Genomic DNA, 46,934 nt, shown 5'->3' with positions numbered 1-46,934 from the left:
ATGCACGCAACAAGAAAATGGCGCCCCCGCATGAATAACTTCATAAATAACTGATTATGAATGATTTTTATCAAGTGATTTCCGCTTTCATCTGCTTTGCAGCACAGAATCAGGTTCGCCGCCAGACCGACTCACGAGCCCTTACCCGCATCTGGCATACGGTCGGCGCCCCCCCCCGATGCGGCTCCACCTTGATTAATATGCGGCGCGGGCCTAGATTTGAGTTGTGGCGGGCTTCTGCTCTTCCCGCGTATGGCCAAATTTCCACTGGCCTATAAGTTTTCCGAGGGCGCTGGCTCTGTCGTGACCCAGGTCACGTTACCCGGTGCCCACCTGATATATCAGGCTTTCGGGAAATCTGTCGCCGTCGCGGTCGCTGCGGTTCCCGCCACACCCTCCCCACTCCCATCCATGCGGCACCTCTCTCAGCAGAAGACGTTCGTCCGCTACAGTCCTGTCGAAGCCATGGCTCAATACGCAAAAGGGCGGCCCGAGGGCCGCCCTTTCGTCATCCAATCATCCCGTGGGATGGATCAGAAGCCATAGACCACTGCCAGACCGACGGTGTTGTCGGTGCGGATCGCACGGTCTTCCTGGTATTCGCTGGTGTAGCTCACACGGGTCGCCAGCTGTTCGGAGACGCGGAAGTTCACGCCGAACTCGTTGGTGATCACGTCCGAGGAGTCTTCGGAACCCAGGTAGTCGGTATCGTTCGTGATGAAGATATTGTCGTTGAAGCGATGGTACAGACGCGACGACGCAATGTAGCCGACCGAAGTGTCCGAAGAATCTGCGACCGGGGTGCCATCAAAGGTCGCGCCCAGTTCCTGCGCACCCGTCTTGGTGTAGCGCACACCAACGCCAGCCTGAACTCGCCAAGTGGTCTGTTCGGAGTTCAAGATGCGGTAGCCGGGACCGAAGCCCAGGAACGCGTCGGTGCGGAAGTCGTCGAATTCAGCGGCGAAATCTTCATCGGTCTGCGACGGGCTGTTGCGGACGCCGTCGACCAGACCGTTCTGGTTGATGCGGCCCAGGGCGAAAGCGTACAGCTGGTCGTTGAAATAGTACTGCGCGTCATAGATCGCGGCGACGTCTTCTTGGTCCTTGTTGCCGAAATCGTCTTCACCGAATTCCAGCGACAGGCCCACGCTCTGCGCGAACACGCCCTGGTTGTAGTTCACGCGACCACCAATCGCCAGATCCTGGTTGTCGGTGTTGCCGGTGCGGCCGGTGTAGCTCAGCGACATGTTGCCGAACAGGCCCTGGCGACGGTCGGCGGGGCCGAAGCGGTCAGCGTCGTTGTCACGGTCGAACGCGTCGGTCACATCTTCTTCGATGTCGGTGATGCGGTCGTTGATGGCCGACACGCCGGCAGCGTCGGCGCCGGTCGCGATCTCGGATTGCGCGAATGCCGGAACCGACAGGGCGGCCAGGATTGCGGCGGTGCTGGTCAGCAGCGTAACTTTTTTCATTTTCGTCGTCCTCACGAGCTGAGTAGGATTGTCCCGGCCCCGTTCCGGGCACCAGAGCATCTCTGCTGGGACATCAATTAGCGCCCCCCCCTTTCGGTTCAAAGCCCACCGCATTTCTTCTGCAAGTCGCGCAATCGTGAGCATGCTTGGATCTTGACAGAAAACGGCGAAACCTTGCCGAAAACGAGGTGTAATGTTTGGTGATGCAACTTTTTCGCGACTTGACGAACGTACTTGGAACGTGACGTTTTTATGGGTTTCGTTCGCTTCCATCACTCAAGCTTAGAAAAACAACCTACTGAAACATCCGCGTGATTGCCTCAATATTGGGCAAGATATTGACGGCGTTCAGGCATCATAAATGTTGCACAGATGCCACGATCCCGCTGTCAGAATGACACGACGTGCAAGGCGTCTGTCAAGCGATTGAACCCGTCCGTCCAATGAAAACGGCCCGGATCAGGGATCCGGGCCGCATCGTCATGACGGGACTGTCCGTCAGCCAAGGGAATCAGGTTTGAAGTCACGCGCCATGTGGTCCAGCACGGCATTCACGAAGCGCGCCTCGCGGCCGTCCGGAAAGAAGGCCTGCGTCAGCCGGACGTATTCGGTGATGACCACCTTGGCGGGTGCACGTTCGGCCACCAGTTCGGCGCCAGCGGCGCGGAACACGGCGCGCAACACCGGATCGATCCGGTCGATGGGCCATTTCGCCACCAACCCGCGGTCGGTGGCCTGGTCGATCTTGGACTGCCACATGACGACGTCGTCGACGATGCGGGTGAACAGCGCCTCGTCGGCCTGATCGGTCGGGCCGTCGCGGTCGTCGAAATCGATGCGGAAGTTCTGGAATTCGCGCGTGACACGGTCTGCGGACTGACCCGCGGCCTCCATCTGGAACAGCGCCTGCACGGCGTACATCCGCGCCGCGCTGCTGAGGGCGCGCCGGTCGGGCCGCTTGTCCTGGTCGTGGTCGGTCATGCCTTGCCCTGCCCTTCAAGTTCGCCGGCCAAGCGGATCACGTCATGGGCCCCAGCCTTTTGCGGTGTCGCCGCCCAACGGCGCGCAAGTGCCACCAGATGCAGCGCGGCCGCCGCGGCGCCCCCGCCCTTGTTCTGACCCGCCGGGTCCGCGCGGACCTGGGCTTGGGCCATCGTCTCGACCGTCAGGATGCCGTTGCCAAGACAGACGCCCTGCAGCCCCAGCAGCGTCAGCGCGCGGGAGCTGTCGTTGCAGACGGTATCGTAATGCGTGGTCTCTCCGCGGATGACGCAGCCCAGGGCCACGAAGCCGTCATACTGACCGCTGCGGGCGGCAAGGCCCACGGCGGTGGGGATCTCCAGCGCGCCGGGCACCTCGATCACGTCAAGGCTGGCGCCCGCGGCATCCACCGTGGCGCGGACCCCCGACAGCAGGCCGTCGGTGATGTCCTTGTAATAGGGTGCCACGACCGCCAGCAGGCGCACCGGAGCATCCAGACGCGGCAGCGCCAGTTCGTGATGTTGCGTGTTCGAGGCCATGTACCTAGTCCTTGGGGATAGGCCGGGTGGAATGGATGGAAAGGCCGTAGGCGTCAAGCCCAACCACCTTCACCGGCGCCGAATTGGTCAGCAGGATCAGGTCCGACAGGCCAAGGGCAGACAGGATCTGCGCGCCCAGGCCGTATTGACGCAAGGTATGCGGCCCGACATCGCCCGGATCGGCGATCGCATGGGACAGGTCGCGGATCAGCACGACGACGCCCCGCCCCTCGTCGGCGATGGCCTGCATCGCCGCGGGCAGGCTGCCCGCGCTTTCGCGCCCGACGCCCAGCACATCGTGCAGCGGGTCCAGCGCGTGCATCCGCACCAGCACCGGCTCGGGGGTCGTCAGATCGCCCTTGGTCAGGACGATATGCTCGCTGCCCTGCGTCTCGTCCGCAAAGACCCGCATCATCCAGTCGCCGCCATGGGCGGAATGAACCGCCTTCTGCGACCGCTCGGCGATCAGGTTGTCGTGGCGGCGGCGATAGCGGATCAGGTCGCTGATCGTGCCGATCTTCAGCCCGTGGCGCTGCGCGAAATCGACCAGGTCTGGCAGGCGTGCCATGCTGCCGTCGTCATTCATGATCTCGCAGATCACGCCCGACGCGTTCAGCCCGGCCAGGCGGGAAATGTCGACCGCAGCCTCGGTGTGGCCCGCGCGGACCAGCACGCCCCCGTCGCGGGCGCGCAGCGGAAAGATGTGGCCCGGCGTCGCGATATCGGGCGCGCCCTTGGTCGGGTCGATCGCCACGCTGATCGTGCGTGCACGGTCGGCGGCGCTGATGCCGGTGGTGACGCCTTCGCGCGCCTCGATGGACATGGTGAAGGCGGTCTCGTGCCGGCTGGAGTTCTTGGGGCTCATCAGCGTCAGGCCCAGGGTCTCGATCCGGTCAGCGGTCAGCGTCAGGCAGATCAGCCCGCGCCCATGCGTCGCCATGAAGTTGATGGCATCCGGTGTGGCCATCTGGGCGGGAATGCACAGATCGCCCTCGTTCTCACGGTCCTCGTGGTCGACCAGGATGAACATCCGGCCGTTGCGGGCCTCGTTGATGATGTCCTCGATCGGAGAAATGGCGGCCGACAGGTCGCGTTCGACGGGTCCGGGTTCTTCGAATTGCATCTGTTCGTCCTTCACGCAGGCGTCACGCGCCGATCGGTTGTCCGGCTTCGGCCAGCCGCGCGACATAGCGGGCCAGCGTGTCGATTTCCAGGTTCACGACATCGCCCACCGCCGCATCGCCCCAGGTGGTCACCTGCTGGGTATGCGGGATCAGGTTAATGCCGAAGCTGTTGCCCAAGACCTCGTTCACGGTCAGCGAGGTGCCGTTCAGCGTGACCGACCCCTTCTGCGCGATGAAGCGTGCCAGGTCCGCGGGCGCCTCGAAGGTCAGGCGCAGGCTGTCGCCGTCCTTCGCGGCGGCGCTGATCTGGGCCACGCCGTCGACATGGCCGCTGACGATATGGCCGCCCAGCTCGTCGCCGACGCGCAGCGCGCGTTCCAGGTTCAGACGCTGGCCCACGGACCAACCCTCGGCGCCGATGCTGGTCTTGGACAGCGTCTCGGCCGAGATGTCGACGTCGAACCAGTCCGGGCCCTTGGCCACGACCGTCAGGCAGACCCCGTCGCAGGCGATCGAGGCGCCCAGATCCACGCCCGCCATGTCATAGGCACAGCCGATGCGCGCGCGCATGTCGCCGCGCATCTCGACCGCGCGGACGATGCCGATATCCGTGATGATCCCCGTGAACATCGCAGCCCTTCCCTGATGATCCTGGTTCGAACTAGGCCATCGGCCCTGTCCGTTCAAGCACCAAGCCCCCGCCCCCGCGCCGGGCCGCTAAAGCTTGATGCACAAAATGATGGATCGGTGGGGCATGACATGGCATGTCTGACGCATGGCCCCAGGCATTGCGGCCGCCCCTCCTTTTCAAGTCGACCATGATTCAGACCGGCGTCACCCCCCTGCCCCAGACCTCGCACGCGCCGACGGGCCGCGTGTCCGCGCAGGGTGATCCGGTCTTCCTGATGCTGCAGGGGCCCCATGGTCCGTTCTTCGACCGCCTTGGACGGCTGCTGCGCGCGGCGGGGGCGGTGGTCTGGCGCTGCGGCTTCAACGCAGGGGATGAGTTCTTCTGGTCCGACCCGAAAAGCTTCATCCGCCATCAGGGCAGCGTCGACGACTGGCCCGACCATCTGGCGGCGATCCTGGACGACAAGGGCGTGACCGACATCGTCCTCTACGGCGATGTCCGCCCGATCCACGCCACCGCCCGCCGCCTGGCCGCAGCCCGCGGCCTGCGCGTCCACGTGTTCGAGGAAGGCTATCTGCGTCCCTACTGGGTCAGCTATGAACGTCAGGGATCGAACGGCAACTCGGTTCTGATGCGCATTCCGCTGGCCCAGATGCGTGCCGCGCTGCGCGAGCAGATCAACGAGGTGCGCCGCCCACCCGCCCATTGGGGCGATATGCGCCACCACAAATTCTATGGCGCCTTCTATCATTTCCTGATCCTGGTCGCGAATGGCCGGTACCGCGCCTATTCGGGGCATCGTGCGATCGGCGTCGTGCAGGAATTCCGCCTAAACCTGCGGCGGCTGGTGCTGGCCCCGGCCTACAACCTGGGCCGCGCACTGCAATGGCGGCGCCTGCGCCTGTCGGGCTGGCCCTACAACCTGGTCCTGATGCAGCTGGAACACGATTCCAACTTCTTGGGACATTCGCCCTTCACCCGAAACGCCCAGTTCGTCCGCACCGTGATTGACGGGTTCGCCCGCGCAGCCCCCCGACACCACCACCTGATCTTCAAGGCCCACCCGCTGGAGGACGGTCGCGCAGGGAACCGCGCCGCCATCCACGCGGCGGCTGCCGAACATGGGGTGTCGGACCGCGTACATTACGTCCGCGGCGGCAAGCTGGCCGAGATTCTGTCCCATGCCCGCGCCGTGGTCACCGTCAATTCCACCGCTGGCCAGCAGGCCCTGTGGCGCGGGATTCCGGTCAAGACCCTGGGCCGCGCCGTCTATGACAAGCCGGGGCTGGTGTCCGAGCAGACGCTGGAGGAGTTTCTGGCCGATCCTGACGCCCCGGATCCGCAGGCCTACCGCGTCTTTCGCGACTATCTGCTGCAGACCAGCCAGATCCCCGGCGGCTTCTATGCCAGTCGGTCGCGCGCCCACGCGCTGCGCCTGGTGGCCGACATGCTGCTGTCGCCGGACGACCCCTACCAAGCCCTGGCGACCGGCCGAATCCTGCCGCGGCAGCAACTGGCGGACCGCCATGGCTGAAAGGCAACGCCCCGCCGACATTGCTCAAGATGATATAGCCTGTCTTTGCGGACAGGGTTACAGTGGATGCAAACCGGCATACAAGGCCGGAACCAGACAACATGGAGTATCAGAGGTGACAGTTTTATCCCGGTCGTCGACCACCCTGCGGATGCTGATGATCGCGTCAATGAGCCTTTTGGCCGCTTGCGCGCTGCCCCGTTCCGGCCCCAACAAGAACGAGATCTTCAACGGCGCGGTCGAACGCGGCGGCAACACGCAGGTGATCTACGTCAACGACCACGTCACCCGTGCCTCCGCCTTCGCACCCGCCTACGGGTTCTCGAACAGCTTCCGCAATGCCGGACAGGTCGGCGCGGACGAGATCCGGGCCGGCGACACGCTTGGCCTGTCGATCTGGGAGAACGTTGATGACGGTCTGCTGACCTCGCTCGGCGCCAGCTCGACCACCCTGACGGAAATCCAGGTGGACAGCGACGGCTTCATCTTCGTGCCCTATGCCGGCCGGGTCCGCGCCGCGGGCAACACGCCCGACCAGCTGCGCCAGGTCATCACCGACGCGCTCAGCGCGCAGACCCCCGACCCGCAGGTGACCGTCCAGCGCGTCGCAGGCAACGGTGCGACCGTGTCCGTGGTGGGCCGCGTCGGCGCTCAGGGCGTCTATCCGATCGAGCGTCCGACCCGGTCGCTGTCGGCCATGCTGGCCCGTGCTGGCGGCGTCGCCATCGAGCCCGAGGTCGCCGTCGTGACCGTCAAGCGCGGCAACGATAGCGGCCGCGTCTGGCTGACGGACCTCTACAGCAGCCCCACCAACGACATCGCCCTGCGTCCGGGCGACCTGATCGTGGTCGAGGAAGACCAGCGGACCTTCACCGCCCTCGGCGCCCTGGGCGGCCAGACCCGCGTGCCCCTGGGCAATGAGGTGATCAACGCGGCCGAGGCCATCGCCATGGTCGGCGGTCTAACCAGCGCCCTAGCTGACCCCACCGGCGTTTTCGTCCTGCGCGACGAGCCGGAATCAGTCGCCTCGCGCGTCCTGGGCAAGCCGGTCGTCGGCACGCAGCGCTTCGCCTATGTCCTGGACCTGACGCGCCCCAACGGCCTGTTCCTGGCCCGCGACTTCGTCATCCGCGACGGCGACACCGTCTATGTGACCGAGGCGCCCTACGTCCAGTGGCAGAAGACCCTGTCCGCCGTCACCGGCAGCGCCGCCACCGCAGACAGCCTGTCCAGCATCGGCAACTGATCTGCTGCCGACGCCGCAAGACGATCGTTCAGCCGCCGGGGAAACCCGGCGGCTTTGCGTTTTCAACCTTGGTTTCCTGACCCGCCCCCGGATCGCACGCATCCTGACGCTGGCTGGCCACCGTCCGGTCCTCGCCCTGCCCCGGCTTGGCGATGCGGTGGGCATCTGGGGCGACAGCCCGACGGCATGGCGCGGTCGGGCCATTGCGCGACGCCACGGCTGCCCGCTGATCACGGTCGAGGACGCATTCCTGCGATCGGTCCTGCCTGGCCGGGCACGGGGGACACTGGCGGCTCGCGGTCCGGTCGGACTGATCATCGACCCCCAGGGGCTTCATTTCGATCCTGACCGGCCCTCCCGCCTGGAACACCTCATCGGACAACCGCTGGCACCCGCCACGCGCGACCGCGCGGTTCGCCTGCTGGCCCGGCTGCGCGCGGCGGATCTGTCGAAATACAATCTTCATGATCCCGACGCGCCGCTGCCGCCGCCCGGCTATGTACTGGTCATCGACCAGACGCGGGGCGACGCATCCTTGCGCGGCGCGGACCGCGCTTTGTTCCTGACGATGCTGCAGGCCGCGCGTGACGAACATCCCGGCTGCCGCATCGTGATCCGCACCCATCCCGAAACCGCGGCGGGGCTCCGGCCCGGCCATCTGACAGCCGAGGACCTGCGTCCCGGCGACACGCTGTGCGACGGACCGGTCTCCCCGTGGCGGCTGGTCGAGGGGGCCGATGCGGTCTATTCCATCAGCTCTCAACTGGGATACGAGGCCTTGCTGGCCGGGCACCGACCGCGCCTGTTCGGTCGGCCGTTCTATGCAGGCTGGGGCCTCAGCGATGACGAAACCCCGCCCGCCCGGCGCGGCCGCGCCACGCGCGAGGCATTGTTCGCTGCCAGTCACCTGACCGGGCCCACATGGTACGACCCCTGCCGCGACCGACTGACCGATTTCGAAGGCGCGGTGGATCAGATCGAGGCCGAGACCCGCGCCTTTCGCCAGGACCGGCACGGCCACACGGCCTATGGCATGCGTCTGTGGAAGCGCCGCTTTCTGGCCCGTGAATTCGGCGATGCCCGCCCGCTGCGTTTTGCGGCTGAACCCGGACCGCAGGTGACCCTGGCTTGGGCCGGGGCTGCGCCTCAGGTGCCGCAGGCGATCCGGGTCGAGGACGGCTTTCTGCGATCGAACGGCCTCGGTGCCGCGCTGACCCCGCCCCTGTCGGTGGTGGCCGACGATCTGGGGATCTATTTCGATCCGACCGCGCCCTCCCGGCTGGAGGCGCTGATCTCTCGCGGCCCGCCGCCCTGCGGACGGAACAGGGCGGAACGGCTGATCGCCGCGCTGATCGCCGCGCGGCTGACCAAGTATAATCTGGGCGGGACTATTGACCTGCCCCCGCGCGACAGGCGCCGCCGCATCCTGGTGCCGGGACAGGTCGAGGATGACGCCTCGATCCTGAAGGGCGCGGGCGCCGAACGGACCAACCTGACGCTGCTGGTGCGGGTGCGGGCGGACAATCCGGATGCCTGCCTGATCTACAAGCCACATCCCGATGTCGAGGCAGGGTTACGCCCCGGCGCGATCGATGCCGCATCGCTGGCGGCCTTGGCCGATCATGTCGCCACCGATGCCGACCCCGTCGCGCTGATCGAGGCCGTGGACGAGGTTTGGACAATCACCTCGACCCTGGGGTTCGAGGCGCTGCTGCGCGGCAAGCCCGTGACGGTGCTGGGCGCGCCCTTCTATGCAGGCTGGGGGCTGACGCGCGATCTGGGCCCCCTGCCCGCCCGGCGTCAGGCGCGCCCCGATCTGGCGGCGCTGGTCCATGCCTGCCTGATCGCCTATCCCCGCTATCGCGATCCGGTGACGGGCCTGCCCTGCCCGGTCGAACTGGCACTGGAAAGGCTGGCGGCGGGACAGGCGCATCCGCTACCGGCCCTGCGGCTGCTGGCCAAGGCGCAGGGCGCGCTGGCCGGACATGCCTGGATCTGGCGCCGCTAGTCAGGCGCGGGTCCAGCGATGGAACAGATCGCAGCCAATGGCGCGCGTCTCGGCCAGGTGGAACCGCGGTGCCTGGACCAGATGCGTCCAGCCGGTCGCACCCAAGAACGGCCGCGCCTCGGCCCCAAGCGCCAGGCCGGCAGTATAGCCGACCAGCTGATCGACCAGCCCCGCGGCCAGCAGGCTGGCAGCCAGCCGTCCGCCCCCTTCGCAAAAGACCCGCGTGATGCCGCGCGCGCCCAGATCGGCCAGGACCTGTGCCGGGGGCCCGTCGACCCGCCACAGCGGCCCGTGATGGGCGTCCTGCGGCGGCAATGGCGGCAAGGCCTGTGCCGACACGACGATGCGGACCGGCTGCTGCGGCGTGCGGATGCCGCGCACGTTCAGATGCGGCAGGTCGGTGCGTGCCGTCGCTCCGCCGACCATGATCGCGTCATGCTGCGCCCGCAGGGCATGGACATGTGCGCGGGCGGCGGGCCCGGTGATCCACCGGCTTTCCCCGCTGGCCATGGCGATGCGCCCGTCCAGGCTGCTGGCCAGCTTCAGCGTCACGAAGGGGCGGCCCGCGGTGATGCGCAGCAGGAACCCCGCCTGCAGGTCCGCGGCCTGGTCCGCCAGCACGCCTTCGGTCAGCGGAATGCCGGCATCGCGCAGCATCTGGTGACCCCGCCCGGCCACGCGCGGGTCTGGGTCGGTCAGCGCCGTCACCACCCGCGCAACACCCGCGCCGACCAGCCCCGCCGCGCAAGGCGGTGTGCGGCCGTGATGGGCGCAGGGCTCCAGCGTGACATAGGCCGTCGCCCCCGCCGCCAGCGGTCCCGCCTGGTCCAGTGCCATGCGTTCGGCATGCGGCCTGCCGCCGGGCTGGGTCCAGCCGCGCCCGACGACGCGACCGTCGCGCAACAGCACGCAGCCCACCGCGGGGTTCGGCCAGACGTTGCCCAGGCCGCGCCGCGCCAGGCGCAGGGCATGGGTCATGTGCCGGGCGTCTTCTGTCGGATCGGGGGTCAATCGTTGGCGGCGCCGGGGCGCAGCTCGGACACGAACTTGTCGAAGTCGTCCGCATCCTGAAAGTTCTTGTAGACGCTGGCGAACCGGACGTAGCCGACATTGTCGATGCGCGACAAAGCCTCCATCACGATTTCGCCGATGGTCTTGGACGGGATGTCCGTCTCTCCGGTGCTTTCAAGCCTGCGGACGATGCCGCTGATCATCTGTTCAATGCGTTCCGGCTCGACCGGGCGCTTCTGCATGGCGATGCGGATCGACCGGGCCATCTTGTCGCGGTCGAAATCCTCGCGTCGGCCGTTCGTCTTGACCACGACAAGATCGCGCAGCTGGACGCGTTCATAGGTCGTGAAACGCCCGCTGCAGGACGGGCAGAAGCGACGGCGGCGGATCGCCACGTTATCCTCGGCCGGGCGCGAGTCCTTGACCTGGGTATCGACATTTCCGCAAAACGGGCAGCGCATTCCGTTGTCCCTGTGCCAAGGCGATCCACCGTCACTATAGGCACCTTGGCAGGGATTGGGTAGCTTTATCCACAGCCCACAAGATAGGCCCCCTGGAACCTGTGGCCCGAATGCCGCGTTGCCGCCCGTAATTTCCTGCGGGATTCAACCGATTGAGGCATTCATGACCCAGACCCTGTTCATCACCGGCGCCTCCTCGGGCATCGGTGCGGCGACTGCGCGCGCTGCCGTTGCCGCCGGCTGGAACGTCGCGCTATTCGCCCGGTCCGCGGACAAGCTGTCCGCCCTGGCGGAGGAACTGGGTGACCGGGCGATGGTCGTCAGCGGCGATGCCACCGTCATCGACGCGCTGACAGCCGCCGCGGCCCAGGTCGCCGACCATTTCGGCGGCATCGACGCGGCCTATGCCAATGCAGGGCGCGGCCTTTCCAAGCCGGGGACCGAGGCGGGCGATCTGGACGACATTCGCGGGATGATCGACCTGAACGTCATGGGCGTTGTCCTGACGGCGCGCGCCCTGCTGCCGCATCTGCGCCAGACGCGGGGAACGCTGGTGCTGACCGGGTCCGCGGCGGGACGCCAGCACATCAAGGGCTCGATCTATGGCGCGACCAAGTGGTTCGTGCACGGCTATGCTGGCAACTTGGCCGAAGAGATGCGCGAATGGGGTGGGCGCTGCTGCGTCGTGGCGCCGGGGATGGTCGACACCGCGTTCTTTGACGACGGCGCCCCGGACAAGCTGCAGCCGGCCGATGTCGCCGCCGCCGTCATGCACATGATCACCGCCCCGGACCGCGCCGCGATCCGCGAAGTGTATCTGATGCCTCAGGCCTGAGGCGCGAACATCGCCATGACCTGACGCCGATGCGGGGCGCGGCGGTGTTCCACCAGATAGATGCCCTGCCAGCGGCCCAGCATCATCCGACCCCGGTCGACCGGGATCTGCAGGGTCGTTGGCAAAACGGCCGCCTTCAGATGCGCGGGCATGTCGTCAGGCCCCTCATAGCGGTGCGTGATCCAGCCCATGGACGGATCGTCGGCGGGCGGGGCCAGACGGTCCAGCCATGCCAGTAGGTCAGCCTGCACCTCGGGGTCGGCATTCTCTTGGATCAACAGCGACGCGGACGTATGTTGCACGATGAGGGTCAGCACCCCCCGGACCGCGCCGCCGGAACGCAGCCAATCGGCCAGTTCCGCGGTGATGTCGTGACAGGCGGGCCCCTGAGTGGCGACAGTCAGGACATGCATCATTCGGCGGCCTCCGGGCCCAGCAGCGCATCGTCGCGGTCATGGTCAAGGTCGATCTGCTTGCTGGCACGTGCGCCCAGGGACCGCAGCATCTCGACCTGACGGATGACATTGCCGGACCCGCGCGTCAGCCGGTCCATCGCCTGACCGTGGGCGCGGTTGGCCTGGTCCAGCGCGCGGCCGACGCCGTCCATCGCCTCGACAAAGCCCGCGACCTTGTCATACAACTGCCCCGCCCGGCGCGCGATCTCCAGCGCGTTGCTTTCGCGCCGCTCGACCGCCCAGATGTGATCGACCGTGCGCAGCGTCAGCATCAGCGTCGTGGGCGTCGTCAGCCCCACGCGGCGTTCCATCGCGAATGCCGCCAATGCCGGATCGGCCCGCAGCGCGTCCGAGAACGCCCCCTCGATCGGGATGAACATCAGCACGTAATCGACGGAGTTGTCGTCCATCCGCTGATAGCCCTTGCCCGACAGCGTGGCGATGTGCGTGCGGATGGCGGCCACGTGGCGGCGCAGCGCCGCGGCAGAGGCCGCCGGATCGTCCAGCGTCACCGAGGCCTCGTAATCGTTCAGCGACACCTTGCTGTCGATGACCATGACCTTGCCGCGCGGCATCTTGACCACCACGTCAGGACGCCACAGCTTGCCGTCGTCGTCGCGCCAGCTGGACTGCAGGTCGTAATGCGTCCCGGCCATCAGCCCCGAATCCTCCAGGATGCGCTCCAGAACCATCTCGCCCCAGGCACCCTGCTGCTGCTTGTCACCCTTCAGGGCGCGGGTCAGGTTGACGGCCTCGCGGCTGATCTGTTCGCTGCGGTTGTGCAGGGACAGGATCTGTTCGCGCAGGCGGGCCGATTCCTCGTCCAGCACCTTGTTCCGGGCCTGCAGCTCTGTCTGGAACCGGCCGACCTGATCGCGGAACGGGGTCAGCAGGGCCGCCAGCTGGTCGTTCTGCAACCGTTGCAGGTCGTCCTGCTGCGCGCGCAGCGTCTCTGCCGACAGCAGCTTGAACTGTTGCGTCATCTCGGCGCGCAGTTCCCGCAGGGTGGCGACCTCGCGCGCGCTGGCCTCGGCGTCTTTCTCGGCGCGCAGGCGTGTTTCGGCCAGACTTGTCTCCAGCTGCGCCGCCTGCCGGCGGGCGTGATGCAGCGCGTCGGTCAGACCGTCCCGCTCTTCGGTCAGATCGGCAAGGCGGGCATCCTGCGCCTCGGCCCGGGTCTGCGCGCGGGTGCGGTCCAGGTTCGCCTCGTGCAGTCGATCCTCGGCCAGTGTCGCGCGCACACGCATCCGCGACAGTGCCACCTGCCCGCGCCACCACAGCAGCAGCGCCAGCACGACCGCCAAGGCCGGCCCGATCACCGTCATGTCGGAAAGCCACGCCCCGGCATCGTCGAACTGCATCCTGTCACCACCCCGTCGTTTCGGGGCAGTGTTCACAGTTTGTGCAGCAAGCGCAAGGCGCTGTCAGAGATCGAGGCCCATCATGAAGGCGACCACGCCGCCCGCATAATCCCCGCGATGCACGGTCGAACTGTCGGACCGCGCGAACCAGTCCATCAGCGATGCCCTGTCCCGGTCCGAGAAACGCATCCGCCAATCCTGAAAGCGCCGGTGATCCAAAGCGCCCTGGTCCAGAATCTCGAAATCGCGATGACGGTCGTCGTCCATCAGCGACGCCACCACCTTCCGCAGGCCGTCGGCCGGTCCCTCCAGCCACTGGAAGAACAGGCCGTCCTCGTGGTGCAGGCATCCGGTCAGGCCGAGCGACTGGTTGCGATGGCGCGCGGTGCGCAGGATGTCCTGCATGGCCGAGCCGTCCAGACCGGCACGCGCGGTGCTGCGGTAGAGGACAAAGCCCAGGCCCTGCAGGTCGTCCAGATCACTGGTCAAGGAAGGACCGCAGCTTTCTGCTCCGCGACGGATGCTTCAGCTTGCGCAGCGCCTTGGCCTCGATCTGGCGGATGCGTTCGCGGGTTACGCTGAACTGCTGGCCGACCTCCTCCAGGGTGTGGTCGGTGTTCATGCCGATGCCGAAGCGCATGCGCAGCACCCGTTCCTCGCGGGGCGTCAGGCTTGCCAGGACGCGGGTCGTGGTCTCCTTGAGGTTCTCCTGGATGGCGCTGTCCAGCGGCAGGACGGCGTTCTTGTCCTCGATGAAATCGCCAAGCTGGCTGTCCTCCTCGTCCCCGATCGGGGTCTCGAGGCTGATCGGCTCCTTGGCGATCTTCATCACCTTGCGGACCTTCTCCAGCGGCATCTGCAGCTTCTCGGCCAGTTCCTCGGGGGTCGGTTCGCGACCGATCTCGTGCAGCATCTGGCGGCCGGTGCGGACCAGCTTGTTGATCGTCTCGATCATGTGGACCGGGATGCGGATCGTGCGCGCCTGATCCGCGATGGACCGGGTGATCGCCTGACGGATCCACCAGGTCGCATAGGTCGAGAACTTGTAGCCGCGGCGGTATTCGAACTTGTCCACGGCCTTCATCAGGCCGATGTTGCCCTCCTGGATCAGGTCCAGGAACTGCAGGCCGCGGTTCGTGTATTTCTTGGCGATCGAGATGACCAGGCGCAGGTTGGCCTCGACCATCTCCTTCTTGGCCTGACGGGCCTCCTTCTCGCCGCGCTGGACCTGGCTGACGATCCGGCGGAATTCCTCGATGTCGACACCGACATACTGGCCGACCTCGGCCATGTCGCCGCGCAGACGCTCGACCTGGTCGCGCGACCGGTCGAACAGCGCCTGCCAGCCGCGCCCGGCCTGCGCGGACATGCGGTCCACCCAGTTCGGGTCCAGCTCGCTGCCGCGATAGGCGTCGATGAATTCGCGGCGGTTGATGCGGGCCGCGTCGGCCAGCTTGACCATGCCGCTGTCGATGGTGACGATCCGGCGGTTGATGCCGTAAAGCTGATCGACAAGCGCCTCGATCCGGCCGCTGTTCAGGTGCAGCGAGTTCACCAGGACGACGATTTCCGACCGCAGGTTCTGATAGTCGCTCTCGGCACTGGCCGAGAAGCTGTTGTCCTCGTTCAGCGTCGCGGACATGCGCTGGTCCTGCATGTCGGCCAGCCCCTCGTAGTGATGGGCGATGGCTTCCAGCGTCTCCAGGACCTTGGGCTTGAGGCTTGCCTCCATCGCGGCCAACGACAGGTTGGCGCCCTCGTCCTCGTCCTCGTCATCCTCGACGCGCAGGGGGTTGCCGTCGGCGTCGAATTCCTCGCGCTTGGTCGCGGCAGGGCTGGCCTCGCCCTCGACGGTCAGTTCGACCTCCTCGGCCTCCTCGTCGTCCATGGACTGGCCGAAGGTGGTCTCGAGATCGATGACGTCGCGCAGCAGGATCTCTTCGTCCAGAAGCTCCTCGCGCCAAAGCGTGATGGCCTTGAACGTCAGCGGGCTCTCGCACAGGCCCGCGATCATGGTGTTGCGCCCCGCCTCGATCCGCTTGGCGATGGCGATCTCGCCCTCGCGGGAGAGCAGCTCGACCGATCCCATCTCGCGCAGGTACATGCGGACGGGGTCGTCGGTGCGGTCCAGCTTTTCGGTCTCGCTGGCCGACACGGCAAGTTCGCGCGACCCGGACCCGGTGGTGACGATGGCCCCGCCCTCCGACTCCTCGGCGGCGTCGTCGTCCTCGATGACGTTGATGCCCATTTCGGACAGCATCGACATGACGTCCTCGATCTGCTCGCTGCTGACCTGCTCGGGCGGCAGGACGGCGTTCAGCTGGTCGTAGGTGATGTAGCCACGCTCGCGTGCCTCGGCGATCATCTTCTTGACCGCCGCCTGGCTCATGTCCAACGTATGGGCATTGTCGTCCTTGTCGGTCTTGTCGTGGTCATCGTCCTTGGCGGCCATCCAGGGCTCCTTCTCGGCGAGATCGTGGGCGGGTGATTCGCATGTGCGTGCGAATCGTCGCAAAGTTGCTTCGGTTCTAACGTGCTTCCCGGCCGAATCAAAGGCCGGGCGCGCTGATGATTCGCAACCCCCGGGGGTTGCGAATCGCGGTCACCGCCGGGGCGGCTTGCGCCAGATCTGGCCCGACAGCCAATCCGACAATTGCGCCGACATGGCGTCGCGATCCTCGTTCATGTCGCCCGACGTCTCCATCTCGGGGTTCTCGGCCCGGTGGCGGGCGCGGGTTATCTGGCTGATCCGCCATGTCAGTCCCTCATCGGCCTCTCCCTGGATCTCGGATTCGGCGCGGGGCAGTTCGTGCGTCGTGGCGCGCGCGACCTCGATGCGGTCCAGAAGGTCCAGCAGCATCGTCACGGCGCCGTCGTCGTCCTTCCGTTCGATGATTGCGGGCGTCAGGCCCAGATGGGCGTCGCGGCGCAGGGTTTCAAGGCCGCGCCGCCCGGCCGGGCTGTCGGTATGGGTCAGCAGATCATGAAGCAGCGCCGCGCGGTCCGGGTCGCGCGGCAGCACGCGTTCAAGACGCGCCTCGACATGCGCCACGACTGAAGGGCGCAACGCACAGATCAGCAGGGCGGCGCCTTCCAGCGTCCCCTCTCCCTGTTCCGGGACGTTGATCCCCACCGGCAGGGACGGCGCCCGCGGGGCCATCGAGGCCCCTTGGCGCCGGGCCGGGCCACGCCCGGCCGCGCCCCCCCGCGGGGTGGTCTTGCGGGCGCCACCGCCGAAGAGCTCCCACTGCTTGCGCCGGATATCCTCGGAGTACAGCGCGCGGGTGCGTTCATCGGGGATGCGGGCAACAGCCTCGGCCAGGCGGCGATCCAGGGCCGCCTTGCGTTCGGGGCTGTCGAAGACCTGCCCCTGCGTCTCGCGCCCCCAGAGCAGATCCAGCATGGGCCGTGCCTGATCCAGCAGCACCCCCATCGCGCCCGGGCCGGATGCCTTGATCAGATCGTCGGGATCCTGCCCCGCGGGCAAAATGACAAAGCGCAGTGCCTGTCCGGGTCCGGTCAGCGGCAACGCCAGGTCGATCAGCCGCTGCGCCGCGCGCTGGCCCGCCGCATCGCCGTCCAGCGCGATCACCGGTTCGGGCGAGACGCGCCACATCAGGCGCAGCTGCTCCTCGGTGATGGCGGTGCCCAGGGGAGCCACCGCCCCCTCGAACCCCGCGCGGGCCAAGGCGATCACGTCCATGTAGCCTTCGGCCACGACCAGCCGCTGACCCTTGGCGACCGCGCTGCGCGCAGGGCCAAGGTTATACAGGTTGCGCCCCTTGTCGAAAAGCGGCGTTTCCGGGCTGTTGAGGTATTTCGCCCGCGCGTTCGGGTCCATCGCCCGGCCGCCAAAGCCGATGCAGCGGCCCTGTCCGTCGCGGATCGGAAAGATGATGCGCCCCCGGAACCGGTCATAGGCCGCGCCGCCGCCTTCGGGCCGGGCGGACATGCCGGCCTCGACGATCTGATCCTCGGCAAAGCCCTTGTCGCGCAGGGCCGCGGTCAGGGCGGTGCGGTGATCGGGGGCAAAGCCGATCTCGAACCGGTCCAGTGCGGCGGCGTCCAGGCCGCGGCGGTCCAGGTAATCGCGCGCATCCGCCGCGGCGCCGGTCTGCAACTGCAGGCGGAACCAGCGGCAGGCGGCCTCGGTCACCTCCAGCAGCCGCGTCCGCCTGTCGGTCTTTTCGCGGGCACGGGGGTCGGGTTCGGGCATGATTAGCCCGGCCTCGGCGGCCAAGAGCTTGACCGCCTCGATGAACTCCATCCCGTCGTGGTCGCGCAGGAAACCGATGGCGTCGCCCTTGGCCTGACAGCCGAAGCAGTAATAATAGCCCTTCTGGTCGTCGCAGTGAAAGCTGGCGGACTTTTCCTGGTGGAAGGGGCACGGTGCCCACCAGTCGCCGCGCGCCTGGTTCGACTTGCGCAGATCCCACGTGACCTTCTTGCCGATCACCCGGCTGATCGGGACGCGGTTGCGAATCTCGTCAAGGAAACCGGGGGGCAGGGACATGGGCGCGATTATCCGGCATGGCGCGGGGGGCAGCAAGCGCCTTCAGGCACCCACCGCGCCGCGGGCCAGCCCCCAATAGATCTGGGCGATGCGGCCCCTGTCCAGGCGCCCGCCTTCGCGGTACCAGTTCGTCACCCCGGTCAGCATCGCGATCAGGGCCAGCGTGGTCAGCTTGGGATCCTCGATCCGCATGGAGCGGGAGGCGACCCCGTCGCGCAGGATCCGTTCCAACGCGGCCTCGTACCGGCCCCGCAGCGCCGCGATGCGGGCGAAATTGTCGGGCGTCAGGTTGCGCAGCTCCATGTAGGACAGGAACACCGCGTCGCTGTGATCCAGGCTGAAATCGATGTGGAACCGCACGAAGCGTTCCAGCCGCGCCAGCGGCCCGGCCGCCGGATCGTCCGACCAGGCGTCCAGCAGCTCCTGCATGTGGCTTTCCAGCAGGTCGGCCAGCAGCGCCTGCTTGTCGGGCGTATAGGCGTAGAGCGCGCCGGCCTGCACGCCCACGGCAGCCGCGATCTGGCGCATCGACACGGCGGCATAGCCCTGCCGCGCGAACAGGCGGCGGGCCTTGTCGCGGATCAGGGGGCCGGTGATTTCGGCGCGGGAACCGGTGGTGCGGGCCATGGCCCCGTGTCTAGCGCGCGGCCACGGCCGAGGGAAGGCGTTGCCGGGCGCCCCCGGCCCGCGTATCGTCGCCGCCATGAGACACGCTCTGATCCTTGCGCTGACGCTGGCCGCCTGCACCGCCGACGGGGACTATCCCCGCCTGCTGCCGACGGAACAGGCGCTGGCCGAACCCGCCCTGCCCGCCCATGCGACCGCGGCCCGCACCGACCCCGCACCGCTGGAGGATGCGACCGCCGCCCGTGCAGCCGCCCTGCAGGCGCGGGCCGATGCGCTGCGCGGCCCGGTGGTCGATCCGGGCCTGCGGGGACGCGCGGGCGGGTGATTGCCAGGGGCCCGCGCAACTGGTAATAAGTTTTGACCAGTTCGCGAAAGGCCATGCCATGCCCGTCATCACCTGCATCGACGATCTCAAGCGGATGCACCGCGCCCGCACGCCCAAGATGTTCTACGATTACGCGGAATCGGGCAGCTATACCGAACAGACCTTTCGCGACAACACGACCGATTTCGCGCGGCTGAAGCTGCGCCAGAAGGTCGCCGTGGACATGTCCGACCGCCGCCTGTCGCGGCAGATGGCGGGTCAGGCGGTGACCATGCCGGTGGCGCTGGCTCCGGTCGGCATGACAGGCATGCAGCATGCCGACGGAGAGATCCACGCCGCCCGCGCGGCCGAGAAGTTCGGCGTGCCGTTCTGTCTGTCCACCATGTCGATCTGTTCGATCGAGGACGTGGCCGCGCATACGACCGCGCCCTTCATGTTCCAGCTGTACGTGATGAAGGACCAGGATTTCGTGGCCGCCATCATCGAACGCGCCAAGGCCGCCAACTGCAGCGCGCTGGTCCTGACGCTGGACCTGCAGATCCTGGGCCAGCGGCACAAGGACCTGAAGAACGGCCTGTCCGCGCCACCCAAGATGACCCTGCCCACGGTGCTGGACCTGTCCACCCGCTGGCGGTGGGGCATGGGCATGCTGAGGACCAAGCGCCGCTTCTTCGGCAATATCGTGGGTCATGCCAAGGGCGTGGGCGACACCTCCAGCCTGATGAGCTGGACGGCGGAGCAGTTCGACGAGCGCCTGGACTGGGACAAGATCGCCAGGATCCGCGACATGTGGGGTGGCAAGCTGATCCTGAAGGGCATCCTGGACCCCGAAGACGCCCGCATGGCCGCCGATTTCGGCGCGGACGCGATCATCGTCAGCAACCATGGCGGGCGACAGCTGGACGGCGCCCTGTCGTCGATCCGGATGCTGCCCCATATCGTCAAGGCGGTGGGCGACCGGGTCGAGGTCCACATGGACAGCGGCATCCGGTCGGGTCAGGACGTGCTCAAGGCGCTGGCGCTTGGCGCGCACGGCACCTGGATCGGACGGGCCTGGCTGCACGGGCTGGGCGCGATGGGAGAGGCCGGCGTGACCCGCGCGCTGGAGATCATCCGCAAGGAGCTGGACATCAGCATGGCGCTGTGCGGCGAACGCGACCTGGACAATATCGGGCCCGAGCATCTGCTGATCCCGCGCGACTTCCTGGACGAATACCAGATCGGCCAGCCGGCCTAGAACAGGCGCGACAACCAGCGGTGGCGTCGGCCCGCAAGGCTGACGCCCCAGACCAGCAGGAACGGCAAGGCGATCCCCAGGACCGCCGTGACGCCGGGATGGTCCACCCCCAATTTCGGCAGCCCCTGCAGCACGATCACGTGCAGAACATAGATCCCCGCCGCCGCCCGCCCCAAGGGCAGCGTCGTCTCGGGCATCCGCAGCCGCATGACCAGCAGGAGCAGCGCCGGACACAGGATCAGGTGGCCGACCGGGATCTCCAGCAGCGGCTCCTCTCCGATGCGGCGCAGCCAGTACAGGCTTTCGCCGATGGTCAGGGCCAGCCCCCCCGCGACCATCGCCCACAGAAGAGCCGTCGACAGGCGCGGCGGATGCACGGCCATCAACCAGCCCATCACCAGATAGAGATAGAGGTAGAAGGGGCCGTTGCGATAATGTTCGACGGGCATCTCGGACAGGCCGGTCATACGCGCGTATTGCAGCGCAACCCCCACCAGCCCCAGCACGACCGCCGACGCGACCACGGCCCCCGATCCCAGCAGCCGCATCGCACCCAGGATCACGCCGGAGATCGCCAGCCCCTCCAGAAACCACAGGTGCATGAAGCCAAGCGTCAGTTCGGTCGCGGTCAGGCCAAGGGGCCGGTTCGTGTAATAGGGCCACAGGAACAGCAGATAGACCACCGACCAGACGGCATAGAGCACCAGCAGATGCCCCACCCAATCCGACAGCCGCGCCCGCCGCAGCACCGATGCCAGGAAATACCCCGCGATCAGCGTGAAGACTGGCACCGCGACGCGCAGCACGCTGTTGCCCGTGGCCAGCGCGACCAGGCCCGCATCGCCCCAGCTCCGGAAAGTCTCTCGGGCAAGGCCCGAATGCGCGACGACCACGAAGGCGGCCAGCACCACCCGCAGATAGTCCACCGACATCAGCCGCGCCTGCGTCTTGTCCACCGCTGCCCCCAAGCCCCGCCCACGCCTTGCGCACAGGCCCTGTCGGCCCATAGGGCCGGGGGGACCGGCAAGTCAATTCACCTGCGCGCATGCGTCGCGCGGCGTGGCATTTCTGACTTCACATCCGGGCCTATCTGCGCTAAGGGCACCGCTTGGCGCCACGCACCCTTGGAGGGTGGCGTCTTCAATCATGGTTAAGGATTAAGAAAATGGCCAAAGAGATTCCGAATCTGGTGGCCGAGGCACGCGCGGGGTCAGGCAAGGGGGCCGCCCGCCAGACCCGCCGCGAAGGCAAGGTGCCCGGTATCGTGTATGGCGACGGCAAAGAGCCCGTCTCGATCGCGTTCGACTTCAACAAGCTGCTGACCACGCTGCGCGCCGGCCGCTTCATGTCCACGCTGTGGAACCTGCAGGTCGAGGGCCAGGACGATGTCCGCGTCATCTGCCGCGGCGTCCAGCGCGACGTCGTCAAGGATCTGCCGATCCACATCGACTTCATGCGCCTGCGCCGCACGTCCAAGGTGAACCTGTTCATTCCGGTCGAGTTCATCAACGAGGACAAGTGCCCCGGCCTCAAGCGCGGCGGCACCCTGGTCACCGTGCGTCCCGAGGTCGAGCTGGTCGTGACCGCGGGTGACATCCCCGATCACCTGACCGTGGACCTGGAAGGCCGCCAGATCGGTGACACCATCCACATCAGCGACGTCACGCTGCCGAACGGCGCCAAGGCGACGATCGACCGTGACTTCGTGATCGCGAACCTGGCTGCACCGTCGGCGCTGCGCGCCGAGGATGATGCAGAGGACGGCGACGCCGCCGAGGCAGCCGCCGAGGCCTGATCCCGCGCGGATCGGTCGCATGACCCTGGGGGCGGTGCCGACGGCGCCGCCCCTTTCCATTCCGCCACGGCCTTGCTAGCCCACCTGTCAAGGAGACACGCATGGAACCCGTCCACATCATCGGTGCCGGCCTTGCCGGATCGGAAGCCGCCTGGCAGATCACCCGGATGGGCGTGCCCGTCGTGCTGCACGAAATGCGCCCGCAGGTCGAAACCTTTGCCCACAAGACCGGCGACTGCGCCGAGATGGTCTGTTCGAACAGCTTCCGGTCCGATGACGACGTGATGAACGCCGTCGGCCAGCTGCACTGGGAGATGCGAGCCGCCGGCGGTCTGATCATGGAGATGGCTGGCCGCCACCGCCTGCCCGCGGGCGGCGCGCTGGCCGTGGACCGCGAGGCCTTTTCGGCCGCCGTCACCGCCGCGCTTCAGGCAGAGCCGCTGATCACCATCGTTCCCGGAGAGATCACCGAACTGCCCGGCACCGGCAACTGGATCGTGGCGACGGGGCCGCTGACCTCGGACGCGCTGGCCGGGGCGATCCGCGGCGTGACGGGGACGGACGCGCTGGCCTTCTTCGACGCCATCGCGCCCATCGTGCATGCCGACACGATCGACATGTCGATCGCCTGGGAGCAGTCGCGCTATGACAAGGGCGAGACGGAGGCCGAGCAGAAGGCCTATATCAACTGCCCGATGAACCGCGACGAATACGAGGCCTTCATCGACGCACTTCTGGCCGCCGACAAGACCGAGTTCCACGAGGGCGAGACCGCGGGCTATTTCGATGGCTGCCTGCCCATCGAGGTCATGGCCGAACGCGGCCGCGAGACCCTGCGCCACGGTCCGATGAAGCCCGTGGGCCTGACCAATGCCCACAAGCCTCAGGAAAAGGCCTATGCCGTGGTCCAGCTGCGCCGCGACAACGCGCTGGGCACGCTGTACAATATCGTGGGCTTTCAGACCAAGATGAAATACGGCGCGCAGACCCAGGTGTTCCGGATGATCCCTGGCCTGCAGAATGCCGGCTTTGCCCGGCTTGGCGGCATCCACCGCAACAGTTTCCTGAACTCCCCGACGCTGCTGGACGACCGCATGCGCCTGCGCCTGGCGCCGAACCTGCGCTTTGCCGGGCAGGTCACCGGGGTCGAGGGATACGTCGAAAGCGCCGCGATGGGGCTGCTGGCGGGGCGGATGGCCGCAGCCCAGGCCCTGGGGCGCGATCTGGCGCCGCCGCCCTTCACCACCGCGATGGGCGCGCTGGTCAACCACATCACCGGCGGGGCCGAGGCCAAGACCTTCCAGCCGATGAACGTGAACTTTGGCCTGTTCCCGCCCCTGCCCGACAGCCGGTCGGGTCGCCGCGGCCGCAAGGACCGCTATCCCGCCTACACGCAGCGCGCCAAGGACGATTTCAACGCATGGCTGGCCGCCCAGTAACACGGTTCGCGCCGTCGCCCACGGGGCTGCTGCACCTGGGCCATGCGTTTTCGGCCCTGACCGCGGCGGCGCAGGGGGATTTCCACCTGCGGATCGAGGATATCGACCGCGACCGCTGTCGCCCGGAATACGAGGCCGCGATCTTTGAAGACCTGGCTTGGCTGGGCCTGGACTGGCCGCAGCCGGTCATGCGCCAGTCCGACCGCATGCCGGCCTATCAGGACACGCTGGCGCGGCTGGCGCCACTGACCTATCCCTGCCGCTGCCGCCGGGGCGATATTCGCGTGGCGCTGTCCGCCCCGCAGGAGGGCGCCCTGCCCGCCGGGCCGGATGGCCTGATCTATCCGGGCACCTGCCGCCACCGCGACCTGCGCGATGCCGGCCCCGACGATGTGATCCGGCTGGACGCCGGTCGCGCCTTCGACGCGCTTGGGCTGGACAGCATCGGGTTCACGGATCAGGGCCAGAGCCACGTCCTGAACCGTCAGCAGTTCCTTGCGGGCATCGGCGACGTGGTCCTGTCGCGACGGGGGATGGGCACGTCCTATCATCTGGCGGTTGTCGTGGACGACGCGGCACAGGGGATCACGCTGGTGACGCGGGGGATGGACCTGTTCGCGTCGACCCATATCCACGTGCTGCTGCAGCACCTGCTGGACCTGCCGACGCCGGCTTATCTTCACCACCGGCTGATCCGCGACACGGGGGGGCGGCGGCTGGCGAAACGCGACGATGCCCGCGCGATCCGCCAGTACCGGGCGGACGGAGCGTCCCCGGACGACATCCGCCGCATGGTCGGGCTTTAGACCATCGGTTCGGTCAGCACGACCTCGGCCCCGTCCCGGATGCCGGTGTAAAAGCAGCTGCGCCGGTTCGTGTGGCAGGCGGGCCCGGTCTGGTCGACCAGCACCAGCAGACAGTCGCGGTCGCAGTCGACGCGCATCTCGACCAGCGCCTGGACGTGGCCCGAGCTTTCGCCCTTGATCCAGAACGACGACCGCGACCGCGACCAATAGGTCACGCGCCCGGTCTCCAGCGTCCGGGCCACGGCGTCGGCGTTCATCCAGGCCATCATCAGCACCTCGCCCGAGGCGGCGTCCTGCGCGATGGCGGGGATCAGGCCGGCCGCGTCATATTTCAGGCTGAGGGGGTCGAACATCGGGTTTCCTTTCGGCATGGCCGTCCCTATCTACTCATCGACCCGCGCTGATGAAACCCCAAGGGATGACGCATGGCCGAAACCGATCTGATGCAGCTTTACTCGCGACGCATCCTCGCGCTGACGACCGCCATCCCCCATCAGGGCCGGCTGGACGACGCACAGGCGAGCGTCCAGCGCCGGTCGCCGCAATGCGGATCGTCCGTGACTGTGCACCTGTCGATGGCCGATGGCCGCATCAGCGATTTCGCGCAGGAGGTGCGGGCCTGCGCCCTGGGTCAGGCTTCGGCATCCGTGCTGGGGCAGGCGGTGATCGGCATGGACCGGGCAGGCATCGTTCAGGCGCGCGATCAGTTGCGCGCGATGCTGACCCAGGATGCACCCGCCCCCGGCGCGCCCTTTTCCGACCTCGAGGCGCTGACGCCCGCGCGCGCCTATCCCAACCGCCATCCGTCGATCCTGCTGGCCTGGGACGCCACGCTGGAGGCGCTGGACAAGGCATCCGCATGAAAAGGGCCGGCCCCCTGCGGGGCCGGCCAGGTGCGCGAGCTTTGGGGACGGATGGCGCACAGGCGGGGCGCCATCCCTGCGTCGCGGGGCAGTCGGTCAGACCTGCAGCATGGCGGGCAGCCACAGCAGGACAATGGTGGTCAGGCTGAGCGCGGCGGCCCCGATCAGGTCGATGGCGGTGTCTTTGGTCATGACGGCAACTCCTCTCTGTTGCCTCTTTGTTCTCATGTTCTCTTGATTCGGTAAAGAACTTTTTAAGAACATTCGGCCTTGTCAGCCGACTTGGATCAGTCGAATCGCCTGATCCTGCTGCATCAGCCACATCAGCAGCCGCAGCGCCTGCCCCCGCGGGGTCTCCAGTGTGGGATCGCGTTCCAGCAGCGACCGTGCGTCCTGGCGCGCCACGGCCATCAGCCCGGCTTGGTGTTCCAGGTCCGCGATGCGGAACCGCGGCAGACCCGACTGCGCGGTGCCGATCACATCGCCCGCGCCCCGCATCTCAAGGTCGACCTCCGCGATGCGGAACCCGTCCTCGGTGTCGCGCAGGGTGGTCAGACGGCGGGCGCCGGTCTCGTTTAAGGGCCCATGATACATCAGCAGACAGGTCGAGGCCCCTGCCCCGCGCCCGACCCGACCCCGCAGCTGGTGCAGCTGCGCCAGACCAAAGCTTTCGGCGCGTTCGATCACCATGATCGTGGCTTGGGGCACGTCCACGCCCACCTCGATCACGGTGGTGGCAACCAACAGCTGCGCTGTACCGTCGGCGAAATCGGCCATTGCCGCGTCGCGTTGGTCGGGGGGCATCTGGCCGTGGATCAGCCGCACCCTGTCGCCGAAGATCGCGCGCAGATGCGTGAACCGCGCCTCTGCCGCGGTCAGATCGGTGACCTCGCTCTCCTCGACCAGGGGGCAGACCCAATAGGCGCGCGCGCCCTGCGCCATCGCGGCGCGCAGGCGTTCGGTGACCTGGTCCAGCCGCGTGTCCGCGATCATCACCGTGGTGATGGGCTGGCGTCCGGGCGGCTTTTCGTCCAGCACCGACAGGTCCAGATCGCCATATTGCGACAAAGCCAGCGACCGGGGAATGGGCGTCGCGGTCATGATCAGCATGTCGGGCGGCACGTCGCCCTTGGCGGACAGCTCCAGCCGTTGGGCCACACCGAAGCGGTGCTGTTCGTCGATGATGGCCAGGCGCAGGTCGTGGAAGGTCACGTCCTTCTGGAACACCGCATGGGTGCCGACCAGGATGTCGATGGTGCCGTCCGCCAGATCGGTCAGGATCTGCCCGCGCAGGTCGCGCTTGTCGCGCCCGGTCAGCGCCGCCAGCCGCACCCCCGCCGCACGCGCCAGCGGCTCCAGCGCGCGGGCATGCTGGCGGGCCAGGATCTCGGTGGGCGCCATCAGCACGGCCTGTCCCCCGGCCTCGACCGCAACCAGGGCGGCCATCAGCGCGACCAGCGTCTTGCCCGCGCCGACATCGCCCTGCAGCAGGCGGTTCATGCGGCGCGCACTGGCCATGTCATCGGCGATCTCGGCGATCGCGCGGGTCTGAGCGCCCGTGGGCGGCCAAGGCAGGCTTTGCAGCACCCGCGCGCGCAGGGCGCCGTCACCCGCACTGGCCCGCCCCTTCAGCCGCCGCTTGTCCCGCCGCACCAATGCCAAGGTCATCTGATGGGCCAGAAATTCGTCATAGGCCAGCCGCGCCCGCGCCGGGCTGTCGGGCGACAGCGCGCCGGGCGATTGCGGCGCATGCGCCTGGTGCAGCGCATCGGCAAAGGAGGGCCAGCCGCGCTGCGCGATCAGCTGCGGGTCGATCCATTCCTCGACCGGGGGCAGCCGGGTCAGCGCGGCATCGACCGCCTTGGCCATGCCCTTCTGCGTCAGCCCCGCCGACAGGGGATAGACGGGCTCGAAGCTGGGCGGCAGCGCCTCGCCATCCGCCAGGATGTGGTCGGGATGCACCATCTGGGCCAACCCGTCGAACAGTTCCAGCTTGCCGCTAAGGATGCGGCGCGCGCCCACGGGCAGCTGGCTTTCGATCCAGTTGTCGCGCGGACGGAAGAACACCAGCGTCAGGTCGCCCTCTCCGTCGGTGCAATGCACCCGGAACGGGCGGCCGCGGACCTGGGGCGGATGGTGGCGCGTGACGGTCACCGTGATCGTCACGATCTCGGGCGCGCGGGCGTCGGCGATGCGCGCGATGCGGCGGCGGGTGATGCCGCTGGCCGGCAGCGTCAGGACCAGGTCGCGCGGCTTGTCGATGCCCATCTGCTCCAGCGCGGCGCGCCCCTTGGGGCCGATGCCGGGCAGCGTGTCGATGGCCGCAAACAGCGGGAACAGCGCGGGCGGGCGGCCCTTGGGCGCGGTCATCCGACCCCCGCGATGCGCAGCCATTCGTCCTCGTCGATGACGGTGACGCCCAGGGCCTCGGCCTTGGCGGCCTTGGACCCCGCCCCGGGCCCCGCGATCAGCAGGTCGGTCTTGGCGCTGACGGACCCCGCGACCTTGGCCCCCATCGCCTCGGCCCGCGCCTTGGCCTCGGCGCGGGTCATCCGCTCCAGCGTACCGGTGAAGACCAGCGTCTTGCCGGAAATCTCGGTCTGCACCGCGTTAGCGGTATCCACCGGCCGGATGTCCAGAAGGGTCGCCAGCCGGTCGATGCTGGCGCGTTCTGTCGGCTGCGCGAATGTCGTCACCAGCGAATCGACCAGCACCGCGCCGATGCCGTCGATGCCGGTCAGCTCGGCCCAGTTCGGGCTGTCGGCCAACGCCACGCGACGGGCCTTGTCGTCCGGGGCGGCAAAGGCGGGCTCCCGTGCCGCCCCGTCGATGGCGGCGATCAAGGCAGGCCAGTCGTGGAAATGCCGGGCCAGGGTCGCGGCCGCGACCTCGCCCACATGGCGGATGCCCAAGGCAAAGATCAGCCGGGCCATGGGGATCGAACGGCGATCCTCGATCGCGGCGAACAGCTTTTCGGCCGAGCGTTCGCCGAACCCCTCGCGGTTCTTCAGCTTGGTAAAGTTCCGGGCATCGCGATCGGCCAGGGTGAAGATGTCGGCGGGCTCGCGGATGGGCAGCTGATCGTCTGCGAAGAACATCTCGATCTGCTTGGCGCCCAGCCCGTCGATGTCGAAGGCCGCGCGGCTGACGAAATGCTTCAGCTTCTCCACCGCCTGCGCGGGGCAGATCAGGCCGCCGGTACAGCGGCGCACGCTGTCGCCCGGCTCGCGGATCGCCTCGGACCCGCATTCGGGGCAGTGCGACGGAAAGACATAGGGCACGCTGTCCGCCGGCCTGCGCGACAGGTCGACATCGGCGATCTTGGGGATCACGTCGCCGGCGCGATAGATCTTGACCCAGTCCCCCTCGCGGATGTCGCGACCGTCGCGGATGGGCGCGCCAGAGTTGTCCCGCCCGGCGATGTAATCCTCGTTGTGCAGCGTCGCGTTGGACACGACCACGCCGCCCACGGTCACGGGTTCCAGCCGCGCGACGGGGGACAGGGCGCCCGTGCGTCCGACCTGGATCTCGATCCGCTCCAGCCGGGTCCAGGCGGTCTCGGCCGGAAACTTGTGCGCCAAGGCCCATCGGGGCGTGGTGGACCGAAAGCCAAGCCGTCCCTGGAACGCAAGGTCGTTCACCTTGTAGACCACGCCGTCGATGTCATAGCCCAGGGTGGCGCGCTGCTGTTCGATCTCGGCCCAGGTGGCGATCATCTGCGCGGTGTCGGTGCACAGGCGCGTCAGCGGATTGGTTTGGAACCCCAGAGCGGCCAACCGCTCCACGGAGGCCATCTGCGTCGGCGCCAGCGGTTCGGACAGCTGCCCCCAGCCATAGGCGAAGAAGCGCAGCGGCCGGCGCGCGGTCACCGCCGGGTCGATCTGGCGCAGCGATCCCGCGGCCGCGTTGCGCGGATTGGCAAAGACCCGCCCCGCATCGTTCAGCGCCGCAAAGTCGTCATGCCCCATGTAGACCTCGCCGCGCACCTCAAGGATGGCGGGGACGTCACCCTCCAGTTGGTGGGGGATGTCGGAAATCGTGCGGGCGTTCGCGGTCACGTTCTCTCCCACCACGCCATCGCCGCGGGTCGCGGCATGGACCAGCACGCCGTCTTCATAGCGCAGCGACAGGGACAGGCCGTCGATCTTCGGCTCGGCCGTCACCTCCAGGGGCATGTCGGGGGCAAGGCCCAGAAAGCTGCGGACGCGGGTGGTGAAGTCGGCGACGTCGCCCTCGGTGAAGGCATTGCCCAACGACATCATGCGTTGCGCGTGGACGATCTTGCCGAAGCCCTCGGCCGGGGCGGCGCCGACCTTGCCGGTCGGGCTGTCGGGCAGCGCCAGATCGGGAAAGTCCCGCTCCAGCGCCGCCAGCTGCGCCTTGAGCGCGTCGTATTCAGCGTCCGATATCTGCGGTGCGTCCTCGGCGTGATAGGCCTTGTTCGCGGCGGCGACCCGCGCCGCCAGATCCGCGATGCGGTCCGCGGCCTGACCGCGATCCATCTTCCGGTCCGGTTGCCCCACCGACTTGTCCTTCGCCATCGCCGCCCCCATCATCCGCATCCGGCCGAAACACGCGACCGTCTCAGATCTGGGTATCGCCCAAGGGCAGGCAATCGTCCAGAAGCCGTATCAGGCCCCGATCGCCAGACGTTCCGCCTGCCCCGGACCCGGATCGCGCAGGACATAGCCGCGGCCCCAGACCGTCTCGATATGGCTTTCGCCCCCCAGGGCCTCGGACAGCTTCTTGCGCAGCTTGCAGATGAACACGTCGATGATCTTCAGTTCAGGTTCGTCCATGCCGCCGTACAGGTGGTTCAGGAACATTTCCTTGGTCAAGGTCGTGCCCTTGCGCAGGCTCAGCAGTTCCAGGATCTGGTATTCCTTGCCGGTCAGGTTCACCGGCTTGCCCTTCACCTCGACCGAACGGGCGTCCAGGTTGACGGTGATCTCTCCGGTCCGGATCAGCGCTTGGCTGTGCCCCTTGGAGCGGCGGATGATCGCCTGGATGCGGGCCTGCAGCTCTTCGCGGTTGAAGGGCTTGGTCATGTAATCGTCCGCGCCGAAGCCGAAGCCGCGCAGCTTGCTTTCCGTGTCGTCGGACCCGGTCAGGATCAGGATCGGCGTGTCGATGCGGGCCAGGCGCAGATGGCGCAGGACCTCCATCCCATGCATGTCGGGCAGGTCCAGATCCAGCAGGATCAGATCGTAATCGTACAGCTTGGCCAGATCGATCCCCTCCTCGCCCATGTCGGTCAGGAACACGTTGTAGCTGGCCGCCGTCAGCATCAGTTCGATCGCCCGTGCAGTGCTTGGGTCGTCTTCTACCAGAAGGATTCGCATGGCTTGGTCTTTCCCCGATTCGCCGAAGGTCATGTCCCGACAATCTGACGAACAGGTTAATATGTCGTTACCACTTGCATTCCTTCTGCGTCATGCACCCTATGGTTGTCTATACTTTTGAAGCGCCGTCACCTTCAAAGCCGCCTTTCCGTGGCGCGCGACCGCGGTGCACCAGCCGTCGAACTCCTCCTCCGACAGGCCATAGCGGCGCAGCGCGTCGTCGCGGCTGATCAGCCCGTGCGACACCGCCAGCACGACCGTCTGCTTGCGGCTGGCGACCCATCTGGTGTCGGCCATCGGCAAATCCGCCACGCTGAGGATGCGCCCATCCGCCAGTGTCACGATCCGCGGGCCTGTGGTCTTTTTCACGAACATTGCAGCGTCCTTCCGTCACGTTCTGCAAGTTCTGGTCGAAAGCACTTAAGGCGCGGTTAGCCTGATCGGGATTTCGGCCCCGGCCGGGGTTGAGAATCCGACCAATTTGCCTATATTTTGACGCAAATCCCTTTGCCGCCCGACCAGCACCGCCTCTGGCGGGCCGAAAGATCATCCATGACCCTGACCGCTGCACTGCGTGCCGATGCGCCCGCAACCGACCTGAACAGCCTTGGTTTCGCAAAATCCCCTGCGCAGACGCGTGTCGTCGTGGCGATGTCGGGGGGCGTGGATAGTTCCGTCGTCGCGGCGCATCTGAAATCCGAAGGCTATGACGTCATCGGGGTCACGCTGCAACTGTATGACCACGGCGCGGCACTGGCCAAGAAAGGCGCTTGTTGCGCAGGCCAGGACATACACGATGCCCGTCGCGTGGCCGAACGCATGGGCTTTCCCCATTATGTCCTGGATTACGAGAACAAGTTCCGCGAATCGGTCATCGACGAATTCGCCGACGCCTATCTGGCCGGCGCGACGCCCGTTCCCTGCATCCGCTGCAACGAGCGGGTCAAGTTCCGCGACCTGCTGGAAACCGCGCGCGACCTGGATGCCGACTGCATGGCGACCGGCCATTACATCCAGCGCAAGGACGGCGCGCATCGCGCCGAACTGCACATGGCGGCCGACCCGAACCGCGATCAGAGCTATTTCCTGTTCTCGACCACCCAGGAACAGCTGAATTTCCTGCGCTTCCCCTTGGGCCATCTGGTCAGCAAGGCCGAGACGCGTGCCCTGGCCGCCGATTACGGCCTGTCCGTCGCAGACAAGCCCGACAGCCAGGACATCTGCTTTGTCCCCAACGGCGACTATGCCGCGGTGATCGAGAAGCTGCGCCCGGGTGCCGCAGATCCTGGCGAGATCGTCGACCAGCAGGGCACCGTCCTGGGCACCCATCGCGGGGTGATCCATTATACGATCGGACAGCGGCGCGGGTTGGGCATCGGCGGCGGCAGCCCGTTCTATGTGCTGCGGCTGGAGCCGGAGACGCGCCGCGTTGTCGTCGGCCCGCGCGAGGCGCTGTCGACGCGCACCATCGCCGTGACCGAGGTGAACTGGCTGGGCGATCAGCCCTTCGAGGGAGAGATCGCCTGTCTGGTCCGCATCCGGTCGACACGCCCGCCGCGGCCCGCGATCCTGCGCCCCCTGCCCGGCCGCCGTGCCGAGGTCGAACTTCTGGATCCCGAGGACGGCGTCAGCCCCGGCCAGGCCTGCGTCTTCTACGAGGCCGAAGGCACGCGCGTCCTGGGCGGCGGCTGGATCAGCCTGCGTCGGCGGCCAGCTGCCTGATCCGGGCGATCATCGCGCGCACGCCGTTTGATCGTTGCGCCGACAGGTGTTCGTCCAGCCCAAGGCGTGCCAGCGCGGCCTGGGCGTCCACCGCCTCGACCTGGTCCACCGGCAGCCCGGCATACAGCGCGTGCAGCACCGCGATCAAGCCGCGCACGATCAGCGCATCGCTGTCGCCCTGAAAGTCAAAGCTGCGCCCCTCGATCCGCGGCAGGATCCAGACCTGGCTGGCGCAGCCGTCGACCTTGGTGGCCGGGACCTGCACCGCGGAGTCCATGGGCGGCAAGGCCTTGCCCATCTCGATCAGGTGACGATAGCGGTCTTCCCAATCGTCCAGAAAGTCGAAGGTTTCGGCGATGTCCTCGAAGGCGGGGGTGGCCATGGGTCTCTCCTGATATCAGGGGTCATGGCCTAGCGCGCCGCGGCGGTCAGGTCAAAGAGGCTTTTCGGCGCGGCCCGGATCGCCTATCACGGGGCCAAGGACCGCCAAGGGGACATGCCATGACCAGACTTACCCTGCCGCTGCTGATCGGCGCCCTGATCCTGTCCGGCTGCGGGCGGTTCGGCGACAGCGGCTGGAACCCGCTTGGCTGGCGTGGCGCGGGTGCGTCGACGCCCGAAACCCTGGCCCCGGAAGGCGGCTATCCCACGGCCCAGGACGCCCGCCCCGCGGTGCCGCAGATCCTGGGTGCCGAATGGCAACCGCTCAGCGACGGCCGCCTGCTGGTGCTGCGCGGCTTTGCCCCGGTCAAGGGCTATCACTCGGCCGCCCTGGTCCGGTCGGTGCCGCGGTCCGGCGACCAGCTGCAGCCCGACTCTGACGGCGTCCTGCGCTTGCGCTTCGTGGCCTCGCCTCCGGTCGCGGACAACCCCGCGGCGGCCCTGCCCGCAAATCCCGTCACGGACACGATCACGGTGGCGCTGCCGATCAGCTTCCTGCGCCTGTCGCGCCTGTCCGCGATCCAGGTCGAGGGCGGCGACCGTGTGATCACCCTGACCCGCTGAAGGCTTGCGCAAACGCCCGGGCCGCGCTAGTCCGCAGCGGTCGGAGGCGTGGCAGAGTGGTTAAATGCACCGGTCTTGAAAACCGACGTGGGTGAAAGTCCACCGTGGGTTCGAATCCCACCGCCTCCGCCATCTCCGACCCTTCCGATCTTTTCGTCCGCACCCTGACCCGGCCTGTGCGTCGATATGTCCGCCGGAAAATAGCGCTTGCCAGGTCCGCCCTTCGTTGCGTTATATCCACCCGGACATATCACCGACGGAGATCACCATGCCCGGCCCGGATCGCCTTGCCCTTGCCGCCTGCGTGGCGCTGATCGCGTCTCCCGCGCTGGCCGATGATGTGACCGTCTTTGCCGCCGCCAGCCTGACCGACGCGCTGGACCGCATTGCTGCCCAATGGAGCGAAGAGACCGGCCAGACGGCCGTGATGTCTTATGCCGGCTCGTCCGCCCTGGCCCGCCAGATTCAGCAGGGCGCGCCCGCAGACATCTTCATCTCGGCCAGCGAGGACTGGATGGACGCGGTTCAGGCCTCGGGTGATATCAGCACCGACACGCGCCGCGACCTGCTGGGCAACAGCCTGGTGCTGATCGCGCATGGCGACGCCGCCCCGGTGACCATCGACAAGACCCTGGACCTGGCGGCGATGCTGGACGGGGGGCGGCTGTCCATGGCGATGGTCGACAGCGTCCCGGCGGGCATCTATGGCAAGGCCGCGCTGACCCATCTGGGGCTGTGGGACGCGGTGGCGCCCATGGTCGCGCAATCGGACAACGTGCGCAGCGCCCTGACCTTCGTCGCGCGCGGAGAGGCGCCCCTGGGCATCACCTATGCCACCGACGCCGCCGCGCAGGACGACGTGACCATCCTGGGCACCTTTCCCGCCGACAGCCACGACCCGATCGTCTATCCCGCCGCCGTCACCGCGCAGTCGGACAATGATCAGGCGCAGGCCTTTCTGGACTATCTTTCGTCGGACGCGGCACGGGCGGTCTGGACAGAGTTCGGCTTCACGACCCCGAAATGATCGACGCCGTCACATCCTGGCTGGGACCGACCGAATGGCAGGCGGTGCGCTTGTCGCTGTGGGTCGGGCTGGTCGCCACGCTGGTCAGCCTGCCCTTGGGCATCCTGACCGCCTATGCGCTGGCGCGCTGGTCCTTTCCCGGCAAGCAGATCCTGAACGGCATCGTCCACCTGCCGCTGATCCTGCCGCCGGTGGTCACGGGCTATCTGCTGCTGGTCACCTTCGGGCGGCGGGGCAGCGTCGGGCAGTGGCTGGAGACGGTTGGCATCGTCTTCTCGTTCCGCTGGACCGGCGCGGCGCTGGCGGCCGCGATCATGGCCTTTCCGCTGATGGTGCGTGCCATCCGCCTGGCGATCGAGGCCGTCGATCCCCGGCTGGAGGCGGCGGCGGGCACGCTTGGCGCCAGCCCTTCCTGGGTGTTCGCCACGGTGACCCTGCCCCTGATCCTACCCGGCGTGCTGGCCGGATCGATCCTGGCCTTTGCCAAGGCGATCGGTGAATTCGGGGCGACCATCACCTTCGTGTCGAACATCCCCGGCCAGACCCAGACCGTCCCCTCGGCGATCTATGCCCTGCTGCAGGCGCCGGGTGGAGAGGCGGCAGCGGGGCGTCTGGTCCTGGTGTCGATCACCATTGCCATGACCGCGCTGCTGCTGTCAGAGGTTCTGGCACGCCGCGTCGCGCGGCGGGTGGCAGGCGCATGACGCTGCAGGTCCGCTTGGTCCACCGGTTTGCCGGGTTCGATCTGGACGTGGCGTTCGACGCGCCCCCGGGGCTGACGGTGCTGTTCGGGCCATCCGGTTCGGGCAAGACCACGGTCGTGAACGCGGTCGCGGGCCTGCTGCGACCGGATGCGGGGCGGATTGCGGTCGATGACTGGGTCCTGACCGACAGCGCCCTTCGGCGCCACCTGCCCCCCCACCGCCGCCGCCTTGGCTATGTCTTCCAGGAAGGGCGGTTGTTCCCGCATCTGTCGGTCCGCCAGAACCTGCTCTATGGCCGGTGGTTCGCGCCGCGCGACGCCACCGCGCCTGATCTGGATCGCGTGGTGCAGATGCTGGGCATCGGCCCCTTGCTGGCCCGCCGTCCCGGAACCCTGTCCGGCGGAGAGCGCAGCCGCGTGGCCATCGGGCGCGCCCTGCTGGCCGCCCCACGCCTGATCCTGGCGGACGAGCCGCTGGCCGCCCTGGACGAGGCGCGCAAGGCCGAGATCCTGCCCTATTTCGAACGCCTGCGCGATGAGGCCGGCGTGCCGATCCTCTATGTCAGCCATTCCAGCGCCGAGGTCGCGCGGCTGGCCACCTCCGTCGTGGCGCTGCGGGCCGGGCGGGTCGCGGCCATCGGGCCGCCGGCGCAGGTCCTAGGCGATGCGGGCGCCGTCCGTGCGGACACGGCATCGGTCCTGACCGCGCAGGTCGCCGGCCATGATGCGGACGGGCTGACACGTCTGCAGACGGGGGCGGGTCCGGTCTTCGTCGCCCGCCTGGATGCCCCGCCCGGCACGCATGTGCGCCTGCGCGTGGGGGCGCGCGACGTCATCCTGTCACGGGATCGGCCGCAGGGCCTGTCGGCGCTGAACATCCTGGCGGGCCGCATCGCCGCGATCACGGCCGAGGAAGGACCGAACGCGCAGGTCGTCCTGACCGTCGGGCCCGACACGCTGACGGCCCGCCTGACGCGCCGCTCCGTCGCCGCGATGGGTATTGCGCCGGGACAACCCTGCCACGCGATCCTGAAGACCGTGGCGGTGGCCGCCGGCGACATCGGCGCATTGCACACTGTCCCGCCCGCGACGTGACCGTATCTTCGGATGCTGAAAATTGATGGCCGCCGCCTAAATGAACGGCCACCGCAACCAAAGGCGGCATGCCTTCGGATGCAGTGGCCGTGGACGCCTGGTCCCGGTCAGCAGACCAGCGTCTTGCCGTTGCGGCGGTGGCGCTGAACCATCTTCTGGGCCTTGCCGCCGGGCACGAAGGGCCGTGCGGGTTCCGACGGGCCAGCACGCAGTTCGGGGAACAGCGTGAAGATCTCGTCCTGCGCGGCCTGGCCCAAGGACTTCATCGCCTGGGGCCCGGTATACAGCGACTCGGTCTGCGCGTCGTTCGAGAAGACGATCTCGTGGCGGGCGAACAGGATGTGATAGTACTGGACCGAGTCCACCGGGACCTCATCGACGCCGTCCAGCGCGGTCAACTGACGTGCGGCGACCAGAACCTCGGTCGTGCCGAACATGCGCTGCGCGATGGCCGACCGGACCAGCACGCGATGCTGCGGCGACACCATCAGGTCGCGGCTTGGCAGATCCTGCCCCAGGGCGCCCGCGCGGATGCGGATCGGACGCAGCTTGGGAACCATGGTCAGATCGACGCGGTCCAGCGCGCGCCCCCCGATCCAGCGGATCGGACGGGCGCCGTTGTCGCGGGTCTCGACCAGGTCGCCCACGCGCAGGTCCTCGACCGCGACTTCGCCATCGGGGGTGCGGATCATCGTGCCCGCGCAGAAGCAGGGAATGCCCATCCCGTTCAGGCGCGACGGCGTCAGGCTGTCGGGATCGACGTCGCGCATCCACAGCTCTTCCCCGTTCGGGAAGGAGATGACGGCGTACTTGTTGTCCCACTCGTCCACATCGGCGCGGATCTTGACGTCTGACAGGTTGATCGGGTTGCCATCGGCATCATGCAGGCCGCTGAGGTCCAGCACGTCCGCGGCGGCGGGGTTGCCCTCGCTGTCCAGCTCGTCCCCGAACCCGAACCCGCGGATCGTGTCATGTCCAAAGCCGTCGGTCAGGACAAGCGTGTCGACCTCGGCATCAGGACGGCTGACGGCGGCGAACAGATCGCCGTTCATCGAGATCTCGTCGTTGCCAAGGCCGCCGATGATGGTATCGGCGCCCCACCCGCCTTCCAGGACGTCGTTGCCGTCGCTGCCGATGATCATGTCGTCGCCCGCATCGGCAAAGACGCGGTATCCATCGACGCCTGCCGCCGATCCGTCGATCACGTCATGACCGCCGCCGGTCCGCAGGTTCTGCATGTTCAGGAACCGCAGATGCCCGTCCACGCCGCCTAGGGCGTCGATGTCGCCCGAGCTGGAGCTGTCCAGCACGACATGCACGCCGGGCGCGGATTCGGTGGGCTCCGACGGGGCGGATTGCCAGGCGTTCAGGGTGTTGTACCCCCCTTCGCCGTCGTACAGGTCGTTCCCGATCGGCGCGTCGCTGCCGCCGTTGCCCCAACGATAGCCGTCGTCACCGTCCCCGCCATAGGCGACGTCGTCGCCGCCGCCGGTCTCGATCACGTCGTTGCCGTCGCCGCCATGGACGATGTCGTTGCCGCCGCCGCTCTGGATGTAGTCTGTGCCCGAGCTGCCGAGGATCGTGTCATTGCCGTTGCCGGAATAAAGGCGCATGCCGACCGTGTGCGTCGGGCCATCGACATACAGGATGTCGGCATTCGAGGCGTCGACATTGTGGTTGCCGTCGCCCAGGTACACCCGCTCGATTCCCTGGAACTCGATGGTGTTGCCGTTGGAATCGGTCGCGGTCCCCGCCTCGGTCGAGGAATAGGTGACCGTCATGTCGGCGTTGCTGTCCGGGTTCAGGCTCAGCGTGTCGCCGCCGTTGTGGTTGTAAGGATCGAAGGTGTAATTCTCGGACCCCGTCATGCCGATGACATAGGAACCGTCGAAGACGGGCACATGCCCGTCGCCACCGATATACGTGTCGTGCTCACCACCCTCGGCCGACCCGTTCCAGGTCAGATGGTCCGCGCCCTCGCCACCGTCGACGGTGTCATTTCCGCGACCGCCGTCGATGGTGTCGTTGCCCGGGCCGCCGTTGATCGTGTCGCCCTCGGCGGTGCCCACGATCGTGTCGTCACCCGTGGTTCCGGGAAGATCTGCGGCCATGGATAGTCCTCACAATGTCGCTGGTTACATCACATGCCGCGGGTCGCTGAGGGCTTCTGCCCGGCGATTCGCACCCGCTGACTTATGTCGGTTTAGTCCAAAACGCTGCCCAATTGAGAGTTGTCCTTTTCTACAGGCCACGGGCATGGCACGGCCCCGCCGCGCCATGCCGCGCCGGTCAGTAGATCAGCACGAGGGCACCGATCACCCCGCCGAACACCAGCGCGAAGATCGCCCAGTGCAGCAGGACGCTGTGCGGCGTGGTCGGGGGTTGCACCAGGCGCCAGTCATCGACCGGGCCGGGTTGCGCGTCCATGTCGGTCGGTGCCGGGGGCGTGGCCGCCCGGTCTTGGTTCATCTCTGTCATCTGGATGTCCTGAAAGAATGAGGTCGCGACGAACCGCCCGCCGGGGCGCTGTCCGTTCAGATCGTCATCGCTTCAGGGGCGTGGCGGCGCGCGGGGCCTGCGCGTCTGCCGGACAGGACGCGGGGGTGGGGCGCGGCGTGCCTGCGGCAGGACCAGCCTGACAGGCGCGCGCGGGGGCGGCGGCGAAAACGGTTCCGGATCGGCCCCCGCGGCGGGTGACGGCACCACCGGCACGCCCTGGCGGTCGACCAGCGCGACGGTCGCGGGCAGGCCGAGCTGTGACAGGCGGTCGCCAGACAGATGCGGCACCTGCCGTTGCCAGGCCGGATGGGAAACCGCCACCGCCGCGACCAGCAGCAGGACCGCACAGACGGCCCACAGCCTCAGGACAAGGGTCCTGAGGCTGTTGCGAGATGCGGCGTTCGGCGGGGCGGACATCGGTTCTGGCGTTCCTCAGTCGATGCGGGCGACCAGCAGCTTGTCGATGCGGCGGCCGTCCAGGTCCACCACCTCGATCCGCCAGGGCGACAGGGTCACGTGGGCGCCCACCTCTGGCAGGACGCCCGCAAGGTCAAGAACCAGGCCGGCCACGGATTCGTAATCGCGATCCTCGGGCAACGGGACGCCCAGCAGGTCGGAAAACTCGTCCACCGGCATCCAGCCCGCGATCAGCCAGCTGCCGTCGTCACGCTGGACGGCCTTGGGCTCGTCCTCTCCGGGGTCCGGGAAGTCGCCGGCGATGGCTTCCAGCACGTCCATCGCGGTGATCACACCCTCGAAATGCCCGTATTCATCAAAGACCAGCAGCATGTGCGCGGGCGAGGATTTCAGCTGCTCGATCACGTTCAGCGCCGGCAGACCGTCGCGCACGACGGGCACCGCGTGGATCAGCGTGCGCGGGTCGGCGGCGGGATCGGCCTGCAGTCGGATCAGGTCGCGGGCATGGATGACGCCGACGATGTCGTCATCGGCCCCGTCCCGCAGCAGGATGCGAGAGCGGTGGCCGGTGCGGAAGATCTGCGCCAGATCGTCGGGGGTGGCGTTCGCGTCGGCGATCAGCACCTCGTGGCGGGGGGTCATCAGGCCGCGCGCGGTGCGGTCGGCGATGCGCATGACGCCGGCGATCATTTCGTTCTCGGCCGGGGCGATGACGCCGGCGTTGTGCGCCTCGGCCAGCATGACCTTGATCTCCTCGTCGGACATGCTGCTCTCGGCCTTGCCCGATTGGCCCAGCAGGGCCAGCAGCACCCGCCCCGACCGGTCCAGCACCCAGACCACCGGCGCCGCGATGCGCGAGATCATCCGGATCAGCGGCGCGATGCGCGCGGCCACGGCCTCGGGGGCGCGCAGGGCGATCTGCTTGGGGACCAGTTCCCCGACGATCAGCGACAGATACGTGATGGCGACGACCACACCGCCCACGGCCAGCGTATGGGCCAGCGCGGGCTGCATGCCCCCCGCGACCAGGGCGGTGGCCAGGCGCGTGCCCAGTGTCGCGCCCGAGAAGGCGCCCGACAGCACGCCCACCAGCGTGATGCCGATCTGGACGCTGGACAAGAACCGGCCCGGATCGGCGGCCAGGTCCAGCGCGGTCGCGGCCCCCCGGCTGCCCTGCTGGGCCATGGTCTTGAGCCGGGCGGGCCGGGCAGAGACGATGGCAAGTTCGGACATGGCAAGAACGCCGTTGAACAGGGTCAACAGCAGGACGATGGCGATTTCAAGGAGCATGGGACTTTCGTCAGGTGATGAAAGGCGGCGTCACGGCCGTCCTGGACGGCCACGATAAGCGACGGCCCCCCATCGGACCAGCACCTTTCCGCGTCCGTTCACGCAATCGTCGGTTTTCCGCCAACGTGGCGCGGAAACACGAAGACGCGCCGCGGGGGGCGGCGCGCCGGGTGGCGGATCGGGCCGGGGCCGCGATCAGATATGGGTCGGAAAGCTGTCGCGGCGGATGCCCAACTGCTTCAGGCTGGCATCGGCGGGACGGCGATGGGCGCGGACGGCGCGGGCCGCCTCGAGGCTGGCATCCAGAGTGTCCATCGCGGACAGAAGGCGGTTCCAGGCATTGCGCAGGGTGGTCATTTCGGTCTCTCTTTCCGTCATCAGGTGACAGCAGAGATATCGGGTCCGACCCCCGTTTCTGCAATGCAGCATCCGGTCAACCCAGCCTTGCGCCGGATGCATGACCCCCGGCCCGTCACCGGGCCGGGGTTTCGCGTCAATCCTCGTCCGATGCCATCTGGCTGAGGACCTGACCCTTGCCGCGGGCCCGCATGATCATCGGCACGATCAGCGCAAAGGCTGCGACCGCGATCAGCCCCGCGGATACCGGGGTCGAGACCAGCGTCATCACGTCGCCCTGGCTGATCGACAGCGCGCGGCGCAGCTGCTGTTCGGCCATCGGGCCCAGGATCAGCCCCACGACCACCGGCGCGATGGGATAGCCGTAAAGGCGCATCAGGTAGCCCATGACGCCAAAGATCAGCAGCATCGACAGTTCGATCGGGGACGGGTTGGCGCCGATCGTGCCCAACGTGGCAAAGCACAGGATGCCCGCGTAAAGCCACGGCCGCGGGATGGTCAGCAGGCGCACCCACAACCCGATCAGCGGCAGGTTCAGGATCACCAGCATCACGTTGGCGATCAGCAGCGACGCGATCAGCCCCCAGACCAGGTCCGGGTTGGTCGCGAACAGCAGGGGTCCGGGCTGCAGGCCGAACTGCTGGAACCCGGCCAGCATGATGGCCGCAGTGGCGGTGGTCGGCAGGCCCAGCGTCAGCAGCGGGACCAGCGTGCCGGCGGCGCTGGCATTGTTCGCGGCCTCGGGCCCAGCGACGCCCTCGATGGCGCCGTGGCCGAACTCCTCGGGGCGCTTGGCGGCGCGTTTTTCGGCGGCATAGGACAGGAAGGTGGCGATGTCGGCACCGCCCGCGGGCATGGCGCCGATGGGAAAACCGATGAAGGTGCCGCGCAGCCAGGGCTTCCAGGACCGCTTCCAGTCCTCGCGCGTCATCCAGACCGATCCCTTGACCGCCGTCACCTTGTCCTCGACGCCATGACGGTTGGCGGCGACGATCATCGCCTCGCCCACGGCGAACAGCGCCACGGCCAGGGTCGTGACCTCGATCCCGTCCAGCAGCTGCGGGACGCCAAAATCCAGCCGCGCCTGACCGGTCAGCTGGTCGATGCCGACCAGGGCCAGCGCCAGGCCGATGAACAGCGATATCAGCCCCTTGCGCGCGCTGTCGCCGAAGGCAGACGACACGGTGACGAAGGCCAGCACCATCAGCGCGAAATACTCGCGCGGGCCGAAGGTCAGGGCCAGCTTGACCACCGTCGGCGCGACGAAGGCCAGAAGCAGCGTCGCGACCAGCCCCGCGACGAAGGATCCGATGGCAGCGGTGGCCAGCGCCGGCCCGCCGCGTCCGGCGCGGGCCATCTTGTTGCCCTCCAGCGCGGTCACGATGGAGGCGCTTTCGCCCGGCGTGTTCAGCAGGATCGACGTGGTCGATCCGCCATACATGCCGCCGTAATAGATGCCCGCGAACATGACCAGCGACCCGGCCGGGTCCAGCCCGTAGGTCACCGGCAGCAGCAGCGCCACGGTCAGCGCGGGCCCGATGCCGGGCAGCACGCCCACGGCGGTGCCCACGGTCACGCCGATCAGCGCGTAAAGCAGGATCATCGGGTCGGTCGCGACCATCAGGCCCTGGAACAGGTATCCGAACGTGTCCATGCCCCTAGCCCCCCGTGATCAGGCGTTCCAGCGGACCCGCCGGAAGGCTGAGGTTCAGAAGCTGGGAGAAGACCAGATAGATCGTCCCGGTGAAGATCAGCCCGATGGGCAGGGTCAGCGCCAGGTTGCGCTTTCCGAAGGCCCGGGCGGTGGCCGCGAACAGCAGCGCGGTCGCAATGACGAAGCCCGCCGTGTTCAGCAGCGCCAGCTGTGCGGCAAGGCCGCCGATGATCCAGGCGATGGGCGCGGGATCCTGGGCCGGGCGTTCGGCCGGCGCGTCGCGGAATGCCGCGACGACGGTCCAGGCCGACAGCGCCAGCAGCGCCCAGGCGATCCAGCGCGGGACGTCGGCCGGGCCGACGCCGGAATAGCCCCGGTTCTGCGGCAGCGTGGCCACGTCGCGGAAAATGATGACCGCGATCAGCGCCAGCACGGCCGCCACGGTCAGCGCCGCCCCGTCGGGGCGGCGTCTCGTGTCCGGGGCAGTCGTCATTCGACCAGCCCGATGTCCTTGAGGACCGCGGCCGTCGTGGCGGTCTCCTCCTCCAGCTGGGCGCGGAACGCGTCGCCCGCCAGATAGGTGTCGGCCCAGCCCTTGGTCGCCAGCGCCTCCTGCCATGCGGTCGATTTGGCCATCGTCTCGATGTCGGCGGCGATGGCGGCCTCGTCCTCGGGGGACAGTCCTGCGGGGGCGGCGACCATGCGCCAGTTCTGCAGCACGACGTCCAGGCCGACCTCGGTCAGGGTGGGGGCATCGACGCCCTCGATCCGCTCCTCGGAGGTGACGGCCAGGATGCGCAGCGTCCCGGCATCGGCCTGCGGCTTGAACTCGCCAAGGCTGGAGATGCCCGCGGTCACCTGGTTGCCCAGGATCGCGGCCAGTGCCTCGCCGCCACCGGAATAGGCGATGTAGTTGATCGCGGTCGGGTCGACATCGGCGGCGTTGGCCAGAAGGCCGACCGCGATGTGGTCGGCGCCGCCCGCCGAACCGCCGGCCCAGCTGACGGAGCCGGGATCGGCCTTCAGCATCTCGACCAGCTGGTTGATGTCCTGGATCTCGGATGCGGTGGGCACCACGATCGCCTCGTATTCGCCGGTCAGGCGGGCGATGGGCGTCACGTCGGCCAGCGACACGGGCGAGGCGTTGGTCAGGATCGCGCCGACCATCACATAGCCGCCCACGATCAGCTGGTCGGCCTTTCCGGTGGCCGAGGACGCGAACTGCGCCAGACCCACGGTGCCGCCGGCGCCCGGAACGTTCTGGACCTGCACGGAATCAGAGATGCCTTCGGACTGCAGGACCTCCTGCATGGTGCGGGCGGTCTGGTCCCAGCCGCCGCCCGGTGCGGCAGGCGCCAGGATGGTATAGTCGGTGGCCAGCGCCGGAACGGCCAGGGCCGCGGTGAACAGGCCCGCAAGAATCGCGTGTTTCAAGATAGTCCTCCCCATTGGCCGGGCCTCCACCCGGCAACGGGCATCCTGACACGCCAACCTGACGCAAAGCTGACATCGGCGCGATTATTCCGGGCCCGGCTCCGGCTCCGGCGGGGACAATGCCTGCTGCCATCGCGCGATCAGCCGGGCACGGCGCGACTGGTCCAGATAGGCCAGCAGGCCGGGGCTGATCGCCACGGGGCGCAGCTGCGCGCCCAGCGCCGGGGGCATGCCGTCCGCGCCCGACGACACCTCCAGGCTGACGGCGGGCAGGCGCAGCTCTTCAGCCAGAATGGTCTGGCCCTCGCGCGACATCAGGAAGGCCAGGAAGGCCGCGCCCAGGTCGGGCCGCGCCGCCGCACGCGGCACCAGCGCCACCCGCGACACGACCACGGTAAAATCGCGCGGCAACAGCAGGCCCACGTCCGGCTCCTGCCGCGCCCAGTCCGCGGCATAGGACCCCAGGATGTTGTATCCGACCGCCAGCCGCCCGTCGGCCACGCGTTCCAGGATCTCGCGCGAGGTCGCGAACTGCTGGACGCCCGCGCGACCCATCGCCTGGCCCAGGTTCCAGATGTCGAAGAAATGCTCTTGGTCGCGGGCCAGGAACAGGTATCCCACCCCCGACAGCGCGATGTCATAGGTGCCGATGCGCCCCTGCACCGCCGCCCCGCCATGATCCAGCCAGTCCAGCAGCTCGAACCGGGTCGCGGGGGGCTGGCGGTCGCGGAAGCTGGGCTTGTGATAGACCAGGACAGCGGGTTCGAACGTGATCGCATAGGCCGTGTCGCGCCAGTTCGCCCAGCGCGGCCAGTCGGCCGAGGACGGCGTGGCCACCGCCTGGGCATAGCCGTCATTGGCCAGCTTGATCTGCAGGTCCATGGCCGAGGAGAACGCCAGATCCGCGGTGGTGCCGCCGGCATCAGTCTCTTCGGTGATGCGCGCAAAGATCTGGCCGGTCAGCAGGTCCTGGTATTCGACGGCGATGTCGGGGTTCAGCGCCTGGAACCCATGGATCAGCGGGCGGGCCAGATCCTCGTCCAGCGACATGTAAAGGCGCAGCGGCCGGTCCTGCGCGCCTGTTGGCGCGGGAAACCGCAGCGTGTCGGCCGCCGCCGCCCCGGCGATGACGGACAGGATCAGCGCAACGCAGGACAGGTGGGGAATCATGCGGACCAGCATGGCGCATCGTGGCACCCGCCGCCCCGCCGGACAAGCGGCCCGCGCGCCCTTGCCTGCCCGGCCCGCGCGGCCCTAAGATCGCCGCCGGGGGGACGGTCGATGCGCATTCTGCTGGTCGAGGACAACGCGGCGCTGGCCGACGGGCTGGTGCAGCTTCTGGCCGGCGCGGGGCATGCCGTGGATCATGTCGATGACGGCGCCTCGGCCGAGGCGCTGATCGCGGCGGAACGGTTCGACCTGGTAATCCTGGACCTGAACCTGCCGCAGATGGACGGGCTGGAGGTCCTGCGCCGCATGCGCACCCGCCGCGACCCGGCCGCGGTGATGATCCTGACCGCCCGCGGCACGCCCGAGGAACGCGTCCGCGGCCTGGACCTGGGCGCCGACGACTACATTGTCAAACCCTTCGAGATCACCGAGTTCGAGGCCCGCGTCCGGTCGCTGCTGCGCCGACAGGCGGGCCTGCGCGCGGCCGAGGTCACGATCGGCGGCGTCATGCTGGACCTGACCGCGCGCCGTTTCCTGGCCGAGGGGCAGCCGATGGACCTGCCCGCCCGCGAACATGCGCTGCTGGAACTGCTGTTCATGCGCGCCGGCAAGGTCGTCCCCAAGGAGACGATCATGCAATCCATGACCTCGCTGGAGGATACCCTGTCGGACAACGCGATCGAGCAATATGCCAGCCGCCTGCGCCGCAGGCTGGCGCCCCACGGGGTGCAGCTGCGCACCGCGCGGGGCATCGGCTATTACATCGACAAGGGCGTCTGAGCGCCGATGGGATCGCTGCGCCGCCGGCTGCTGGCCTGGCTGCTGGCGGCCACGGCCGCCCTGGGCACGCTGGCGATGGCCGACACCTGGTCCGAGGCCGTGTCCACCGCCCGCGCCGTGTCCGACCGGGTGCTGACCGGATCGGCGCTGGCCATCGCGGAACGGGTGACGGTGGGCGACGATGCCGCCCTGCAGGCCGACATCCCCTATTCCGCGCTGGAGATGCTGACCTCGACCGCGCAGGACAGCGTGTTCTATCGCGTCGACGGGCCGGGCGGGTTCATGACTGGCTATGCCGACCTGCCGCTGGCCGAACCGGGCGCGGATGGGGCGGGCTTTGCGGATGCGGTGTTCGCGGGTGCGCCGATCCGGGTCATCACGCTGGCGCGGACGGTGTCGACGGGCATCGAATCCATCCCGTTCCGCGTGACGGTCGCGGAATCCAAGCTGGCGCGGAACCAGCTGTCGCAGGCGATCCTGCTGCGCTCGGCGGCCAGGTTGGCGCTGATGATCTGCGGGGCGGCGGCGATCATCTGGATCGCGGTGCCGCTGGCGCTGCGCCCGCTGAACAGGCTGGGCGACGCAATCAGCGCGCGGCGCGCGGACGACCTGTCCCCCCTGCCCACCGACGTCCCGCAGGAGGTCCAGGACCTGGTCGCGGCGATGAACTCGTTCATGGTGCGGCTGGCCACGGCGCTGTCGGCGCTGCGCAGTTTCACCGGCAATGCCAGCCATCAGCTGCGCACGCCGCTGGCGGTGATCCGCACCCAGCTGACACTGGCGCAGCGGGCGGGCGACGCGCAGGCCGCGCGATCGGCGGTGGCCAAGGGCGACGCGGCACTGGCCGATGCCGAACGGATCCTGGCGCAGCTGCTGCTGCTGGCGCGGGTCGATGCGGCCGCGGGCCATCCGATGGTCGCGCCGCTGGATGCCCACGCCCTGGCCCGCGATCTGACCGGAGAGATGATCCCACGCGCCGCCGGTGCGGGGATCGACCTGGGCTATGACGGCCAGCCCGTCGTGGTGCGCGCCGAACCCGTCCTGCTGGCCGAGGCGCTGAAGAACCTGATCGACAACGCGCTGGCCTATGCCGGCCGCGGGGCAGAGGTCACCGTCCGCGTCGCGCGGCAGGACAGCACGGCGGTGATCTCGGTCGAGGATGACGGCCCCGGCATC

At 68.0% G+C, this 46,934-nt stretch carries 46 protein-coding genes and 1 tRNA gene; 18 read left to right on the top strand and 29 right to left on the bottom strand.

Annotated elements, in window-relative coordinates:
- Positions 1–533: 533 nt before the first annotated feature.
- From TW83_RS07030 to TW83_RS07010, 5 genes are all read right to left on the bottom strand, one after another.
- Entirely contained in the window at positions 534–1,616 is a 1,083-nt protein-coding gene (locus tag TW83_RS07030; protein ID WP_239441301.1) for a DUF481 domain-containing protein, read from the bottom strand.
- 354 nt (positions 1,617–1,970) lie between these two features.
- The gene (nusB, locus tag TW83_RS07025) at positions 1,971–2,453 is read right to left on the bottom strand and encodes a transcription antitermination factor NusB (protein ID WP_045982058.1); all 483 of its coding nucleotides are present in this window, start codon (positions 2,451–2,453) and stop codon (positions 1,971–1,973) included.
- The gene (locus tag TW83_RS07020) at positions 2,450–2,992 is read right to left on the bottom strand and encodes a 6,7-dimethyl-8-ribityllumazine synthase (protein WP_045982057.1); all 543 of its coding nucleotides are present in this window, start codon (positions 2,990–2,992) and stop codon (positions 2,450–2,452) included. Before TW83_RS07020 ends, nusB begins: the two co-directional genes overlap by 4 nt.
- A gap of 4 nt (positions 2,993–2,996) precedes the next feature.
- Positions 2,997–4,115 carry a 3,4-dihydroxy-2-butanone-4-phosphate synthase gene (gene ribB / locus TW83_RS07015; RefSeq protein WP_045982067.1) on the bottom strand — a complete coding sequence of 373 codons (1,119 nt, stop codon included), beginning with the start codon at positions 4,113–4,115 and terminating at the stop codon, positions 2,997–2,999.
- Between the two features lie 22 nt (positions 4,116–4,137).
- The gene (locus TW83_RS07010; protein ID WP_045982056.1) at positions 4,138–4,746 is read right to left on the bottom strand and encodes a riboflavin synthase; all 609 of its coding nucleotides are present in this window, start codon (positions 4,744–4,746) and stop codon (positions 4,138–4,140) included.
- Positions 4,747–4,934: 188 nt separating this feature from the next.
- Between TW83_RS07010 and TW83_RS07005 the strand changes: the two genes are divergently transcribed.
- From TW83_RS07005 to TW83_RS06995, 3 genes are all read left to right on the top strand, one after another.
- Positions 4,935–6,281, top strand: coding sequence for a capsule biosynthesis protein CapA (locus TW83_RS07005; protein ID WP_084697318.1), 1,347 nt, complete (start codon positions 4,935–4,937; stop codon positions 6,279–6,281).
- Between the two features lie 151 nt (positions 6,282–6,432).
- Positions 6,433–7,527 (top strand): polysaccharide biosynthesis/export family protein, encoded by a 1,095-nt coding sequence (locus TW83_RS07000; protein ID WP_232303314.1) that lies wholly within the window; start codon positions 6,433–6,435, stop codon positions 7,525–7,527.
- A 4-nt stretch (positions 7,528–7,531) separates the two neighbouring features.
- Positions 7,532–9,535, top strand: coding sequence for a capsular polysaccharide biosynthesis protein (locus TW83_RS06995; RefSeq protein ID WP_045982054.1), 2,004 nt, complete (start codon positions 7,532–7,534; stop codon positions 9,533–9,535).
- Here TW83_RS06995 and ribD read toward each other — a convergent pair whose 3' ends face one another.
- Both ribD and nrdR read right to left on the bottom strand, forming a co-directional pair.
- Entirely contained in the window at positions 9,536–10,546 is a 1,011-nt protein-coding gene (ribD, locus tag TW83_RS06990) for a bifunctional diaminohydroxyphosphoribosylaminopyrimidine deaminase/5-amino-6-(5-phosphoribosylamino)uracil reductase RibD (protein WP_255352774.1), read from the bottom strand.
- The gene (nrdR, locus tag TW83_RS06985) at positions 10,543–11,007 is read right to left on the bottom strand and encodes a transcriptional regulator NrdR (RefSeq protein ID WP_045982052.1); all 465 of its coding nucleotides are present in this window, start codon (positions 11,005–11,007) and stop codon (positions 10,543–10,545) included. The genes ribD and nrdR overlap by 4 nt, the downstream gene beginning before the upstream one ends.
- A 163-nt stretch (positions 11,008–11,170) precedes the next feature.
- On the opposite strand from nrdR, the gene TW83_RS06980 reads away from it, so the two are divergent.
- Positions 11,171–11,842: an SDR family NAD(P)-dependent oxidoreductase gene (locus TW83_RS06980; protein WP_045982051.1), complete on the top strand. Its 672-nt coding sequence runs from the start codon at positions 11,171–11,173 to the stop codon at positions 11,840–11,842.
- Here the strand turns inward: TW83_RS06980 and TW83_RS06975 are convergent.
- The 6 genes from TW83_RS06975 to TW83_RS06950 form a co-directional block, all read right to left on the bottom strand.
- Positions 11,833–12,258, bottom strand: coding sequence for a secondary thiamine-phosphate synthase enzyme YjbQ (locus TW83_RS06975; RefSeq protein WP_045982050.1), 426 nt, complete (start codon positions 12,256–12,258; stop codon positions 11,833–11,835). The two genes, TW83_RS06980 and TW83_RS06975, sit on opposite strands and share 10 nt — an antisense overlap.
- Positions 12,255–13,658 carry a DNA recombination protein RmuC gene (gene rmuC / locus TW83_RS06970; RefSeq protein ID WP_045982049.1) on the bottom strand — a complete coding sequence of 468 codons (1,404 nt, stop codon included), beginning with the start codon at positions 13,656–13,658 and terminating at the stop codon, positions 12,255–12,257. Before rmuC ends, TW83_RS06975 begins: the two co-directional genes overlap by 4 nt.
- Before the next feature lie 63 nt (positions 13,659–13,721).
- Complete coding sequence (locus TW83_RS06965; protein ID WP_052714688.1) at positions 13,722–14,147, bottom strand: BLUF domain-containing protein; 426 nt, start codon at positions 14,145–14,147, stop codon at positions 13,722–13,724.
- Positions 14,137–16,110, bottom strand: coding sequence for an RNA polymerase sigma factor RpoD (rpoD, locus tag TW83_RS06960; RefSeq protein WP_045982048.1), 1,974 nt, complete (start codon positions 16,108–16,110; stop codon positions 14,137–14,139). Before rpoD ends, TW83_RS06965 begins: the two co-directional genes overlap by 11 nt.
- Before the next feature lie 150 nt (positions 16,111–16,260).
- Positions 16,261–18,171, bottom strand: a complete 1,911-nt coding sequence (dnaG, locus tag TW83_RS06955; protein ID WP_045982047.1) for a DNA primase — start codon at positions 18,169–18,171, stop codon at positions 16,261–16,263.
- A gap of 42 nt (positions 18,172–18,213) precedes the next feature.
- Positions 18,214–18,798 carry a TetR/AcrR family transcriptional regulator gene (locus tag TW83_RS06950; protein ID WP_045982046.1) on the bottom strand — a complete coding sequence of 195 codons (585 nt, stop codon included), beginning with the start codon at positions 18,796–18,798 and terminating at the stop codon, positions 18,214–18,216.
- A 76-nt stretch (positions 18,799–18,874) separates the two neighbouring features.
- Between TW83_RS06950 and TW83_RS06945 the strand changes: the two genes are divergently transcribed.
- Together TW83_RS06945 and TW83_RS06940 are read left to right on the top strand one after the other, a co-directional pair.
- Positions 18,875–19,123, top strand: coding sequence for a hypothetical protein (locus tag TW83_RS06945; RefSeq protein WP_052714686.1), 249 nt, complete (start codon positions 18,875–18,877; stop codon positions 19,121–19,123).
- 58 nt (positions 19,124–19,181) lie between these two features.
- Entirely contained in the window at positions 19,182–20,360 is a 1,179-nt protein-coding gene (locus tag TW83_RS06940; protein WP_045982045.1) for an alpha-hydroxy acid oxidase, read from the top strand.
- On the opposite strand, the gene TW83_RS06935 is transcribed toward TW83_RS06940, so the two are convergent.
- On the bottom strand, positions 20,357–21,316 hold the full coding sequence (locus TW83_RS06935; RefSeq protein ID WP_045982044.1) for an acyltransferase family protein: 960 nt from the start codon (positions 21,314–21,316) through the stop codon (positions 20,357–20,359). The genes TW83_RS06940 and TW83_RS06935 overlap by 4 nt on opposite strands.
- A gap of 209 nt (positions 21,317–21,525) precedes the next feature.
- On the opposite strand from TW83_RS06935, the gene TW83_RS06930 reads away from it, so the two are divergent.
- The 3 genes from TW83_RS06930 to gluQRS all read left to right on the top strand — a co-directional run bounded on the left by TW83_RS06930 (position 21,526) and on the right by gluQRS (position 24,400).
- Complete coding sequence (locus tag TW83_RS06930; RefSeq protein WP_045982043.1) at positions 21,526–22,155, top strand: 50S ribosomal protein L25/general stress protein Ctc; 630 nt, start codon at positions 21,526–21,528, stop codon at positions 22,153–22,155.
- Between the two features lie 101 nt (positions 22,156–22,256).
- Positions 22,257–23,594 (top strand): methylenetetrahydrofolate--tRNA-(uracil(54)-C(5))-methyltransferase (FADH(2)-oxidizing) TrmFO, encoded by a 1,338-nt coding sequence (gene trmFO / locus TW83_RS06925; RefSeq protein ID WP_045982042.1) that lies wholly within the window; start codon positions 22,257–22,259, stop codon positions 23,592–23,594.
- Positions 23,576–24,400 carry a tRNA glutamyl-Q(34) synthetase GluQRS gene (gluQRS, locus tag TW83_RS06920; protein WP_045982041.1) on the top strand — a complete coding sequence of 275 codons (825 nt, stop codon included), beginning with the start codon at positions 23,576–23,578 and terminating at the stop codon, positions 24,398–24,400. The genes trmFO and gluQRS overlap by 19 nt, the downstream gene beginning before the upstream one ends.
- Here the strand turns inward: gluQRS and hisI are convergent.
- Entirely contained in the window at positions 24,397–24,753 is a 357-nt protein-coding gene (hisI, locus tag TW83_RS06915) for a phosphoribosyl-AMP cyclohydrolase (RefSeq protein ID WP_127898056.1), read from the bottom strand. The two genes, gluQRS and hisI, sit on opposite strands and share 4 nt — an antisense overlap.
- A gap of 72 nt (positions 24,754–24,825) precedes the next feature.
- Between hisI and TW83_RS06910 the strand changes: the two genes are divergently transcribed.
- Positions 24,826–25,263 (top strand): iron-sulfur cluster assembly scaffold protein, encoded by a 438-nt coding sequence (locus TW83_RS06910; protein ID WP_045982039.1) that lies wholly within the window; start codon positions 24,826–24,828, stop codon positions 25,261–25,263.
- A gap of 273 nt (positions 25,264–25,536) precedes the next feature.
- On the opposite strand, the gene recG is transcribed toward TW83_RS06910, so the two are convergent.
- The 4 genes from recG to TW83_RS06890 all read right to left on the bottom strand — a co-directional run bounded on the left by recG (position 25,537) and on the right by TW83_RS06890 (position 30,980).
- A complete protein-coding gene (gene recG / locus TW83_RS06905) occupies positions 25,537–27,657 on the bottom strand; it encodes an ATP-dependent DNA helicase RecG (RefSeq protein ID WP_239441300.1) in 2,121 nt (706 codons plus the stop codon).
- Complete coding sequence (ligA, locus tag TW83_RS06900; protein ID WP_045982063.1) at positions 27,630–29,765, bottom strand: NAD-dependent DNA ligase LigA; 2,136 nt, start codon at positions 29,763–29,765, stop codon at positions 27,630–27,632. Before ligA ends, recG begins: the two co-directional genes overlap by 28 nt.
- A gap of 129 nt (positions 29,766–29,894) precedes the next feature.
- Positions 29,895–30,605, bottom strand: coding sequence for a response regulator transcription factor (locus TW83_RS06895; protein ID WP_042249236.1), 711 nt, complete (start codon positions 30,603–30,605; stop codon positions 29,895–29,897).
- A 99-nt stretch (positions 30,606–30,704) separates the two neighbouring features.
- Positions 30,705–30,980, bottom strand: coding sequence for a DUF1153 domain-containing protein (locus tag TW83_RS06890; protein WP_042249233.1), 276 nt, complete (start codon positions 30,978–30,980; stop codon positions 30,705–30,707).
- Between the two features lie 177 nt (positions 30,981–31,157).
- Here TW83_RS06890 and mnmA point away from each other — a divergent pair, with 177 nt between their 5' ends.
- Positions 31,158–32,327: a tRNA 2-thiouridine(34) synthase MnmA gene (gene mnmA, locus TW83_RS06885; RefSeq protein ID WP_157001384.1), complete on the top strand. Its 1,170-nt coding sequence runs from the start codon at positions 31,158–31,160 to the stop codon at positions 32,325–32,327.
- On the opposite strand, the gene TW83_RS06880 is transcribed toward mnmA, so the two are convergent.
- Complete coding sequence (locus TW83_RS06880; RefSeq protein ID WP_045982037.1) at positions 32,299–32,709, bottom strand: SufE family protein; 411 nt, start codon at positions 32,707–32,709, stop codon at positions 32,299–32,301. The genes mnmA and TW83_RS06880 overlap by 29 nt on opposite strands.
- A 119-nt stretch (positions 32,710–32,828) precedes the next feature.
- Between TW83_RS06880 and TW83_RS06875 the strand changes: the two genes are divergently transcribed.
- From TW83_RS06875 to modC, 5 genes are all read left to right on the top strand, one after another.
- The gene (locus TW83_RS06875; RefSeq protein WP_052714684.1) at positions 32,829–33,332 is read left to right on the top strand and encodes a hypothetical protein; all 504 of its coding nucleotides are present in this window, start codon (positions 32,829–32,831) and stop codon (positions 33,330–33,332) included.
- A 42-nt stretch (positions 33,333–33,374) separates the two neighbouring features.
- Positions 33,375–33,464 (top strand) — tRNA-Ser (locus tag TW83_RS06870).
- Between the two features lie 136 nt (positions 33,465–33,600).
- Positions 33,601–34,359 (top strand): molybdate ABC transporter substrate-binding protein, encoded by a 759-nt coding sequence (gene modA, locus TW83_RS06865; protein ID WP_045982036.1) that lies wholly within the window; start codon positions 33,601–33,603, stop codon positions 34,357–34,359.
- A complete protein-coding gene (gene modB / locus TW83_RS06860) occupies positions 34,356–35,063 on the top strand; it encodes a molybdate ABC transporter permease subunit (protein WP_045982035.1) in 708 nt (235 codons plus the stop codon). The genes modA and modB overlap by 4 nt, the downstream gene beginning before the upstream one ends.
- Positions 35,060–36,157 (top strand): molybdenum ABC transporter ATP-binding protein, encoded by a 1,098-nt coding sequence (modC, locus tag TW83_RS06855; protein ID WP_045982034.1) that lies wholly within the window; start codon positions 35,060–35,062, stop codon positions 36,155–36,157. The genes modB and modC overlap by 4 nt, the downstream gene beginning before the upstream one ends.
- Positions 36,158–36,264: 107 nt before the next feature.
- On the opposite strand, the gene TW83_RS06850 is transcribed toward modC, so the two are convergent.
- From TW83_RS06850 to TW83_RS06815, 9 genes are all read right to left on the bottom strand, one after another.
- Positions 36,265–38,268, bottom strand: coding sequence for a Hint domain-containing protein (locus TW83_RS06850; RefSeq protein ID WP_045982033.1), 2,004 nt, complete (start codon positions 38,266–38,268; stop codon positions 36,265–36,267).
- A 178-nt stretch (positions 38,269–38,446) separates the two neighbouring features.
- A complete protein-coding gene (locus TW83_RS06845) occupies positions 38,447–38,635 on the bottom strand; it encodes a hypothetical protein (RefSeq protein WP_045982032.1) in 189 nt (62 codons plus the stop codon).
- Positions 38,636–38,707: 72 nt separating this feature from the next.
- On the bottom strand, positions 38,708–39,073 hold the full coding sequence (locus TW83_RS06840; protein ID WP_045982031.1) for a hypothetical protein: 366 nt from the start codon (positions 39,071–39,073) through the stop codon (positions 38,708–38,710).
- A gap of 15 nt (positions 39,074–39,088) precedes the next feature.
- Positions 39,089–40,363 carry a hemolysin family protein gene (locus TW83_RS06835; protein WP_045982030.1) on the bottom strand — a complete coding sequence of 425 codons (1,275 nt, stop codon included), beginning with the start codon at positions 40,361–40,363 and terminating at the stop codon, positions 39,089–39,091.
- Positions 40,364–40,558: 195 nt separating this feature from the next.
- A complete protein-coding gene (locus TW83_RS20455; protein ID WP_157001382.1) occupies positions 40,559–40,720 on the bottom strand; it encodes a hypothetical protein in 162 nt (53 codons plus the stop codon).
- 136 nt (positions 40,721–40,856) lie between these two features.
- The gene (locus TW83_RS06830; RefSeq protein WP_045982029.1) at positions 40,857–42,374 is read right to left on the bottom strand and encodes a tripartite tricarboxylate transporter permease; all 1,518 of its coding nucleotides are present in this window, start codon (positions 42,372–42,374) and stop codon (positions 40,857–40,859) included.
- A gap of 4 nt (positions 42,375–42,378) precedes the next feature.
- The gene (locus TW83_RS06825) at positions 42,379–42,867 is read right to left on the bottom strand and encodes a tripartite tricarboxylate transporter TctB family protein (RefSeq protein WP_045982028.1); all 489 of its coding nucleotides are present in this window, start codon (positions 42,865–42,867) and stop codon (positions 42,379–42,381) included.
- Positions 42,864–43,808 carry a tripartite tricarboxylate transporter substrate binding protein gene (locus TW83_RS06820; RefSeq protein WP_045982027.1) on the bottom strand — a complete coding sequence of 315 codons (945 nt, stop codon included), beginning with the start codon at positions 43,806–43,808 and terminating at the stop codon, positions 42,864–42,866. Before TW83_RS06820 ends, TW83_RS06825 begins: the two co-directional genes overlap by 4 nt.
- A gap of 84 nt (positions 43,809–43,892) precedes the next feature.
- Positions 43,893–44,990, bottom strand: a complete 1,098-nt coding sequence (locus TW83_RS06815; RefSeq protein ID WP_157001379.1) for an ABC transporter substrate-binding protein — start codon at positions 44,988–44,990, stop codon at positions 43,893–43,895.
- Positions 44,991–45,089: 99 nt separating this feature from the next.
- On the opposite strand from TW83_RS06815, the gene TW83_RS06810 reads away from it, so the two are divergent.
- Together TW83_RS06810 and TW83_RS06805 are read left to right on the top strand one after the other, a co-directional pair.
- Positions 45,090–45,758: a response regulator transcription factor gene (locus TW83_RS06810; RefSeq protein ID WP_045982026.1), complete on the top strand. Its 669-nt coding sequence runs from the start codon at positions 45,090–45,092 to the stop codon at positions 45,756–45,758.
- Positions 45,759–45,764: 6 nt separating this feature from the next.
- Positions 45,765–46,934: sensor histidine kinase (locus TW83_RS06805; RefSeq protein WP_045982025.1), on the top strand; the 1,170-nt coding region annotated here is incomplete at its 3' end.

The sequence above is a fragment of the Paracoccus sp. S4493 genome, assembly GCF_000967735.1.
Lineage (GTDB): Bacteria > Pseudomonadota > Alphaproteobacteria > Rhodobacterales > Rhodobacteraceae > Paracoccus > Paracoccus marcusii.
This window is presented reverse-complemented; position numbering and strand designations above follow the sequence as displayed.

Bases quoted from the DNA above. Each gene is read 5' to 3' on its own strand.
- TW83_RS07030 (WP_239441301.1), bottom strand. From the start codon at position 1,616: ATGCTCACGATTGCGCGACTTGCAGAAGAAATGCGGTGGGCTTTGAAC.
- nusB (WP_045982058.1), bottom strand. From the start codon at position 2,453: ATGACCGACCACGACCAGGACAAGCGGCCCGACCGGCGCGCCCTCAGC.
- TW83_RS07020 (WP_045982057.1), bottom strand. From the start codon at position 2,992: ATGGCCTCGAACACGCAACATCACGAACTGGCGCTGCCGCGTCTGGAT.
- ribB (WP_045982067.1), bottom strand. From the start codon at position 4,115: ATGCAATTCGAAGAACCCGGACCCGTCGAACGCGACCTGTCGGCCGCC.
- TW83_RS07010 (WP_045982056.1), bottom strand. From the start codon at position 4,746: ATGTTCACGGGGATCATCACGGATATCGGCATCGTCCGCGCGGTCGAG.
- TW83_RS07005 (WP_084697318.1), top strand. From the start codon at position 4,935: ATGATTCAGACCGGCGTCACCCCCCTGCCCCAGACCTCGCACGCGCCG.
- TW83_RS07000 (WP_232303314.1), top strand. From the start codon at position 6,433: ATGCTGATGATCGCGTCAATGAGCCTTTTGGCCGCTTGCGCGCTGCCC.
- nrdR (WP_045982052.1), bottom strand. From the start codon at position 11,007: ATGCGCTGCCCGTTTTGCGGAAATGTCGATACCCAGGTCAAGGACTCG.
- TW83_RS06980 (WP_045982051.1), top strand. From the start codon at position 11,171: ATGACCCAGACCCTGTTCATCACCGGCGCCTCCTCGGGCATCGGTGCG.
- TW83_RS06975 (WP_045982050.1), bottom strand. From the start codon at position 12,258: ATGATGCATGTCCTGACTGTCGCCACTCAGGGGCCCGCCTGTCACGAC.
- rmuC (WP_045982049.1), bottom strand. From the start codon at position 13,658: ATGCAGTTCGACGATGCCGGGGCGTGGCTTTCCGACATGACGGTGATC.
- rpoD (WP_045982048.1), bottom strand. From the start codon at position 16,110: ATGGCCGCCAAGGACGATGACCACGACAAGACCGACAAGGACGACAAT.
- dnaG (WP_045982047.1), bottom strand. From the start codon at position 18,171: ATGTCCCTGCCCCCCGGTTTCCTTGACGAGATTCGCAACCGCGTCCCG.
- TW83_RS06950 (WP_045982046.1), bottom strand. From the start codon at position 18,798: ATGGCCCGCACCACCGGTTCCCGCGCCGAAATCACCGGCCCCCTGATC.
- TW83_RS06945 (WP_052714686.1), top strand. From the start codon at position 18,875: ATGAGACACGCTCTGATCCTTGCGCTGACGCTGGCCGCCTGCACCGCC.
- TW83_RS06940 (WP_045982045.1), top strand. From the start codon at position 19,182: ATGCCCGTCATCACCTGCATCGACGATCTCAAGCGGATGCACCGCGCC.
- TW83_RS06930 (WP_045982043.1), top strand. From the start codon at position 21,526: ATGGCCAAAGAGATTCCGAATCTGGTGGCCGAGGCACGCGCGGGGTCA.
- trmFO (WP_045982042.1), top strand. From the start codon at position 22,257: ATGGAACCCGTCCACATCATCGGTGCCGGCCTTGCCGGATCGGAAGCC.
- gluQRS (WP_045982041.1), top strand. From the start codon at position 23,576: ATGGCTGGCCGCCCAGTAACACGGTTCGCGCCGTCGCCCACGGGGCTG.
- hisI (WP_127898056.1), bottom strand. From the start codon at position 24,753: ATGTTCGACCCCCTCAGCCTGAAATATGACGCGGCCGGCCTGATCCCC.
- TW83_RS06910 (WP_045982039.1), top strand. From the start codon at position 24,826: ATGGCCGAAACCGATCTGATGCAGCTTTACTCGCGACGCATCCTCGCG.
- recG (WP_239441300.1), bottom strand. From the start codon at position 27,657: ATGGCTGCGCATCGCGGGGGTCGGATGACCGCGCCCAAGGGCCGCCCG.
- ligA (WP_045982063.1), bottom strand. From the start codon at position 29,765: ATGGATCGCGGTCAGGCCGCGGACCGCATCGCGGATCTGGCGGCGCGG.
- TW83_RS06895 (WP_042249236.1), bottom strand. From the start codon at position 30,605: ATGCGAATCCTTCTGGTAGAAGACGACCCAAGCACTGCACGGGCGATC.
- TW83_RS06890 (WP_042249233.1), bottom strand. From the start codon at position 30,980: ATGTTCGTGAAAAAGACCACAGGCCCGCGGATCGTGACACTGGCGGAT.
- mnmA (WP_157001384.1), top strand. From the start codon at position 31,158: ATGACCCTGACCGCTGCACTGCGTGCCGATGCGCCCGCAACCGACCTG.
- TW83_RS06880 (WP_045982037.1), bottom strand. From the start codon at position 32,709: ATGGCCACCCCCGCCTTCGAGGACATCGCCGAAACCTTCGACTTTCTG.
- TW83_RS06875 (WP_052714684.1), top strand. From the start codon at position 32,829: ATGACCAGACTTACCCTGCCGCTGCTGATCGGCGCCCTGATCCTGTCC.
- modA (WP_045982036.1), top strand. From the start codon at position 33,601: ATGCCCGGCCCGGATCGCCTTGCCCTTGCCGCCTGCGTGGCGCTGATC.
- modB (WP_045982035.1), top strand. From the start codon at position 34,356: ATGATCGACGCCGTCACATCCTGGCTGGGACCGACCGAATGGCAGGCG.
- modC (WP_045982034.1), top strand. From the start codon at position 35,060: ATGACGCTGCAGGTCCGCTTGGTCCACCGGTTTGCCGGGTTCGATCTG.
- TW83_RS06850 (WP_045982033.1), bottom strand. From the start codon at position 38,268: ATGGCCGCAGATCTTCCCGGAACCACGGGTGACGACACGATCGTGGGC.
- TW83_RS06845 (WP_045982032.1), bottom strand. From the start codon at position 38,635: ATGACAGAGATGAACCAAGACCGGGCGGCCACGCCCCCGGCACCGACC.
- TW83_RS06840 (WP_045982031.1), bottom strand. From the start codon at position 39,073: ATGTCCGCCCCGCCGAACGCCGCATCTCGCAACAGCCTCAGGACCCTT.
- TW83_RS06835 (WP_045982030.1), bottom strand. From the start codon at position 40,363: ATGCTCCTTGAAATCGCCATCGTCCTGCTGTTGACCCTGTTCAACGGC.
- TW83_RS20455 (WP_157001382.1), bottom strand. From the start codon at position 40,720: ATGACCACCCTGCGCAATGCCTGGAACCGCCTTCTGTCCGCGATGGAC.
- TW83_RS06830 (WP_045982029.1), bottom strand. From the start codon at position 42,374: ATGGACACGTTCGGATACCTGTTCCAGGGCCTGATGGTCGCGACCGAC.
- TW83_RS06825 (WP_045982028.1), bottom strand. From the start codon at position 42,867: ATGACGACTGCCCCGGACACGAGACGCCGCCCCGACGGGGCGGCGCTG.
- TW83_RS06815 (WP_157001379.1), bottom strand. From the start codon at position 44,990: ATGCTGGTCCGCATGATTCCCCACCTGTCCTGCGTTGCGCTGATCCTG.
- TW83_RS06810 (WP_045982026.1), top strand. From the start codon at position 45,090: ATGCGCATTCTGCTGGTCGAGGACAACGCGGCGCTGGCCGACGGGCTG.